This is a genomic window from Dakarella massiliensis, from assembly GCF_001182045.1.
GTDB classification, from domain to species: domain Bacteria; phylum Pseudomonadota; class Gammaproteobacteria; order Burkholderiales; family Burkholderiaceae_F; genus Mesosutterella; species Mesosutterella massiliensis.
This window is the reverse complement of record NZ_CVTY01000006.1, coordinates 1-57,671: the sequence shown is the minus strand read 5'-3', so window position 1 is coordinate 57,671 and position 57,671 is coordinate 1. Positions and strand designations below refer to the sequence as shown.

The following is a 57,671-nucleotide window of genomic DNA, read 5'->3' as shown; positions in this document are numbered from 1 at the left end:
GAGGGGTTTCCCGTGCGGCTCCTCCGCGCTCTGCGAGGAGTATCTGTTCACTGTTAATATCGATTATAGGCGTCGGTTTAAATAATGCGAGGCTTTTTTATTGTTGCAATTTCAATTGTTTAAGCGTTATTTAAGAATCGGTTTTATTCGTTTTCTGAGTGACTTTTGATACACGGAAAAACGCACCGGGACGCCCGGAAAATGGGGAAAGAAGGGGGTTTAACCGGTCCCCGAAACGAGGAACCCGGAAGGACTCTCGTCCTTCCGGGCTCCAGGGCCGCACTCCTGCGGCAGGGCTCCTCTCAGCCGAAACCGGTTGACTAGCCGAAGCGGCCGCTCACGTAGTCATCCGTTTCCTTCTGGCGCGGATGATTGAAGACCTGATTCGTCTCGCCGTATTCAACAAGGCGGCCGAGGTACATGTAAGCGGTGTAGTCCGAGCAGCGCATGGCCTGCTGCATGTTGTGAGTCACGATCGCGACCGTGTAGTCACGCTTCAGTTCCGTCACGAGTTCCTCGATCTTCATCGTGGAGATCGGGTCAAGGGCGGAGCAGGGCTCATCCATCAGCAGCACTTCAGGCTTCACGGCGATCGCGCGGGCGATGCAGAGACGCTGCTGCTGGCCGCCGGAGAGACCGTAGCCGCTCTGATCGAGCTTATCCTTCACTTCGTTCCAGAGGGCCGCCTTCGTGAGCGCCCATTCAATACGCTCATCCATGTCTTTCTTCGAGAGCTTCTCAAAGAGGTTCACGCCGAACGCGATGTTGTCATAGATGCTCATCGGGAACGGGGTCGGCTTCTGGAACACCATACCGACTCGGGCGCGGATAAGCGCCGGGGGCGTCTTCGTGGTGAGGAGGTTTTCACCGTCGAGCATCACTTCGCCTTCCGCCCGCTGACCCGGGTACATGCGGTACATGAGGTTGAAGATACGAAGGAGCGTCGACTTGCCGCAGCCGGACGGTCCGATGAAGGCCGTCACTTTGTTTGCCATGATCGGCATCGATACGTCGTGGATCGCGTGGAAACCGCCGTACCAGAAGTTGACGTTATTCACGGCAATCTTCACTTCTTCCTCGTCCACTTCGCCCGGCATCGCGGGGGGAACCATAGTCTGAGTATTCGTCATGATGTCAATATCCAAATGTGTTTACTTGCGGTTCGTCTGGTTTCTGAAGAGAAGGCGGACCGAAATGTTGATTGCGAGAACAAGGAACGTGATGAGCGCGGCACCGGCCCAGGCGAGCTGCTTCCAGTCGTCAAACGGGGACGCGGCGTACTGGTAGATCACCACCGGGAGGTTTGCCATCGGGGCATTCATGTTCCAGCTCATGAACTGGTTCGAAAGCGCGGTGAAGAGGAGCGGAGCCGTTTCACCGGAAATACGGGCCACCGCGAGGAGGACGCCTGTCACGATGCCGGCTTTGGCCGCCCGGCAGATGACAGAAAGAATCATCTTCGACTTCGGGCACCCAAGAGCGATCGCGGCTTCGCGGAGGTTATTCGGAACCAGCTGCAGGAGGTTATCCGTCGTACGGGTCACCACCGGGATCACGATGAGAGAGAGAGCGATCGCGCCGGCCCATCCGGAATAGTGACCGGCCGGGGCCACCACCACGGCGTACACTACGAGGCCGAGGACGATGGAAGGGGCGGAAAGCAGCACGTCATTCAGGAAGCGGGTTGCCGGAGCGAGCCAGCCGCCTTTCCCGTATTCCGAGAGGTAGATGCCGGCGAGAATACCGATCGGGGTGCCGATCAGCGTACCGAAGGTCGCCATGAGGACAGAACCCACAATCGCGTTCTTCAGGCCGCCCGCGGCTCCCGGAGGAGGCGTTTCTTCCGTGAAGAGCGTGAGCGACATCGCGCCGACACCATTCTGGACGAGGGTCACGAGGATCCAGACGAGCCAGAAGAGACCGAACACCATGGCACCGAACGCGAGAATCTTCATCAGGCGGTCAGTGGCGGAGCGAATCGGGAATGTCGCTTCGCGCGCGAGGATCCGCTTACGGGCCTCCTCGTCACGGTTCACCGAGGCCTCGTAATTCGCGGCGCTCGTATAGTCAGTTGCGTGAGATTGCGTCATGATGCGCGGCCCTCCTTGCGGGAAAGGCGGAAGAGAAGCAGACGGGAAGCTGCGAGAACTGCCGTCGTAATGAGGAAGAGGATGAGACCAAGTTCAATCAGAGCGGACTTCTGCAGGCCAGCCGCTTCGTTGAAGCCGTTAGCGAGCGCGGAAGCGATCGAGTTCGAGGGGTCGAAGATCGAAGTGGGGAGCGCGAACGAGTTACCGATAACGAACGTTACGGCCATCGTTTCACCGAGCGCGCGGCCGAGACCCAGCATGATGCCGCCCATGACACCCGCGCGGGTGTAGGGGAGAACCACGTGCCAGATCGTTTCCCAGGTGGTGCAGCCGATACCGTAGGAGGATTCCTTGAGGAGCGGGGGCACCATGTCAAACACTTCCTTCATGATGGAGGCGATATACGGAATCACCATGATGGAGAGGACGAGGCCGGCCGTGAAAAGACCGATACCGAACGGAGCGCCGGAGAAGAACTTCCCGATCACGGGGAGAGAACCCAGGCCTTCGATCAGCCACGGTTCCACGTACGTCTGGAAGAGCGGCGCGAAGACGAAGAGACCCCACATACCGTAGATGATGGAAGGAACCGCGGCGAGAAGCTCGATCGCGATGCTGCAGGGCTTGCGGATCCAGACCGGAGCGAGTTCAGTGAGGTAAACCGCGATACCGAAAGAAACCGGAACCGCGATGAGAAGAGCGATGGCTGAGGTGATGAGAGTACCGAGAATCGGCGAAAGGGCTCCGTAAATATCCTGCACCGGGTCCCATTCAGACGAGGTGAGGAAGGAGAGTCTATATTGATTTATGGTGTCGCGGCTCTCGTACCCGAGGGACACGAGGATCGCCGCGAGGAGCAGAAACACAAAAATGGCCGCGAACCGGGAGAGGTTCTCAAAGCCAGTGTCTGCGAGCGTGGATTTGGTAATCATAGAGATGAGAGAAGAGCCAGATACGGAAAACCGCCCCTGAGGGTCCGACAGATACGGGTCGGTCTCAGGGGCGGATAGTGAATTACTTCACCAGCGGCTTTCCGTCAGCAGCCTTGAGGTCCGACTTCCAGATCGCGCGGATGCGGGTCGTGACAGCAGCGGGCAGCGGCACGTAGTCGAGCTTTTCAGCAGCCTTGCCGCCGTGCTTCCAGGACCAGTCGAAGAAGTTCAGGACGGCGCGGCCCTGATCAGGCTTCGTCTGGGTCTGCTGCAGGAGGACGAAGGTAGCGGAGGTGATCGGCCAGGACTTGGCACCGTCGGTGTTCGCGAGCGACACGCCCATGCCCTTCACGCTGTTCCACTTGGCGTTGGAGGCGGCGGCAGCGAAGGCGTCACCGGACGGCTGCAGGAACTTGCCCGCCTTATTCTGGAGCTGGGTCCAGGCGAGGTGGTTCTGCTTCGCGTAAGCGTATTCGACGTAACCGATCGAGTTATTCAGCTGACCGACGTAAGCGGCAACACCTTCGTTGCCCTTGCCACCCTGGCCCACCGGCCACTTCACAGCCTTGCCGGCACCGACCTTGGACTTCCAGTCAGCGGAGACCTGGGAGAGGTAGTCGGTCCAGAGGAACGTGGTGCCGGAACCGTCAGCGCGGTGGATCACGACGATCGGAGAGGCCGGGAGCTTGAGGCCCGGGTTCAGCTTCGTGATCTGGGCGTCATTCCACATCTTGATCTTGCCGAGGTAGATGTCGGCGAGAACGGGGCCGGTCAGGCGGAGCTGGCCAGCCTTGACACCGGCGATATGCACAACCGGAACCGCGCCGCCGATAACAGCCGGGAACTGAACGAGCTTATGCTTTTCCAGTTCAGCGGGGGACATCGGATCGTCAGAAGCGCCGAAGTCAACGGTACCCGCGATAATCTGGCGCTGACCGCCGCCGGAGCCGATGGACTGATAGTTCACCTGGTTACCGGTAGCAGCCTTGTAGTCAGAAGCCCACTTGGCGTAGACGGGGTAGGGGAACGAAGCGCCGGCACCGGTAATCGTGGAAGCGTGCGCGACGGCGAGCGTCGAGGCAGCGATAAGGGCGGCGAGAGTGACAGCTTTGAACGGCTTGAGAGTGATCATTTTCGAGTATGCAATCAATTGAAAAATGGAAGGCCGGGATGGGACAACTCTTCACTTCCATCCCGGTACCCTGCATACTACGAGGCGATTATTTCAACCCTGTTGCGAATTCATGACGTGTACATGAATTTTTCATGACAGAATGATGACAAACACGGTTTCTGCGTAAAAACGGCTGAAATAAGCCTGTTTTGATCGTCTGCTGTAGACCGGATTGCCGTTAATCCGTAGTGCGGAACTGAAAAGAGATCGGGCAAAAGGGGTCGGTCAGCGCCGGGAACCCTGCAGAAAAAAACCGGACGGGTAGTGACCGTCCGGTGTAATAAAAGAGAGAATCTTTAAAGGTGCGAGCCCTTTAGAGGATTACTCGTCGCAGAACAACCGAAACGGAATCGCTGAGGAGCGGGAGAACCCCTGAGCCGGACGGACCCGAAGCCAGATTCGCAGGCACCCCCAAGGAGAAGCGGGAGAGGCTGCCGGAGGCTTTTCGTCATTATTCCGTTTAGGAATAGCGATATTATGCGCTGAAAAAACAAAAAAAGACAGGGGTCCTGCGGAAAGCGGTAAAAATTTTGACTTTATTCAAGAAAATCCGTTTTAATGACCCGGTTTAACCCGTCGGGGGATTTCTTTTTCTGTGTTTCGGGTGACAGTTTTCGGAGCGATATGACTTTTTGGAATATCGACTCGCCCGGTGTCTTCCCGACAAGGAAAAAAAGGTCCGCGGGATCTGAAGATCCGGCGGACTTTGAAAGGGGCCAATCACTGCAGGGTACCAAGCAGTACAAGCCAGCAGTCTCACAAGGCATACAAGAACTACAGGTTACTAAATGTGCCGGCGGAGAAAAGAAGCTATGAACAACCGCATCAAAGGTTAAGGAGCAAAACACCACACAGCCCCTTCTCTCGCACCAGCATCCGGGCGGGCCCCTGTGCAGACACCACTCTGCGGAACGCCCTTGGTACTACATCTGTAATAGTAGTTTTATTCATACTGAGTGTCAATAGCGAACCGATTTTTGCGTTCATTTTTTTGATCTGAATCGGCTGAGACCTCCGTGTTTCCGAGGTTCAGAATCCGATTTTTACGGCGTGTCAGAAATCTGATCCGCAAAAAATAACCCCGCGGTCCGGCTATTTCATATTCACTATTCGCATATTTCATAACGGGGGCTGAAAACCCGGCCGGAAAGAAGTCAGATCGAGAGTCTCAGCGCGAGAACTGAGAGCGCCGCGAAGAGCACGGGGAGCGTCATCACGATCCCCATTTTGAAATAGAAGCCCCAGGTGGATCCGGATCCCCTTTTCAGAAAGCACGTGAAGCCAGAGGAGTGTCGCGAGGCTTCCGATCGGGGTGATCTTCGGGCCGAGGTCGCATCCGATCACGTTCGCGTAAATCATCGCTTCCCGGATGATCCCGGACGCTGTGCCGCCATCAATGGAAAGGGCTCCGACGAGGACGGTCGGCATGTTGTTCATCAGAGAGGAGAGAAAAGCGGAAAGAAACCCAGTCCCGAGCGCCGCGCCCCACACCCCGGAGTCTGAGAGGCGCGAGAGGGAGGAGGCGAGCAGCTCCGTAAGCCCCGCGTTCCGGAGCCCATAAATCACGAGATACATACCGAGTGAAAAGGTGACGATCTGCCAGGGGGCGTTCTTCAGCACCCGGACGGTGTCAATCACGCGGCCCCGGAGCGCCGCGGCGAAAAGAGTAAGCGCGCCCGCGGCCGCCACCGCGCTCACCGGGACCCCGAGCGGCTCAAGAATGAAGAACCCGGCAAGAAGCAGGAGAAGCACCGCCCAGCCCGTGTAAAAGGTGCCGCGGTCCCGGATCGCGGAAGCGGGTGACGCGAGTTTCTCTGGGGCATAAGCCGCAGGGATGTCTTTCCTGTAGAAAAAATGGAGCACGGCGAGCGACGCCGCGATCGACGCGAGGTCCACCGGCACCATGACCGAGGCGTATTCCGAAAAGCCGAGGCTGAAGAAATCCGCGGAGACAATGTTTACGAGGTTCGAGACGATGAGCGGGAGGCTCGCGGTATCCGCGATGAAGCCCGCCGCCATGACAAAAGCGATTGTGGATTTTTTCCCGAATCCGAGCGACGTGAGCATCGCGATCACGATCGGGGTCAGGATGAGCGCCGCGCCGTCGTTCGCAAAAAGCGCCGCCACCGCGGCCCCAAGGAGAATGATGAGCGTGAAGAGGCACGTGCCCCGGCCGCCTCCCCATCGCGCGACGTGAAGCGCAGCCCACTCAAAGAATCCGGAGGCGTCGAGAAGGAGACTGATGAGAATCACCGCCACAAAGGCTCCGGTCGCGTTCCAGACGATTTGCCAGACCGCCGGGATATCGGCCAGATGCACCGTTCCGGTCAGAAGGGCGAGGAGAGCGCCAAGCGACGCGCTCCAGCCGATGCCGAGACCGCGCGGCTGCCAGATAACGAGCGTGAGAGTGAGGATAAAGATCGCGAGAGCGGTAAGCATGATGAGCTCTGTCCACAGGCAGCCGGCGGCTGCCTGCAGGGGAAGGAGGAAAGCGGAAAAGCGGCGCGGCCGGGCCGGAGACTAAGGTCCGACCTTCGGCCGTCCGTCGGATTACCGGGTGAGAGCGAGGAGCTTCTCAACCCCAACTGGTTCGTCTGTCTGAAGCGGCACGATCGCGGTCCGGGGAGACTCCGACTCAATTTCCCGGATCAGAGGAAGCTCAGACGCAGCCCGTTTTCTCAGAAGCGGGGACTCCGGATCCGCGGCCGCGAGACTGTCATTCACGATATAGCCCCAGGGGGTGATCCCCGCCCGCCTGAGGTCCGCTTCGAGGCCCTTTGCCTCAAGCACCGGCGTGGTTTCAGGGAGCGTCACGATGATGACGCGGGTCATATCGGGGTTCTGAAGAAGCGAGAGCGGTGTGGTGTCGCTTCCCGTCTCCCCCATCTTCCGGACAACCTCCCGGTGGTAAGCCCCCGCGGCGTCGAGCAGCAGGAGCGTGTGCCCGGTCGGCGCGGTATCCATCACGACGAACCGTTTATCCGCCTCCCGGATCACGCGCGAGAACGCCTGGAAAACCGCGATCTCTTCCGTGCAGGGGGATCGGAGGTCTTCTTCAAGGAGCTTCTTCCCAGCGTCATCGAGCCCCGCGCCCTGAGTCTTCAGGACTAGGGCCCGGTAATTCTCCGTTTCCTTCACGGGATCAATCCGGGACACGGTGAGGCCGGGAACGGAGCCCGCTAGCGCCGCGTCCACGTGGGCCGCGGGGTCTGAGGTTGAGAGATGCACGTCGTACCCCATCTTCGCGAGACGTGCCGCGATCGCGGCTGCCATCGTGGTTTTGCCGACACCGCCCTTCCCCATTAGCATGATGAGACCGTGGCCCATGCCCGTGAGCCCGGCGATCAGATCGGAGAGCGGCTTCGGTTCCGGGGGTGTGAACGCGGTGTTTTCCGCTTTGCTCTCACTATTCTTTATAAAGAGCGTGCGAAGCGCCTCCACGCCAACCATATTCCGGGGTTTAAGGAAGAGGGTGTCGCGGGGGAGGCTTTTAAGCGGCTCCGGGATCTCGGATATCGCTTTCCGCTCCCGGAGGCACACACTCTGAGCGAGCTCTCCTGAAGCGGAGTCTGTCGCCGGCATCACGCCGTTCAGCACCAGATACTGATTTTTGATCCCGATTCCGGCGAGTTCCTCAGAAGTCCTCGCCGCCTCCCGGATCGACGCCCGATGGGCGCGGGCGACAAGGACGAGGCGCGTCTCCGCGGGGTCTGAGAGCGACCGGACCGCGGCCGCGTATTGGCTCCGCTGTTTATCAAGCCCTGACACGGGCCCGAGGCACGAGGTCCCATTCGGGTTCGCGTCGAGATACTGGCTCCAGGCCCCGGGGAGCTCAAGAAGCCGGATCGTGTGCCCGGTCGGCGCGGTGTCAAAGAGAATGTGGTCGTACTGAGAGGTCACCTCGGGGTCCGTAAGAAGCCCCGTAAATTCGTCAAACGCCGCGATTTCTGTCGTGCAGGCACCGGAAAGCTGCTCCGTGATCGAGGCGACCGTTTCATCCGGGAGCAGCCCCCGGATCGGTTGAATCAGTTTCTCGCGGTACGCGGCGGCCGCCTGCGGATCAATCTCAATCGCGGAGAGACCGGGGACCGACTGGATACCGGTCACCTGATTCCCGATCGGCTGCCCGAAGACCTGGGAGACGTTGGACGCGGGATCCGTGCTCACGAGAAGCACCCGTTTCCCGAGACCCGCGAGAGCGACCGCGGAAGCCGCCGCGACCGAGGTCTTCCCAACACCGCCTTTCCCCGTGAAGAAGAGGGTATGCGGCGCGTTTTCAAGGAACTTCAGCCCGTCAACGGTTTCTTTCAGAGTCGGCTCGGATGCCGGCTTCGCTTTCCCCCCGCAGCCGCAGTCCGGACCGCAGACCGCGGCGGACGAAATGCCGGTGGTTTTCTCAAGCTCCCGCGCCCGCTCGCAGGCGGTGAGGGGGATGCCAAACCATTCGGAGAGTTCGCTCCGCGTCGGATAGCGCCCCGAAAGCCGTTCTTCGTTATCGACCAGGATGAGGGGGAGGGCGTCAGACCCCTTCGCCTTCAGAAACGCGGATGCCTTGTGGTTCAGGACAAACGCCATCGGCTGATTCGCGAGATTCCAGCGCTCAGCCGGGACGCCATGCGCTTTCAGCCAGTCGAAATCCGACGCGAAATCAATCAGCGCCTGATCCGGATCCGGACCGCAGACCCCGGTGCTGCAGCACATCGCCGGGTCAAAAACCGTGAGCTTCTTCATGGCGTTCTCCGTATATATTCGTTAAAACAGATATGAATGAGTAAAATTTTTATAAGCAGAAGGACTTGCCGTCCGCGGTGCCGTTTCCCGAAGTGAGTTTGGCAGCGAGATTCCGCGCCGCGGTCCGATCCGCTTCCCAGGCTTCCTCAATCACCCGCGCGGCCCAGGCGGGCATCTGGGGCGAAAGCCGGTAATGCACCCACTTGCCTTCCTTCCGATCCCGAAGCAGCCCCGCGTCCCGCAGCATCCCAAGGTGACGCGAGATCTTTGGCTGCGGGGCGTCAAGCGCCGCGCCGATATCGCAGACACAGAGTTCTCCCATCTCGCGGAGAAGCAGCACGATGCTGAGACGCGTGTCGTCAGAAAGCGTCTTGAAAAGCTGAAGCGGGGTGAGAAGGAGAATCATGGTGTGCCGGAAAACAGTAAGAGTCGGAATCAACACTTCTGACACGCGCGGTGCCAGAAGTCATATGCATTTTAGTGAATATGTTTAAAACCGCAAGGCTTTTGATGACCGGATTGATCTCTGGCGTCGTTTGATCAGCTTTGCGGGGTTTCCGGTTCTTCCTCTTCTTCCGCTTCCGTGAGTTTGAGGAGCTGCTCGGCGGTGATCAGCTTTTCGCTTTCAAGCGGCACCACGGCATAGCGCCTCGTATTCGCGGCGACCCGGGTGAAGAGGGGCTCTTCCGCGGCCGCCCAGACTTTGAGAATCGGGGACATGGGACCCGCGGCCGCGAGGCTCCCGTTCACGATATAGGCCCAGGGAGCGATCCCAGCCCGCTTCAGGTCGTCCTTCAGAAACTTAGTTTCCCGGAGCGCGGAGGGTTCCGCGCGCGTGACGAAGATCGCTCGGGTCAGCGCCGGTTCCTGCAGGAACTCAAGCGGCGTACGGAATGTCCGCTCGGTCCCAAGGCGGTTCGCGGCGTTCCGGTGATAGGTGTCCGCGGCGTCGATGAGAAGAAGCGTATGGCCTTCCGGCGCGGTATCCATCACGAGGAACCGCTTTTCCGCTTCCTGGAAGAAGTGTGACACCGCGTAAAAAACCGCGGTTTCCTCAGCCCACGGGGCTTTAAGATCCTCTTCAAGGAGCCGTTTCTCTTCTTTTGTCATCGACTGCCCGGCGGTCCTGAGGACAAGAGCCCGGTAGCGTTCGGTTTCCTTCTTCGGATCCACGGGGGTGATTTCAAGCGTCGGGATGGGATCCCCGAGGTCAGAGGCCTTCAGCGCCGCGGGGTCTGTCGTTACAAAGTGAACATCTTCCCCTTCCGCCGCGAGCCGCAGCGCGATCGCGGCGGCAAGCGTTGTCTTCCCGACCGAGCGTTTGCCGATCAGCAGGATGAGACCAGGCCCCGCGTCATGGAGTTCACGTACGAGTGTAGCGAGCGTCTTCGTGCTCGGGTACCAGGCGGTGGGTTTCGGTTCCGGGGGCCGCGTGCCCCAGCGGAAAATCCCCTGAAGAGCGTCAGCGCCCGCGGCCCTCCGGGACTGCAGCGGAAGCACAGTCCGGGGGGAGGCTGGAAAGTGCCTTGGGAAGCGACCGAAGGACCTGCCGCTGACGCCTGAACACCGCGGCGTCAAGCGTTCCTTCCTCTCCTGAGGTCTTCTCCATCTCGGCGTTGAGGACAAGGGAGAGGTTCCGAAGTCCAGCGTCCGAATACTCCTCCGCGAGCCTCGCGGTCTCCCGGATCGGTCCGCGTGAGAGCGTCGCCGTGAGAATAAGGCGGGTTGATTGCGGGTCCTTCAGTGTCTGGAGTGTTTCGTCATAAAGCGTGCGGGACTGTCCGAGACCGGCGGTGAGGGCGATAGACGCCTGACCGTCCGGACGCCGCTCAAAAAACTGATTCCACGCGGCCGGGATCCCGAGGTACCGGATCGTGTGAGCGGAAGGAGCCGTGTCGAGAATCACGTGATCAAACGGCCCCTCGATCCGGGGGTCGGTTCTGAGCGCCGTAAAGCGGTCAAAGCACGCGATTTCCTCGGTGTCCGTCCCGAAAAGCTGCTCCGTGATCGCGGCAAACGTCGTTTCCGAAAGGAACCCCTTCATCGGCCGCAGCACCTTTTTCCGATAGAGGTCCGCGGTTTTCCTGGGGTTCAGTTCGAGGGCGGAGAGACCTGGAACGGATTGAATCGGGGTGACGGAGCTCCCGATCGGCTCATTGAAGAGCTCCGCGAGATTCATGTCCGGATCCATGCTGACGAGAAGCACGCGTTTCCCAAGCCGCGCGAGAAGCACCGCCGTGCCGCTCGCGATCGATGTCTTTCCAGCGCCGACAGGCCCCGTGAAGACGAGATGCTTCGGGGCGTCTTTCAGGTACGCGAGGGCTGCGGCCGCGTCCCGCAGACGCTCCGCTTCCGTTTTCGGGGCGCGCGGCATCCGTGCCGCGGTCACCCGTTTCTTCTTTGCAGCCGTTTTTTCTCCCGTCCGGCGAGTTCGGCGTGAAGGGGCTCCCGCTCCCTTTCCCGTTTTCATGGCTCTCTCCGTTTCTTTTCCCGTCAAAACGATGACCGTGCTTTTGTTTTTTTCAACCCGAAGGTCGTAGGACTATCGTCTGAAGGAATAGGTAGCAATGCTTTAAAGCTGAATATCATAACGCCGAACGTCAAATTTTCAAAGCATAAAAAACCGCGCCCCGGAATCCGGGACGCGGCTGACGGGTGGAGGAGCGAACTGCCTCAGCGTCTTTTATGGTTTCGGTTCCGTGAGTTTCAGGAGCTTCTCAAACCCTACGGGTTCCTCGCGGACGAGCGGCACAATCGCGACGCGCGGTGATTTCGCCTCGATTTCCTCAATCAGCGGGATTTCGGAGGCTGCCCGGCTGCGGAGGATCGGGGTCACCGGGGATGAAGCCGCGAGGCTGCAGTTCACGATATAGGCCCAGGAGTCGATCCCGACATCCCGGAGATTCGCTTCAAGCGACTCCGCTTCCCGCACCGGGGTGGGTTCCGCGACCGTCACGTGAATCATCTTGGTGAGTGTCGGATCCTGAAGGAAGAGGATCGGTGACCGGAAGGCTTCCGGATTTCCGGCCTTCTTTTCCTGCTCCCGCCGATAGCTTTCCGAGAGATCGAGGAAGATCCGTGAGTGGCCGTTCGGCGGGTTATCCATCACGACAAACTGATTCTCGGCTTCACTGAACACCCGGGAGATTGCGGAGAGCACTGCTATTTCCTCGGTGCAGGGGGACCGGAGGTCTTCCTCAAGGAGCGCGCGTCCCGCGGCGTCGAGCCTCGACCCCTGCGTTTCCATGACGTACGCCCGGTACTCTTCGGTTTCCTTCTCGGGGTCGATCCGGGAGACCGTGAGATTGGGGAGCGTGCTGTCAAGCGTTTCCTCAATGTGGGCCGCCGGGTCACAGGTCGAAAGGTGAACTTTGTGCCCGAGTGTCGCGAGGCGAGCCGCGATCGCGGCCGCTATCGTGGTTTTGCCGACACCGCCTTTCCCCAGCATCATGATGAGACCGTGGCCGGACGCGGCGATCTCGTTCACGAGATCCGCGAGCGGCTTTGGGGCGGGAGGATCAAACTCAACATCCTCCACCGGTTCCCCGTCATCCCGAAGGAGTGTGCGGAGATTCGCGGCCCCGACCAGAGTATCGGGTTTCAGCGGCAGGATATCGCGCGGCAGCGCGGGAAGCGGGGCGGGGAGATTCTTAATGACATCGGACTCCCACTCGAAGATCGAGGTGGCGAGCGGCCCCGTTCCGGATTCACTTTCCGGAAGCACTCCGTTCAGCACCAGCGTTTGGTTCACGACTCCCGAGTCCCGCAGCTCGTCCACGGTCCGGGCGGCCTCGCGGACCGATGCCGCGTGAGGCCGGCAGACGGTCACAAAGCGGGTCTTTGTCGGGTTGATGAGAGACTGCATCGCCGCCTGATACTGATGACGCTGCCGCTCAAGCTCCGAATCCGGCGCGAGGTCCGCGCGGTTCTGTACCCGGGCCTCAAGGTAATCGCACCAGGCTCCGAGATGCTTCATCACGAGAAGCGTGTGACCGGAAGGCGCGGTGTCAAAGAGCACGTGATCGTACTGCGACGCCACCGCGGGGCTCGTGATGAGTCCCGTGAATTCATTAAACACCGCGACTTCCGTCGCGTAGGGGCCAGAGAGCTCCTCAATAATCGACGCGATCGCGGATTCGGGGAGGAGATCCCGGATGGGCTTCACGATCTGCTCGCGGTGCGCGAACGCGGCGAGCCGCGGATCAATCTCAATCGCGGAGAGACCGGGAACGGCTTTGATCGGGCAGAGAGTGTTTCCGATCGGCTGCTCAAAGATATCGGAGAGGGAAGACGCGGGGTCGGCGCTGACCAGCAGCACCTGCTTTCCTTCCCGCGTCAGGGCAATCGCCGCGGCCGCGGCGACCGAGGTTTTGCCGGAACCGCCCTTTCCGGTGAAGAAAATCGTTTTCGGGGCGCGGTCAAGGAACCGCAGACCCGCGGTGGAGTCGCCTGACGCCGGTGCCTCGTGGATCACGGAAGGGCGAAGCGCCGCCGCGTGGTAAACCCAGACGGAGCGGGGCTTCTTGGGCGACGCGGCCGCGGCGCAGTCTTCAGGCGTTGGTTTCAGCGACACGCCGAACCACCCGGCGAGCTCTGCCCGCGTCGGATAGCGCCCGTAAAGCACCGGGGAGCCGTTCGCGAGAATATAGGGGAGGTCCTCAGGACCGTGACGCTTCAGGAACATCGATACCCGGTGGTTCAGCGCGAATTCCATCGCGTTCGAGACGAGATTCCAGCGCTCAACCGCGACACCTTTCCGCTTCAGCCATTCGGCGTCAGACGCGAATCGGATCAGGTCCGGGTTCGGGGTGGATTCACCCGCGCCTGTGCTGTCAGCGACCGCCGGGTCGAATACCGTAAGACTCTTCATGAAGTTCTCCGGAAATCCCTAAATAGTGGAGAAATAAAAGCTTTTCGCTGCTCCGGATTCAGCGCCTTTCGGGATCCGCGGTCGGGATGCCCAGGCGCTGGCTTCTTTCACGAGTCCCCTGAAGAGACGTCCCGGGGGTGAAAAAGCAGATCTGAATGAGAGTTTCTGTGTGACAGATGTCAGGCGGGCGGCCGTTCTTTTATTTACCGGCGCTTCCTGCCAGAAACACAGGCGGAAATGGACCGGAGTTACGGGGAAAACATCTTTCCCTCGGATAAAGAGCGACGCTTGCGATGAAGCCATCTGTTCGTGACAGAATCCCGGAAGATCGCTGAAGATAGCCTCCAGATCAGATCAATTCGTTCTTTCTATTTTATAGAAATGAAAGAAAAGAGATCAGGATTTTTTTGACACGAAATTCCCCAATATGGGTAGAAAATACCCGATAACTAAAATGGTTTACGCAAGGATAGGGACACAAAAAAGAGGAACCCCGGAAATTCCGGGATTCCTCCTTCGATTTGCGATTTAAATTTCACCCCGCGAAGGGGTGGGACTTATCTTCAGAGCTTCGCGAGCTCCTCCGCGACCACATAGCCCTCAGTGTAATTGTGTCCGAGGTTGAGTCCGAAGATATCAAGCGGATAGTCGACCGACCCGTAGAAGTTGCCGGCGAGGTTCCCGATCGCGTAGAGACCCGGGATCGGCTTATCGTCCTTATCGAGGCATTCGAGCCGCTCGTTGATTTCGACTCCGGAGCAACCGACCGTGAACCGAACGTGGCGATGGATGCCATAAAACGGACCCACTTCGACCGGGCAGAGGTGATCCGCCGGAACGCCGAATTCGGTATCGGCTCCGGCATGCGCCATCTCGTTATAGCGCTTCACGGTTTCAAGGAACGCCGGAACGTCCTGAATGCGGAGCTTCTTCGCGAGTTCTTCCATCGTATCCGATTTCCAGGTATCGATCAGGCCTTCCATCACGCCCTTATGCTCGATCTTCTCTTCCGGCATCCAGTTCTTCAGCGACTCGGTGTCTTCCACCGGGAGCCCGAGCTTCTTTGCCTGCTCGATATAGTTCGAGTCAAAGATTTGGCAGTAGTGACCGGCGTCTTCCTTCGAGAGAAGGAAGCAGTTCATGTATTCCATCGGCACCATTTCGCTTGAGAAGCGGCGGCCGGTCGAGGCCTTCACGCGGAGGTACGGGTGACTCATCATCGTCGCGGGACCCGCGTCCATATCGTGGACCATCTTCGTGTGGCCGACGTTTTCCATGCGGCCGCCTGCCCAGACGATCATCTTCTGGCCGTCACCGTCGCGCCCCCGGCGCTTCAGCTCAAGGTTCGTGACATCCGGCAGGTAGTAATCCATCATCCGCTTATCGTTCGCGTAGTCACCGGTGGCCATCACGACACCCTTCTTCGCGTTGAAGCGGATGTATTTTCCGGCGCGGTCCTTGCCGATGACGCCCGTGACGCGGCCTGTCTCATCCTGGATCAGCTGCACGGCGGGAGTCTTGTAGTACACCTTCACGGGGAGGTTCTTCTCCGCCCAGTCGGCGAGCTCCTGCACGGCAACTCCCGTGTTATAGGGCTTCGGCCCGAACACGCAGGTCGTGAAGTTGAGCTTATCCCAGCCTTCCTTCGCGAGGAACGCCTTATGCGGCGTGGTTCCCATATCGACCACCTGGCAGCCCGCTTTCTTCGCGCGGTCGACCATCCAGGAGACGGCGACTCCGGAATTCTTCGCCCAGGTTTCGAGGACGCCCCGCTTCGCGCGGTAATCCGACCCCGCGACGAGAAGCGACACGCAGGCTTCAACCTGCTCAGGATCACTTTTATCGAGGAGAATGCCGGCCCCGAAGTTGCCGCAGGCGGACGCGTAGGATTCCTTCTGCAGCACCGCGACCTTCATTCCGAGCTCACCCGCGCGGATCGCGCAGGGGACACCTGGCGACCCGGCACCCACAACCGCCACATCGCATTCCACGGTTTCGTCGCACTGGGTGATCGGCTCAGGACGCCTGAAAAATTCCAATTCTTCACTCATCTTTCTCTTCACTCCTCATGGACGGACGCTCATTTGATAGCATCCGTATATTGATTGGATCCCCAACACCCACCGTATAGTCTAGGCGCTTTATCGTGCTATAGCGAGGAAATTATTGTGTCAGTTGTAATCATAAAAAACGGTGAGATATCTTATTTTTTCGGATACAGTTAAGGAATTTCAGGAGACGGGTAAAATTGACGGGTCAGGGTGTTTACTTTAGGAGCCGGCGCTATGACGGGCGGCAATACTTTCTGGATTATCTGGGGCGGGGTGCTGGTCCTCTGGCTCGTCCTTCGGTACTTCGCGAAGCAGCGGATGCACCCGGTTCCCGGGATGGAGACGCAGACCTATAAGAAGGCGCAGCTCTATTCCGTTTTCGGGACCACCGCGACCTTCATGTTCGCGCTGGTGCTAGCCACGATCCTTCCGATACAGGGGTTCGCGGGCCGGATCGCGCTCGCGGTTCTCTTTATCTTCGCGGGGCTGCAGGTCACGAAAGCCGCGGTGCAGAAGGTCTGGTGCTGCCCCGTCTGCGGAAAACCGCTCCCCGTGCAGACCGGGCTTCTCGGGGTCGTCGTGATTCCGGTTCAGAAATGCCCGCACTGCGGCACAAGGATTCCGTAACCGGGATTCTTGCCTCAATTCATATATATATATCAAATTGAGGGCGGTGTTCCTCCTGAGTCGAGCTGTCAGCTGATAGCCGTTGAATTTAAACGGAAATCTTGACGTTCTTGGCCATGCCATACATTTTGACATAGGTAGAACGAAAAACCGCTACTTTTCGTAGCGGTTTGGTGTTGAGCCGATTTTAGTAAGAGGCTTGCCGAATTTGCTTCTTTGTCGATCGACGTTCCTCAACATACACCTTAACAGTCGATTCGCTCCAAAGTCGGCGATTGCAGATGGTTGTTCGCCCGCGCGGAAATGTTCCATCCTTTATCCTATTGAATAGAGTCGAACGACAACCGCACACCTCTTTAACAGGGCGAATTATCACTTCAAGTGCAAATAGAGGCTCTGATTAAATTGGTGAATGCTGAATTAGAACGATCTTCTGATTTGACTTCGTTTGTCATACGTTAAGACAACATAGCATCAGATGGTTCACAGGCATTGATGCTGATAGCTTTCCATCCTTTGTCGCCTTTTATGGCGATTCCTTCAACAGTCATTTCATCATCTAAGTCTGTCACTGTCACAAGGGGAGGTGGAACGAAAACACTCCTAGTATCAGCCTTTACGAAGGCAAAAGGCTTGCCTACAACTATTTCATATTTGCCCTTAAACTGAGTTTTCAATGTTGGGAGATCCTTTTCAGACTTTGCTATCTCCACAACATTCCATCGAACTCCATCTTAAGTTCTGCGTTGAATACGACGAATGTCCAGGATATCTCCGGGTTCTGCTTTAATGCCCTTTAGACGGTCAAAGGGAATCACTACACCGTTCATGTCAGGGAAGACACAGTAAACACAGTGTTTCGAAGAATTTACATTCTCCACTATGGCAGATTCGGGTTTTATCAGGTCCCACGAAGCACCGTTGAGACGAGCTGACGCTTGAAAAACTTTAAATCGGTCGCCGTCCCATTCTCCTTTGACCTTAATCGGGGAACCTTCTTCTGTTTCAGTCAAGTCGTTCAATGCACGAGCAGAGACTGAGCAGGACAGCACTTTGCCGATTGCATTTTTTATGTAGATATTGAAGAAAGGCTTTCCTATTTTTGTCTTCAGGAGATTTTTTCTTCGTGAATTTATTGCCGAGAATTGCTTCGAACCATGGCAGATTGCCCAGAAGCAATTCATTAGCGCTGGATAGGTATTTTCTATATAAAGCCTTAATGTCTTTAAGGGTAGGAGCAGCGGCGTATTCGGGAATGCCTTCAAGGGCAGCTATATCATCAGGGACATCATGGCCGTAGAATTCAATACCTTCTCTTCCACGATCCGCTTCAAACTTGGCTTCAGGGTACATTTTCCGCTCAACCAGACGGCGAGCTAAATCAAACCGAACTGAAAACCTAAACTTTTCCTCGCCGGGACAAGTGGCTGATTTTACAAGGCATGTAAAAGCATCATCATGTTTACCTTGGGCGATCAAAATTACTGCCAGCAGTGACCAGGCCCAGAATTCGGAACTCTTTTTACGCACTATCTCAAGTGCTTCCTTAAAAGCCAAGTCAGTATCGCCAAGCCACAAATGAATACGACATTCGTACAGAGGGAACCATTCGCCGTACTTACAGGCAGGCATTTCTCTGGCTACCAGTGGAAGAAGCTCATTGGTAAAAAATGCAATTGATTCAGGAGAGGGAGGATTTTCTGCCTTTTTGGCTTCGTCATACGCTTCTTTGCATGCTGCATAGATAGCCTGGACGGCTGTACTGTCATAATCCTCTTTTTTCTCCCAATCAGCTGGAGAGAAGTTTTTAGTCTTCCAAAGCCGTAGGAATATGCCAAATTTGAATTCCTTTTTTAACTCACGTTTCATTCGCAACGCTAAAGTTAAAAAATTCGAATTTAAATTAGACGGGAGATCTGTATTATTTAATTTAATGTATCGGTTAATTTCTGATTTAGATTTCAGCCAATCTTTGTTGTTAAAAGCTTCCTTTGCTGATTTATAAAATAACCATGCAAGTCCAGTTTTGGCTTTCAAGTTATTAGGCTGCTCTTTTATTGCACTTAAGTAATAATTTTTTGCTATATCAAAATTTTCTTTTTTTGAGTGAAGTTCGGCAGCATAGAGATTGAAGTTTGTTTGTATTTTGTTAACTCTTTTGTACAGTATATCTTCTTCATCACCGTTGTTGGTTTTAAGTGATAGAAGTTCATTAAAATACTGAAGAGCTGATTCTATTCTATTTTATAAAATCTCTCGGTCTATTAGATTGATAAGGGTCCAACCCACTGCACCTATTTCATAAATATTTGTCAAAGACTGAAAGTTAGGAAACTCTTTCAGACACATTTCATATGCTTCGTCTAAACGTCCTTCTTTTCTAATAGCTGTAATTTCCCGTGTGCTCATAATAATTATCGAATTTCGTTAAATATCGGCTTGATTTCGTTATACAGAGCATGAGATCCAGAATCGAAATCAAATTTTGTGACATTATGATTGCCGTCGTAGTTGAAATCGATTATGGTTCTGCGATCTTCTTTTATGAATAGAATCTCCATTCTGAATTGTGTATGTCGGATTAATGTAACCGATATATTTTGTTTGTCACAATATTGCTTAAGCAGATCTAGGAACTCGTTTAAATTATCATCTCCCAAATCCTGAACGGGTTCAGATGAGGGGAACATATCAAATCGAAGACCTGTCAAGCTTTGAAGGGCTTCAGTAATTTTATTACTTAATTCATTAAGACTTTTGTCTTCAATTCTCGTTATTTTTTTCTTGTTATAGTAAATAACAATTTTGGCGGGTTCTCCCTGATCGTTTGAAAAAAGGTAGTGTTCCTGATACGGATTTCTTTTCGCATTTATAAACTTAACTGAGTCTTTATCAATAAGAGGCCAAGCTTGATCGAAGATAATCCGGGAATTGCCGTCATTAGGAATAGCTAGACGTTGCCTCTCGGAGGCAAGCTCGGTTTGAGAAACATTAGAAGTTTGAGTATTTTCTGCTTTTAATAAGGTTGCAGAATCCTCAGCAGGGTCACTCAAAATAGGTTTCCAGTCTTGAGAGATCTCTTTGAGTTTATATGGCGTGATATGAGGTTCGTTGACCAAGTAAATGCGCTCGCTAGCACGGGTAATTGCTGTGTAGTACCAACGGAAGAAATCAGAGTGACCTTTTTCTTGGTTCTCAGAAACAATCACTACCCAAGGCCATTCGCTGCCTTGCGACTTGTGGCAGGTAATGGCATATCCATATTTCACAAGAAGACAATTCAGGTACGGGTCATCGCGTCTAGCTTGTTTTATCTGTTCACGGATCTTTTCACGGCTGAGTCCCTCGGGTAGATTTTTGTAGAGTTCCTTGTGTCGATTTTTGAAGTCTTCTCTCAGAGCACACGACAGTTCAAGGTCAAGCTGGGGATCTGACTGGTTAAGATAATTTTCCAGTATGTAGTAATTCCCTGAATGACTTTCATCATAAAAATCAACTTGTCGGTAGACAAGAGTAGTATCAAAATGATGAGTTTCCTTTGTCTTGGGATCTTTAACGTAAAAATTCACACGATGGATTTCAGGTTCATAGACTGTTTTAACCTGAAGAGATTCCCCGTTAAAAAAGTAATCTGTGTTTTGTCGAACTGTCCGATACACCATCAGTCGATCACGCGGGTGAATCGGGGCCTTCGGACTTGAAGTAACGCTTTCTAACCATTTGGTTGTATAGAAAAACGTCAGCGTTTGTTTGAGCAATGATTGCAACAGGCTTTTGAGGTTTATGTTTCCATCCCTCATCAAATATGCTGATAATGTCGTCTTTCTCGGCTTTTCGAACATCGTTGGAAAACTGAATAGCAAGTTTTGAAAAGGAGGAGGTTTCAATGTCTTTATGCAACTCATTGGCTAAAGATAAAACGCCGTTATCTCCTTTTTGGCGTACTACTTCGGTCAGCTTATAGCCTGTTGATTTGAGCTTGTATTCCTCTTCTAAATAAGAAAAATCGAATGCAGGAGAGACTTTTGCGCCGACGGGGGGAAGCTGCGCTTCATCACCGACAAAGATGATTTTGCCGGTAAAGTCAGAGTCAGTAGCGTGGGCGAAGGTCAAAAGATCTTTGAGAAGTTTTCCCGAACCGAATTTAATAGATGAGAGATCGTTGACTGCGTCATCATCGGCATTTTCTGAGTCGCCGATCATGGATGCTTCATCGACTATCAAAATAGGATTTTTCAACTCTTCGGGTAATACTTTCAGCCGTCCTTGTATGCGGGGAAGCTCTGGTTTCTCTAATTCAAACTTTTCAGAAATTTTGTCTTCAATGATTTCGTATATATGGCTGTGAATAGTCTTAGCCGGTAGGCCGGTTTTAGCCATTAATACGTTTGCAGCCTTGCCGGTAGGAGCCAATAACCAGGCATTGCTGTTGCCGGAGCTGAAGAGGTATTCGCATAGCCCTTTCATTAGGGTAGTCTTGCCTGTTCCAGCATAACCATACAGGGCAAAAACACGGGCAGTATTATCGTCAAGGAACCCTTGCAACGCATCGACAGCTTTCTTTTGGTCAGCATTGAGGGTGATATCACCATAGAAGTCAATAAGTCGAAGATCAGGTACATCATTCTGAACGATGCGAGAGATATTTTGTGCAAGTGCCTCGTTTAAAACAGGCTCTTTGTATGAGTCGATGCTGTCGGCGGAATACCCTAAAGTCGTTAACAGCCATTGCCCAAGTTTGTATGCTCGGAAATTATTTTGAATCAGTACGTTAGTTTTTGCGGGCGATTTCAGGTCATCGTCCGAGTGGTGAACGGTCGAATTGCCGGAAAGCCTAAGGCCTTTGCAATCTCTTGAAATATCGGAAGGAATTGTTTTCGGGAAATTTTTATAAACGAAGTCAAATTTCCCCGCCAGACTCAGTTTCTTGTACTTGCTTACATCATCATTGAGAACTTTAGATATAACTTCATCTATGAATACTTCTAGAAAACGTCGATAGCGGGTGCCTGATGAGAGGTTGTCTTTTCCGATTAACTGTTCCGCGCTTTCTGCCTCTGCGCCCATTTCAGGGAAAAATTGTTTGATCTTTGAAAAATTACCTGTACCACTCATTTTTTGTACCTATCGCGATAACTTCTTTTACTATAGCATTCAGATAAAACGAAATGGGATGGGATGAAACAAAAGCAAGGGAAAAGAATTGAAATGGCTTTTTCAATCTAGGTCTAACTGTGAGCTTCCAAAGGTATCCCATTCCCGCTCATGTTTAGTTAACTAACGATATTGATCTGACCGAAGGCCACCTCATGGGGACTTCGTACGCTGGGGCATTGCTCACATCACGACCGCCATCGTTGCCGCTATTAATGGTTTTGGTGCGTCCGTTCTCTATTTTCATTATTTCCCGCCCGTGCAGAAATTGCCTGCACCCATAACCCATAGCCGTTGCTGATATGGTGAAACTCGCGGCTTCAGTCACTGATCTTCTGCTAAGGGCGATGAGGCGTCTTTTATGAAGACGGGACAGGCGATAGCCATGCTTCGTAATTAGGGCTACATCGTGCTTGACTCACGAATGGTGATCGCAGCGCACGAAGAATACGTTCGAAAGCCATCGGATCTGATCGCAGGGGGTTCCGACAAGGAAGCTCTGCCAGGTGGCTATGTGCCTCCCAATATCCTAGGCGGACAAATTCCCCATGCGAATGCCAAGTAAGTTCCTCTCATTGGGAGAACGGTTCGCGCTCGTCCTCGCCTCGATCCTCCCGATGCAGGGGTTCGCGGGCCGCGTCGCGCTCGAGGTCCTCTTTATCTTCGCGGGGCTGCAGGTGACAAAAGCCGCGGCGCGGAAGGTCTGGTGCTGCCCGGTCTGCGGAAAACCGCTCCCCGTTCAGACCGGGATTTTCGGCGTGGTCGTGATCCCGGTTCAGAAGTGCCCGCACAGCGGAAGGAAAATTCCGTAATCCGGTTTCCTCTCCAATTCATATACATCAATTGAAGACGGCGTTCCTGCCGAAAGCCGCCTGATTTCACACCTGAAAACGCCTCCGGTTCATCCCCGGAGGCGTTGATTTATGGGCGTTTCAGACTTTTTGCTCCAGGTCTTTTGGCCGTTCTCCCCTGGAAAACCGATTTCCGTATTTTTCCCAAATCATATATATGAATTCGGAAACCCTCGTTTTTTGGGGTTACCCTTTGGGAAAATTTTCCGTGTCAGGAGATCTCCCGCAAGACAACGTTCCCTCTCTCTACGGCGGGAGATCTCCATTACGGAAAAGAAAAGAAAATGGCTGATAACTTTGATTCGTACGTTCCTGAGATGGTGGCGACCCGCCGGAAGTTTCATGCCCGTCCGGAGCTCGGCTGGACCGAGTTCGAGACGACGGCGACTGTGATCACGCGGCTTCGGGCTCTGGGGTATCAGGTGCTCTGCGGGACGCAGGTCGTGAAACCGGAGGCGGTGCTCGGGCGTGACGAGAAACTCGTCGCCGCGGCGATTGAGCGCGCGAAGTCAGCCGGGGTGTCGGACGACCTCCTCTCCGAAATGGGCGGCTACACGGGCGCGGTGGGGATTCTGGACACTGGCCGTCCCGGTCCGACGCTTGCTTTCCGCTTTGATATGGACGCGCTCCCGATTCAGGAGCTGCAGGATCCGGCGGTTCACCTGCCGGCGAAAGAAGGGTTCGCGTCGACGTTCAAAGGCGTGATGCACGCCTGCGGTCACGACGCTCACACCGCGGTAGGTCTCGGGGTCGCCCGGTGGCTGATGGACCATAAGGATGAGCTCGTTGGCAAAGTGAAGCTCATTTTCCAGCCGTCCGAAGAAGGGACGCGCGGTTCGAGCCCGATGACCGCGGCTGGTGTCGTGGATGACGTTGATTGGTTCTTCGGCGGTCATATCGGCACTGAATGCCATTCGCACGAAGTCGGTGTCTGTCACGACGTGTTCCTCGCGACCGTCAAGTTTGATGTGGACTTCACGGGGCTGGAGTCCCACGCGGGCGCGGCTCCGGAAAAGGGCCGCAGCGCGCTGCTTGCCGCCGCGAACGCCGCGGTGATGCTTTCCGCGATCAGCCGCACGTCTGAAGGCAACACCCGGATTTCGGTCGGGAAACTGGTTGCCGGTACGGGCCGCAACATCACCCCGGCGCACGCCCATATGGAGTGTGAGGTGCGAGGCACCACGTCGGAGGCCTGTGACTTCATGTGGGAAAAGGCTCAGACCGTTGTGAAAGGCGCGGCCGAGATGATGGGGGTCGAAGTGAAACTCACGAAGGTCGGCGAAGCGACGACCTTGAAAGCCACCCCCGCCGCGATGGAAGTGGTCCGCAAAGCCGCCGCTGCCGCGAAGGACGTGAAGGAAGTGAAGGAAATAACCGCCCCGCAGGCCTCTGAAGACTGCACGATCTTCACGCGCGCCGTGGTGGCGCATGGCGGGAACGCCGCGTTCTTCCTCTACGGCTGCGAGCACCACGGCCATCACCGCCCGGACTTTGATGTCCAGGACACCGTGAATCTCGAGCCGGGTCTTGAAGTCTTCGCCGGCATCGCGAAAGAAGTGCTCGGCCGGAAGTAATCCCGAAACAATTTTTCTCTCCCACTGACTTGCAGAGTCAGCGCTTGCCCCCGGTACGGATGACACCGGGGGCTTTTTTTCGGGCGGCTGGAAAGAGCGACGCGGGCGGGGAATAAAAGAACAGGACCGGTCCCTTGCGAGACCGATCCTGTTCTGGTTTTTCGCTACTTCCGAACTTCAGGTGTTTCTTGAAGTCCGGATCGCCGATCCCCTATTTTTCAGGGTGATCAGCCCGGAAGAGTTCCCACTCCTCAATCGAGCGGCCGTCCGGCAGATGGCAGATCGCGTATTCGCCGCCATCCTTATCCTTTTTGATTTCAAGCATTCCGTGATAGTGCTTCACGCACCAGACAGAAGCGGGGTTAGCCATTCCGGCCATCGGTTCAGAGGCGGGCTGATCAGAAGCGGATCCGGTCCCCGCCCATCCTGTGAGGAGAGCGGCGGACGCGGCTCCCACGGCTCCGAGCGCTTTAAGCGGCTTCATCGTTTGTGTTCCTCAAAGAAATTACCTATGTCCTTTTTATTCTATCTGCCGACGCGAAACCGTTCGAGGTGTCGTCCGCCGTTCCGGCTCCCGCTACACTTCTACATATATGCACCCTTGTCTCTCACGCGGCGGAAACGCGAGGGGCAGAGCGGCAGCGGGATTCAGTTTCAAGGAAAAAGGACTTACGCGCGATGGACCGATACGGAAAAATTGAAGGGATGGAGGATATCGTCGATCTGATCGATGAGCTGGGGTTCCTGCCTTTCTTCCGGAATCCGATTGAGGGGTGGTCGCTAGAAGAGAAAACGCCTCCCGAATTCTGGTTCAACGACGATAACGACGGGGACTGGGAGTGGAAAGGCCCGATCATTTCCCGGAGTGAAAGCGCGTATGGAAAGTTTTATCGCGGGAAAGCGGTCTGGATTTCGCGCGGCTGGTACCCGGATTTCGTGAATTACCGGAGGTTCCGCCGTCATCTGACGGCAGACGAAAAGTTCATCCTTGAGACACTGAAGGGGGAGGATTCGCTCCTCTCGAAGGAACTCAAGGCCTTCACGGGCTACAGCCGCCCGAGAACGAAAGCGATCGATCCTTTCGGCGAGCGGCTCACGCATCTCAACTCGATGTTAGGCGACGACGATGGGCGGCAACGCGAAGGCTTTGAAACCGCGCTCACGCACCTCCAGATGGCGGGCTACGTGATCATTTCGGATTTTGAGTATTCCCGCGACAGGAAGGGGAACACCTACGGTTGGGGAGTCGCCCGCTACACGACGCCGGAATCCTATTTCGGAGAGTCCACGCTTCACGTGGACCGGACGCCGCACGAGTCCCGCGACCGGATCCTCGCGCATCTCCGGAAGATCCTTCCCCGGGCGACGGAGGAGCAGCTCGCGTCCTTTATCGCCTAAATCAAGGCTTCGGCGTCCCCCCACGAAAAATCGGATTCTGTATTGATGCAGAATCCGATTCTCTATGCCTCCCGGAGGAGTGGAGGGAGGCAAACCTTCCCTACGCCTTCCCGTGCTTCAGCCATTTGCCTGAGCGGAAGCGCAGCAGGAAGATCATCCCCCGGAAAATGAGCTCACCGCACATCGCGATCCAGACCCCCTTGAGGCCAAAGGTGCGGGCGAGGAGCCAGGCGGCCGGAAGCCGCACAAACCACATCGAGCCGAGATTCATGAGGCAGGGGATCAGGGTGTCTCCCGCGCCCATAAAGACGCCGTAGGCGACGATCGAGGCCGCGAACATCGGTTCCGCGAATGCCTCGATCCGGAGGATCGTCGCGCCGAGATCGATGATTTCGGGGACGTTCGACATGAGGCCGATCATGATCGGGGCGAAGATAAACATCAGAACACCCATCACGGTCATGACGCCAAGCCCCGTCGCGATCGCGATCTTACCGAACCGCATCGCGAGGTTTTCGCGCCTCGCGCCGATGCATTGGCCGGTGAGGGAGGCCGCGGCATCTGAAACCCCGTACCCCGGCATATAGCAGAGGCTTTCCGCGGTGATCGCAAGTGAATTCGCCGCGATCGCTATCGTGCCTAAAGGAGCCACGATCATCGTTGACGCGACCTGCGCGCAGCACATCACGGTGTGCTGAAGCCCGACCGGAATCCCGATCTTGAATGCTTTTTTAAGCAGCGGGAACTCGGGGAGGAACCTTCCCTTTTCGCCCCGGATCGCGAGCTCGGGGCTCTTCGTGCAGACGTACCAGAGCATCGGGACCGCGGTGCAGAGTTCGGCGAGCACGGTCCCCAACGCCGCCCCCGCGACGCCCATCCCGGCCCCTGGCATCGTGAACGTGAACCCGAGGAACGTGACAAGCCGCGTCGGGAAGATGAGGAAGTAGTTAAAGACCACGTCCTCCACGCACATAAAGATATTGAGGAACGAGGGGACGCGGATATTGCCGCTCGCGCGGAGCATCGACCCCGCTTCGTAGCTAAGGAAGAGAAGCGGCATCGCGGCGGTGTAGATCGCGAAGTATTTCGTGCCTTCCCGCGCGACGTCTGCCCCGGCTCCAAGGAACCCCGGGAGCCAGGGGCTGATCATGAGCCCCACAGCGCCAAGAATCGCGCCGGTCGCGACCGCGACCGTGATCCCCTGCCGCAGAAGCTTCCGGGCTGTGGGGTATGACTTCGCCCCGATTTCCTGCGAGGCCAGTACCGAGTACCCGGTGATCCCCGCGGACCCGAGGCCCCAGAAGAGCCAGATCGTGCTCGACACAATACCGACAGCGGCAGCCTCGACCGCGCCGAGGTTACCCACCATGGCGGCATCGATGTACTGCATCAAAACATTCGCGAACTGCGCGAGGATCGCCGGGATCGAGAGCCGGATCACGAGGGCAAGTTCCTCGGCCCGCGTAAACGACTCGCCCGACCGGATCTTTCCGATCAGCCGCTGGGAAACGCTGTCTTTCATAGATAGATGAGGTGTGTTGCTGAATTGTTGTTTTTGTATAAGCGGTGAAGAGGGGAAGAGGGGATTGATCGTCCCCGGTGTCCGCCTTCCTTTGCCGCCGCGCCATTCTAAGCCAGACTGCTTAGAAGCCGGAGACAAAACGGATGTGTTAACCCGGAGACGGGCATGAGAGTCAAACACGTCAAAATGGAAAGAAACCGGCGAAACCCATCATGATAAAAAGCAAACAGTCGTTCTTTTGAGAGAATTCCGCTGATCGCCTCATGAATACGGATGATCCCGCCCATTACCGATTTCCCTTTAGAGGGTTATTCCTTAGGGGCTACCTATTTTTAATAATTATTTGAAAATAAACCGTAAATTTTAACAAAACGACAAAAAATGAAAAATTCGCTTTTTTTCGTCTGCCCCAAACATGTGCATACCCTGCTATTCTGGATGACAGTTTTTCGTCGGGTACTGGAAATTAACTTGCGGACTGGGTGAATAAGAATGACGCGGACGGATGAAGGAAATCAGAAGAAAGCGAAGGCTGGCCGATGGCAGAAAAGCGTTTTTGCGCTGGCTGCGCTTCTGATGATGTCGTCCGCTTCGTTCGCTGATCTCCAAGCCCCCGAGGTTCAGGATCCGATTTACGATACGCTCACCACGCTTCAGGAATCGACGGAAATCTCGGTTCCGAAGGCGTCGCTTGGCTCCGCCCCCGAGAAGGATGGCGAGGCGAGCCTGAACTCCTCTGACCGCCCGCATGGGTTCGGTCTCCGCGTGATCAAGACCGCGGAAACCCAGCTTGGAACCCCGTACCGCGCCGGCGCTGAAACGCCCGGGCGCGGTTTTGATTGTTCGGGGCTTGTGTGGTGGGTCTATCAGCAGCAGGGGATCACGCTCCCCCGCGACTCTGTCTCTCAGTCTCACGTTGGGACGCGGGTCGATCTCGCGGACGCGAAGGCAGGCGACATCGTTGTTTTCAAGACAAACCGCGGTCCCAACGGCTTCCACACCGGCATCATGACGGATTCCGAGCACTTTATTCACGCGCCGCGTTCCGGTGACCGTGTGCGGGAGTCGGAGCTTACGGGCTACTGGGCGCGGCACCTTTATTCGGTGCGTCACGTCGGAGGCCTGAAGCTCGCGAAGAATAAGCTTCCTTCAGACGTTGAAGTGGCGACGGATGACCTCGAAGAAAAGATCGCCGATACCGAGTCCCGCGACGCCGCGTTTAACCCCGGCCCCGCGCTTGAGTATCAGGAGAAGGCGGAGCCCGCCCGGGTCGTCGCCTCGGTCCGTCACGGCAAGAAATCCGCGAAGGCTGAGAAGCGCGTGAAGGGATCGAAGTCTGCTAAGGTCGCGAAGGCCTCGCGCGCCGGCAAGACCCGCGCCTCGTCCGGTAAGAAGGTGGTGGTCGCGAAGGCCTCCTCAGGTCACGCGAAGGGCCGCCGCCACGGCCACTCCTGACCGCTATAGAATAATCACGCACTATAAAGGCAAAACGGGCCCCGGTTTCAACAGCCGGGGCTTTTATTTTGCCTGTTAGATACCCGCCCAATAAAAAACCGCGGTTCCGGATGCGCCGGACGCCGCGGTTATGCCTGGTCAGAGGCTCTCGGTCAGAGCTTGATCGCGCCTGACACAATCTTCGCGAGGAACTCGGGGAAGGACCCCGCGACACGCTTCGCGCGTTCCTCAAAGTCGGGTTCCGTGCTCGTGATCACCGAGCCATCCTCGATATCGATCGCGTAGTAGTAATACTCGGGATCGGTGCAGAGGTAGATCGGGAAATGGGTGTCCCAGAAGTCTGTCACTTCCTTCGCCCACTTCTTATCCTTTCCGGCCGCGTCAAGCCCCATCAGCTCAAGCTCATTCCAGCTCCAGTCGTCCTCGGTCTTCGCAGGCTTGAAGTCCGGACCCACGAGGAACCACTTGTTCCCGGTCTGATCCTCGCACTTCGCGAGTTTCCCGGCGAAGTTAAGCCAGGACTGCGGGATTTCGTGCCCGTAGCGACTGAGAACGTCCTCCGGAATCGGCGTCGCGGTTTCGGCAGGAATGACTTTCCAGTTCTGAGCGGAGAGCCACTGAATGAATTCATCAACCATTGAGGTAGCCAGCTTTTAAAAAAAGAGGTCGGAAAAAGGGAGATCGATGGCCGCGGTCCGGTTTCACTTCCGGACGCCCGTCTCCCACGCGTGGATCCCATGGATTCCGATCGAATTCTAGTTGAAGATCCCCGGATTGCAAGAGCGGATACCATGATCCTGTAAAAATAAACCGGATCGCCGGAAATTCCGGTGATCCGGCCCGATCGGTCACACCCCTGTCACAAAACTGTGCTAGGGGTGACGTTTATGACGGTCAGGAGAGCGAGGCGCTCTTTTCAACTGCCTTATCGGAGGCGTCCGACGCGTGAGCGGGTTCGACGCTTGCCGCGGTCTTCTTTTTGGACGCGGTCTTCGCCTTCGCCTTGCGGCTCCGGGACTTCGTCTTATGGGCGTCCGCTGCCATCATGCTATGCAGCTGACGCTCGCGAAGCGAACGGAGGGCTTTGAGAGATTCCGCCGCTTCATTCATCGCGGTCGCGCGGCCGACGATCAGCGGATCAACCGGTCCCACCATCTTGTCGTCCCGCCCTTCATACGGAATCGTGTTCAGGACGTAACGCATGGCATTCAGACGGGCACGCTTCTTATTGTCGCTCTTCACAACGGTCCACGGGCACTCCACGGTATCCGTCTTCTCAAACATCGCTTCTTTTGCCCGGGTGTAGTCATCCCACTTGTCGAGCGACGCGAGATTAACCGGCGACAGCTTCCAGCGCTTCAGCGGGTGAACCTGACGCTCCTTGAAGCGCTTCCGCTGTTCTTCGCGCGACACCGAGAATCAGAACTTGATGAGGTAGATCCCGGAGTGAACGAGGAACCGTTCGAATTCCGGCACTTCCTTCATGAATTCCTCATACTGCTCATCGGTGCAGAACCCCATCACGCGCTCAACGCCCGCGCGGTTGTACCAGGAGCGGTCGAATAGCACGATTTCGCCCGCGGTCGGGAGGTGCTTCACGTAGCGCTGGAAGTACCACTGGCCGGACTCGGCGGCGGTCGGCTTATCGAGAGCGACGAGCCGCGCGCCGCGGGGGTTCGTGTGTTCCATGAAGCGGGTGATCGTGCCGCCTTTGCCTGCCGCGTCGCGGCCTTCAAAGAGAATCACGACCCGGCTTCCGGTCTTCTTCACCCAGGCCTGCAGCTTCAGGAGTTCCACCTGGAGCTTGAACTTCTCGGTTTCATAGACCTTGCGGCGAAGGTGGTTCTTATAGGGGTAGCCGCCCTTTTCCCAGTCTTCGGAAAGCTCAATATCGGGGTTGATCCCGCGGGTGGAGACAACGCGGCCCTTTTCATCCTTCACTTCCGCGGAGAGGAGTCCCTGCAGGATCTTCTCGCGGTCAGACGGTGACTGGTCTTCGAGCACCACCTCACGGATGAAGTTCGTCGTGCGGCCGACAGCGGAGCTTGAGCGGTCCGCTGTCTCAAACTTCATCGCGCCTTCAGGCGTCGTGTACCGAACGTCACGCTCCATGCTGAGGTTATTCTTCACGTCCCCGCCTCTCGTGCTGCCAGCGACGCCGAGTTCTTCCTCGGCTTCGGTCTGAAGGCGTTGCCGCTCTTCCTTCACGGCGCGGGCGGAGCTCACTGCTTTCGCGGCCTGGCTCGCGGCGACCTTGTTCACGCGGTCAGAGATCGCCTTGAAATCGTTTTTCTTATCTGCCATTCAGTTACTCTCCAAAAGTTGCAACCCGTTATGTATTACTTTAGTCCCTATCATCTCAGAGGAACATAGCGTTAATTGGCATCTTGCGGAATATGCATGTAAAGACGCCGAAAAACCGTGATCTGTGAGGGATCGGAGGGGATTTTTGAGCTCGTGCTGCATGATAAAAATGTCTGAAGCGTTTTTTTCTAACGCAGAGAGCGAAGTGAAATACTGTGTCTTCAAAAGGCGTTTCGGCCCGGTTTCCCGAAGATGGAAGGACCGCGGGGGCAGGGGGCGTCAGCCGACGGTCCAGACTCCCAGAGTGACGCGCGGTTCTTGAACTTCGTTTTCACGCTGGTATCCTGTCTTCGTAACGAGGGAACGGCGTGAAAGGGGATCCTCGGGCGCGCTTCTCTATATAGAGAGGAGAGGGCGGCCGGTTTTCCTTTCCCCGGGTCCCAGGAAAGAAAGAGAAGTTGAAAGGGGGAGTGGAGCAACAGATGACAGCAGCGAAAAAGGGTTTAAACACAGCGATGGCCGAGACTCCCCCGGATCATATTGAGGTGCGGGGAGCCCGCGTCCATAACCTCAAAAATATCGATGTCGATATTCCGCTCGGGAAAATAACCGGGATCGCCGGCGTCTCGGGGTCCGGGAAGTCGTCCCTCGCGCTTGGCGTGCTCTACGCCGAAGGCTCCCGCCGGTATCTGGAGGCCTTGTCCACCTATACGCGACGCCGTCTCACGCAGGCCGCGAAAGCCGATGTGGACGAGGTGCTCTATATTCCCGCCGCGCTCGCGCTCCATCAGCGCCCCGCGGTGCCGGGGATCCGCTCGACCTTCGGGACCGGGACTGAATTGCTGAACAGCCTCCGCCTCATGTTTTCGCGCCTCGCCTCCCACCGCTGCCCTCACGGTCACTATGTGCCCCCGAGTCTCGCGGTGGCGGCGGGGAAGCCGCTCGTCTGCCCCGAGTGCGGGGAGTCGTTCTACGCGCCGTCCGCGGAAGAGCTGTCCTTTAACAGCCAGGGTGCGTGCCCTAAGTGCGGCGGCACCGGGATCGTGCATACCGTCGATCTCGCGACGCTCGTGCCCGATGAGTCGCTCACGATTGATGAAGGCGCGGTCGCCCCCTGGAACAGTCTCATGTGGTCACTCATGACCGATGTCTGCCGCGCGATGGGCGTACGGACCGATGTCCCGTTCCGGGATCTGACGGATAAAGAGAAGGACATCGTCTATAACGGCCCGATGGTGAAGAAACACATCTTCTACCGGCCGAAAAACGGCTCCAACTCCGCCGGGGAACTCGACTTCACGTATTACAGCGCCGTGAAAACTGTGGAAAACGCGCTTGCCAAGGTGAAGGACGATAAGGGAATGAAGCGGGTTGAGAAGTTCCTGAAGTTCGACGCGTGCCCGGACTGCGGGGGGAGCCGTCTTTCCGAAGCCGCCCGGGCTCCGAAGCTGCGGGGAATTACGCTTGATGCCGCGTGCCGGATGACACTCACGGAACTCATCCCCTGGGTGAAGGGGGTGCCGGCGTCATTGCCGGAAGAAATGCGCCCCATGGCGGAAAGCATCTGCGCGTCGTTCCTCGCGGTCGCGGCGCGGCTCGTCGACCTTGGGCTCTCGTACCTGTCGCTTGACCGTGCCGGAAACACCCTCTCAACCGGTGAGCGGCAGCGGATGCAGATAGCCCGCGCGGTCCGCAACCGGACAACCGGCGTGCTTTATGTGCTCGACGAACCCTCGATCGGTCTTCACCCCTCGAATATCGTGGGGCTCACGGATGTCATCCATGACCTGATTCACGATGGGAACAGTGTGGTGCTCGTTGATCACGATGTGCAGATCCTGAAGGAATCCGACTGGGTGATTGAGATGGGACCGGTCGCCGGGGCGAAGGGCGGAAACGTGATCGCGAAGGGGACGGTGCACGAGATCGCCGGAAACAAAAATTCCCGGATCGGCCCGTTCCTTGCCGGGACCTACGAGCGGCGCGTCAGGCCCGTGATTCCGAAGCCTGAGATTTTCTCGGAAGGCGAGATCACGATGGACACGCTCCCGATCCACACCGTGAAGCCCCTTCATGTCACGATCCCAAAGGGCCGGATGACAGTGGTCACCGGAGTCTCGGGGTCGGGCAAAACGACGATGGTGCTGGAATCCCTGATCCCAGGGCTTGAGGCGATGCTGTCCGGAAATAAACTTCCGCAGCATGTGAAGGGAGTGGCGGCCCCCGGGATTGAGCACGTGAAACTCATCGACTCCACCCCGATCGGGATCAACGTCCGGTCGACCGTCGCGACGTACGCCGGGATTCATGATGAGCTGCGGAAGATCTACGGACGGTCGAAAGCCTCGAAATCCGCGGGCTTCAAAGCGGGCGACTTTTCGTACAACACCGGGAAGCTCCGCTGCCCCGTGTGTGACGGCACGGGGGAAATCAGTCTCGACGTGCAGTTCCTGCCGGACGTCGACATTCCGTGCCCGGGCTGCCGCGGGAGCCGGTACTCGAAGGCGGCGGAGTCGATCCGCGCCGCGAATAAAGAGGGAATAGAGAAGTCCCTCCCCGAACTCATGGCGATGGATGTCACAGAGGCGCTCAGCTTTTCCCGCGATATGAAGAACGTCCGCCCGAGGCTTGAGGTGCTTTCGCAGCTTGGACTCGGGTACCTGACGCTAGGGGAAGAAACCCCGGGACTTTCAGGAGGCGAAGCGCAGAGGCTGAAACTCGCGAGCGAAATGGGGCGCACGCAGGAGGACTCGGTGTTCGTTTTCGATGAGCCGACGATCGGGCTCCACCCGCTTGACGTCATGACGCTCCTCTCCGTTTTCTCGTCTCTCATCGACCACGGGGCGACGCTGATCGTCATTGAGCACGACCTCGATATCATCCGGAACGCGGACTGGATCGTCGATATGGGTCCGGGCGGCGGAGACGAGGGCGGCCGTATTGTGGCTGAAGGGACGCCGGACGACATCAAACACACGAAGGCAAGCGTCACCGGGCGGTTTATCTGATTCGCTTTAGGGGCTGCGGGGACTCTTCTTCCCGAATCGCGGAGGGGAGTCCGATTGCCCCGTCTCTTTTTCCCGCCAATATATACCAAGGTAGAGCGAATAGCGCGATTTCATAACCAAAGAATCGCGTGAAATCAGTCCCTAAGAAGGGAAGGGAGTTTGGATTTTCCGACGGTTTCCTCAGGATCGGGTCTGGAGAGGTTCCGGAGGATGGCGGGATTTAAAAGTCCTCGTTTCAGGAGAAGAGCGTTTGCGGGCCTTTAAGTGAGACCGAGGCAGGGATTCCGCGGTTTTCCTGTTGGGGGTTCATCAGGGGACGAATGGAGAACGCCTGCCTGCAGATGACTTTTGACAAGATGGCATTTTCACGCGACTTAAATCGGATTATGTCCGGATGAAAGGCGCAAGGCCGGCAGGGTTTAACCCGGCTGAAGGGGGGCGGCTGTCTCTTCGCGCGTATCTGTAATTGCCTTTAATGCATTGATTCTGACCCCGGTATCCAGTAGTGAAACTTTGTCACGAATAAACTTTTCGAAAATCACAGAATTGCGTACGCCTTTTTTGGCAGTATAAAGAGAAAAAATTGTGAAATCCCTATAAAAACAGTGGATAATATAGGTGATGTTAAGTTTACTTTTGTTAATTTTATTTGATCAATCGATATGTTTTCTGATCGGATAAAAATAAAGACAAAAGTAACTTATGTAATACATTAACGGCCCAGTGATGCTCAAAAAGATGTGTTTTAAACCACTGACATAAGAGCTGCAGAATGCGCTTCCCTTCTGAAAAGGAGTTGATTCTTCTTATTTGACAGGTTTCAGAACAAGTAAACACTTGAAGCCCGCCGTGTAGACCGGAAACCACCGCAGCCCTGACCTGGGCCCCGCACAGAGATAAGGGGGAGGAGCTGAAATGACAAAAGAGAATCGGCTCTTGGGGACAGTTAAAAGTGAGTTTTCGGCGGGACAGAGCCGTAAAAGACGGCTGACTCCGGTCCGTCCACCCCGTACCTCCCAATCCTGGAAACCTAAATCAGATCCCTTCCCTGGCAAGGTGAGTCTCATCCGGGCGCTTGTGATCGCGGCGCTCGCTGTGACAGTTCCGGCGGTGCCGGCTTATGCCTTCACGCTGCAGACATCGACTGAAACATCGACTGAGACGGGGACAGAAACTGAGACCAGTTCGATGCAGATCCAGGTGCTCGAAACCATCACCGTAGCGCGGGACTCCAATATCGTCATGTCGTTAAATGACGACACCAACACGATCAATCTCTATCTGAATGACGATGTCACCGGGACATCGTTTACGGCAGGGAATTCCGTTCTTTCGACATCCGGTCTCAAGATAACCGGGACGAAGCAGGAAAGTGATACCTATACTCCGCAGGCTTTGCTTAGCTCTGCAGGTCTCAGCATTACAGGCGGCACGGATTCGTCCTCTTCACTCACTCCGGATGGCATATCGACCACGGGTACAGTCTCCGCGGGAGACTCCATCTATGTGGGCGACGACGATTCCCAGTCGGTTCTGACCGGCACCGCTCTCACGCTCGGGAATGGCATGACTTACACGTCTTCGAGCGCCACAACGCCGGTGATTGGCAGCAATAACACGGTTGTCGCGAACACTGCCAATTCGGTTGTGATCGGCAGCGGCAACACGGTGGGGGCGGGTGACACCCCCGATTCCAACCTGATCCTGATCGGCAGCAATACCACAACGAATTCCACGGATTCCGTCATCATTTCACCGACAGGCGGCACATATAACGCCATGGACGGAATCGTCGTGATCGGCGCAGACGCAACGGTTACGTCCGGCGAATCGACTGCCGTAGGTCATGGAGCTTCGGCTGGGCAGGGCAGCGCGGCCTTTGGTTATGACGCGACGGCCACGATATCGAGCCTCGCCATGGGCTACGAGAGTGATGCCGGTTCGGCTGAAAATTCAACTAATTTCGCGGTCGCTATCGGTACCACCGCGCAGGCGACAGGTGACAGCGCGGTAGCGCTGGGCTATGGAGCCACGGCGACCAAAAACAATTCTGTGGCTATCGGCCGCGGTGCTGGTTCAGACGCGGTTGGCGGCACCACCCTCGGTCATGACGCCCATGCGTGGACTGAGAACTCTGTGGCACTCGGTATTAATTCAAACGCGACAACCGCGGCTGGTGTCGCAGGGTGGAAACCGACCGGGGCACAAAGTACGGTTTCAGCATGGGAATCCACTGATGGACCGGTTTCTATCGGTAATTCGACGCTCGGTTACACCCGTCAGATTACTAACGTCGCCGCTGGTACGGAGGACACCGATGCCGCGAATATCGCTCAGCTGAAGGCAAGCAATATCGCGGTCGCGGCGGACACCGGGACAGCCGCGCGGGTGCTCAATTCAAAGCAGCTGACGGTCACGGGCGGTGCGACGGATAAGACGCTCACGAGCAACAACATCTCGGTCGGCATTACGTCTGACAGCGACACGGGGAACAGCACCCTTTCTGTCGCGCTTGTCGAGGATGTGGATCTTGGGACAGCGGGCAGCGTGACTGCCGGCACTTTTACGGCTGAGGCCGCGGCTGAGGAGGGAACCACCGCTCCGAAAGCGGTTCTCAGTTCGTCAGGTCTGGTGATTTCGGATGGTGTCGCGTTCACGAGCGCAGCCACGACGGTCCCTGTGATCGGCTATCAGAATTCAGTTTCCGGTAGCACGCTTTCCGACACCATCGTGCTTGGCAGCACAAATACGGTTGGATCTGAGAATGCCACGGTTTCTGATCTCATCCTGCTTGGGAGCGGAGTCTCTACCAACGCGACAGATTCCGTCATCATCAACCCATCCGGCGGCACGTATACGGATCTCAGCAACATCACCGTGATCGGGTCCGGAGCCAATGTGACGTATAACGGCGCGACCGCGGTCGGGGCGGAAGCGGCTGCCGGGGAAAACAGCGCGGCTTTTGGCTACCAGGCGGCGGCGCAGGATAACAGCACCGCGGTTGGCTATGGAAGCAAAGCGGGACTGATTAATACTGCGACCAATGACCTCACCCAGAACGGCGGTTCGGTCGCGGTCGGCACTGACGCCAACGCGACCGGGGACAGCGCGACAGCTATCGGTTACGGCACCAGGGCCACTGCTGAGGATACGGTCGCGATTGGCCGCGGCGCTGCCGCTACTGCTGTTGGTGCGAGCGCGATTGGTCACGAATCCATCGCGAGCGCGGAAAACGGAGTGGCGCTTGGCATCAATTCGGTCGCATCGACCGCGTCCGGCGTTACGGGATGGAATCCGACGGGCGACACTGTGTCCGGATCCACCTGGATTTCGACTGACGGCGCGGTGTCGGTCGGCGCGAAGGCGAATGAAAACGCGTATCACACGGCCGCTATCACCTGCCAGATCACGAATGTCGCCGCAGGAACGGCGGATACGGATGCGGTGAACGTCGCTCAGCTCAAGAATTCGAACATTAAGGTCGCGGGCGACACCGGCAGCTATGCGATCAAGAATGGCGAAACCCTCACGATCGCGGGTGACGCAGCGACGGGCGCAGTCACAGCGGATGGCAATATCCTTACGACCCAGGATGGAAGAAAGCTGACGCTTTCGCTTGTCGAGGATGTTGACCTCGGGAGCACCGGGAGCCTCACAGTGGGTGCCACGGCGCTCGATAATGCGGGTGTATCCACAACCGGCGGCACCTTTACGGCAAACGCGGTCAAAGCGGAAACGGATACGACGGCTGCTGCCGCGTCGCTCAGCTCTTCCGGACTGACCGTCACTTCGGGCACCAATACGGATAACCCGGATGCGGTCACGACAACCGTCACGTCAAGCGGTATCCAGGCAGGATCCGCGGATAACCAGCTGACGACATCTGGCCTCACTGCTTCCGCGGCGACGATTGCCGGAGCGCTGTCAGCCGGTTCCGTGACTTCAGAAACCTTTGACACTGGGACCGTGACGCTGACCGACTCCGGCCTTACCTACGATAACGGCATGGTGTACACGAGCGCCAGGCAGTCCGTTCCGGTGATCGGGTACAACAACTCTGTTGTCGGCAATGCGACGAACTCCATTGTGATGGGGAACGGGAATACCGCGGGGGACTCGGCAACCGCGGCGACTGGCCTCATCATGCTGGGAAACGGGATCAGCTCCGACTCCTCGAACTCCGTCATCATCAATCCGACAGGCGGCACGTATAACGACCTCATCGGACTCGTCGCGATTGGAGACAACGCTCAGGTGAAAGCGAGTTACGGCACCGCGGTTGGTACCAATACCACGGCGTATGGAAGCGGCACAGCTTACGGCTACGGCTCGACCGCCGGCACCAACGCGGTCGCTATCGGCCGCAGCGCGTACGCGTACTCTGACGCGGCGGCCGCCGCAAAGACCTATTCAGACTCGGTGGCAGTCGGCGACAGCGCCAAGGCGACCGGCACGTCATCGGTCTCCATCGGTCAGGCAAGCCAGGCTACCATGACGGGGTCGACTGCCATTGGCTATCAGGCGAGCGCGGCCGGCAGCTCGCTTAACGGTTCCACCGCGATCGGCTATCAGGCGAAAGCCCTCTCGGGACAATCCACCGCGATCGGCTACGGGGCAACTGCCGGCAATGAAACTATGGCGTCGGCGACCGCGATCGGTTACAACGCGAAGGCGGGCGGAGCAGGGTCTACCGCAATCGGCATGGGAGCCATCGCGAATCAGGCGAACTCGATCGCGATCGGAAGTGAGTCCGTCGCGTTGATCCTCTCTGGGGTCCAGGGCTGGGACCCGAGCGGCGCGAATTCGAGCTCTTCCTCCTCCACCTGGAGATCCAGCCGCGCGGCGCTCTCTGTCGGTTCTTCCGCGAATTCGATCACGCGTCAGATTACGAATGTCGCCGCAGGTAAATTAGATACCGACGCGGTGAACGTCGCTCAGCTGATCAATTCCAATATTTCCTTCGCGGGTGACACGGGCACCTCGATGGTGAAGAACGCGAATACGGTGACAATCAAGGGCGGGGCGGACTCGGGTGAAACCGCGTCGACCGGCAATATCTCGGTTGCTTCCAGTAAAGGCACGCTCACCGTGTCGCTCGTGAAAGACGTGGATCTGGGAAGCACAGGCTCCCTCACCATTGGGAATACGTCGATATCAGACACCGGGATTTCTCTTGGCCTGACGAATGGGAATCCCAATATTTCCCTTACGGCATCTTCCGGCATTATCAAAGCGACCCGGCTGAACACCAACGCGGTGCAGGTCGGAAGTTCGATGCTTTGGAATTCGAGCGGCATCAATATGGCCGGCAGCCCGATCACAGGGCTCGGCGCAGGAACGAATGGCATCGCGCAGGATAGTACGGACGCGGTGTCGGGCGGCGCTATCTGGTCTTATTTCCAGAGCTACACGCCGACATCGAGCGCGGGGTGGAACGCCAAAGTTGGAGAAACGAGCTCTTACCACGTGGCTCCTGGCGGCGCGCTGACCTATGCGACGGATTCGAACCTGAGCCTCGCGCTTTCAGACGCCGGCACCCTCACAGTATCGACCTTCGCGACACCGTCCTATACGTCAGTCGCGGCGGAAACTTTCTCGACCGGAGACTCTTCTCTGACAGATTCGGGTCTTGCCACATCCGGTACTGTACTGGCTGGCACCGCCACGGCGGGTTCGACGCTTGCCTCCACGGGTCTCACGGTGAAGGACGCCACGAATACGGCGAGTGTGTCCTCGACCGGGTTCACGGCGGGAACGGGGAATTCGCTGACCACCTCAGGTCTCGAGGCGACATCGGCCGCGGTTTCCGGGACCGTGACTGTGGGATCGACGGGGAGCGAGACCACGATCTCTGGCAGTACAGTCACCACAGAAACGGTTCAGACCGGGGCGACCTCGCTGAGTGACGCAGGGGTCACGACCACTGGGACGCTGAACGCGACAGGCAGCGGTAGCGCCGGCGCGGCGCTCACGTCCTCCGGTCTCACGGTGACAACTGATGGGACGGATGCCAATACGGCAACGCTCAACGCCTCCGGTCTCACCGTGGGAACGAGCGGAAACAGTCTCACGAACACCGGACTCGCCGCCAGCGCTGCCGCTGTGACCGGGACTCTGACCTTTGGAACAATAGGCAGTCAGACCACGGTTTCCGGTAACACCATTACGACTGGCACCGTAAACGCTTCGACGCTGTCGCTTGATACCAGTAACACCTGGAATACAACGGACGGCATCACCGCATCTGCCGCGACAATCGGCGGCGTCGGCATCACGTCGACGGGGCTCGATCTGAACGGCAAGACCATCACGGATATCACGTCAGGCTCTATCTCGCAGAACAGCACGGATGCCGTCTCAGGCGGCGCGGTGTGGTCTGAGCTGCAGAATTACACAACGACCGCGAATTCCGGCTGGACCGCGAAGGTGGGTGACACCACTTATAAGGTGAATCCGAATGGGGCGCTGACTTACGCAACCGACTCGAACCTCAGTGTCGCGCTGAGTGATAAGGGTGTTCTGACCGTTTCCACGTCCGCGAACCCCTCTTACACGACAGTGGCAGCTGCGACTTCTGTGACCGTTGGGAATGAGACCTCGAACACCGAGATCACCGGAACCGGGGTAACGTCTGAATCCTTCTCGACCGGGGCGTCGGTGCTTACGGATTCCGGCCTTACAACGACCGGTTCGGTGACGGCGGGTACATCCGCCACGGGTTCAACGCTCACGTCCTCGGGTCTCACCGTGAAAGAGGGAACGAACTCCGCGACGGTGACGCCGACCGGATTCAGCGCCGGTTCCGGGAACACACTCACGAACACGGGACTCGCCGCATCGAAAGCGGATATAGCGGGGCAGCTGACGGTCGGTACGTCTGACAATCAGACCACCATTTCCGGAAATACGGTCACAACAGGGACTGTGAATGCCTCGACTCTGTCGCTTGGCGAAGGAAACTCCTGGGGATCCACTGGAATCACGGCGACCGCCGCGACAATCGGCGGCGTCGGCATCACGTCGATTGGTCTTGATTTGAACGGCAAGACCATCACGGATATCACGTCAGGCTCTATCTCGCAGAACAGCACGGATGCTGTCTCGGGCGGCGCGGTGTGGTCTGAGCTGCAGAATTACACGACCACCGCGAATTCCGGCTGGACCGCGAAGGTGGGCAGCACCACTTACAAGGTGAATCCGAATGGGGGGCTGACTTACGCGACGGACGATAACCTCAGCGCCGAGCTCTCGAGCACCGGAACGCTCACGATTTCGACCTCCGCGAACCCCTCGTACACAACCGTGGCAGCCGCGACCTCGGTAACGGTCGGGGATACCGCGTCTAACACGAAGATCACCGGAAGCGGGGTAACGTCTGAATCCTTCTCGACCGGAGCGTCGGGTCTTACGGATTCCGGTCTCACAACGACCGGAACGGTATTGGCTGGCACCTCTGCCACGGGGTCGACCCTCGCGTCCTCCGGTCTCACCGTGAAAGAGGGAACAGACTCCGCGACAGTGACCCCGACCGGGTTCAGCGCCGGTTCCGGAAACACACTCACGAACACCGGGCTCACCGCGTCGAAAGCGGACATTGCGGGGCAGCTGACAGTCGGGGCGGTCGGCAATCAGACCACGGTTTCCGGAAACACGATTACAACGGGGACCGTGAATGCCTCGGCTCTGTCGCTTGGCACCGGGAACACCTGGGGCTCCTCTGGGATTACGGCGACAGCCGCCACGATCAACGGCACGCTTTCCGCGACGCAGGTGAATGTCGGCGATATCACGATCGGCGGAACCGGGAACACTATCTCTAGCTTTACTTCCGGCACGATCGCGTCGAACGACACCAATGCTGTCACGGGTAAGGCCGTCGCGGATTACTTGGCTGCGAATTAAACGACGACTTCGGGTTCCGGATTCTCGGTGACCGACGGCTCGACCGCGGCGTCGACGATCGCCCCGGGCGGCACGCTCACCTTCGCGGCCGGTACCAACGCCACTGTGTCTCAAGAGAATGGCACGGTGACGTATGGGATTTCGTCGACCCCGACCTTTACTTCGGTCACTTCGGAAACCTTCACGACGGGTGCCTCGACACTCACGGACTCCGGTCTCACGACGTCTGGGACGGTTGTGGCCGGAACCTCAGCCACCGGGGCGACGCTCTCGTCCACGGGACTCTCGATTTCAAGCGGCGGGTCGGTCACGAACAGCCTGACCACGTCCGGTCTCACCGCGACCTCCGCCACGATCGGCGGTGTGTCGATCGGAACGGATGGCAAGATCTCGAATCTCACGTCCGGCACCATTGAGGCTGATAACGATGAAGCGGTGACAGGCGGCGAGGTGGCGAAGTACCTTGCGGATAACTATTCGACCACTACGGGGTCGGGCTTTAAGGTGACGGCTGGCACGACCACCCTTAACAGCACGGGCGTCACGGTTGGAACTTCAGGTAACGCGCTGACGTCCTCTGGACTCACCGCGTCCGCAGCGACGATTAACGGCACGCTGTCCGCAAATCAGGTGAATGTCGGCGATATCAAGATTGGAGGAACCGGAAACACCATCTCTGGTTTCACGTCCGGCTCGATCGCGTCGAACGATACCAACGCTGTCACAGGTAAAGCAGTCGCAGACTATTTGGCTGCGAATTACTCGACCACTTCGGCTTCCGGAATCACGGTTTCAGCGGGCGGCACGTCGTCCACTGTTGCTCCGGGTGGCACGCTCACTTTTGCTGCCGGTACGAACGCCACGGTGTCTCAGGCGAACGGTACGGTGACGGTAGGCGTCTCGGATACGCCGAGCTTCAGCACGGTGACCGATTCGAGTGTCAGCGCCGATACCTTTACGGTCGGCACGACCACGGTTAACACTTCCGGCATTACGGTCGGCACTTCTGGGAACGCTCTGACGACGTCCGGACTCACCGCGTCTTCGGCCACCATTGCCGGTGACCTCACGGCCGCGACCGCGACAATCGGCGGCGTATCGATCGGGTCGGACGGCAAGATTTCGAATCTCACGTCCGGCACTATCGCGGCGGATAACAATGAGGCGGTGACAGGCGGCGCGGTCGCTGCTTACCTGAGTCAGAACTACACAACGTCCGCGAATTCCGGCTGGACCGCGACCGTGGGTGACAACACCTATAAGGTGGATCCGAACGGCACTCTCACGTACGCAGCCGGCACCAACGCGACGGTGTCGCTTGAAAACGGCACGGTGACGTACGGCATCTCGTCGACCCCGAGCTTCACGACTGTCACGGCAACGGATTCCCTCACGGTGGGGTCGGATGGCACGACCACTCAGGTGACGGGAAGCGGGGTGACCTCTGAATCCTTCTCAACCGGCTCGTCGACCTTGACGGACTCCGGTCTCACCACGACCGGAACCGTGACCGCTTCGAGCGTCAGTGCCGATACCTTCACGGCCGGCACAACGACTGTTAACAGCACGGGCATCACGGTCGGCACGTCAGGAAACGCTCTGACGTCTTCCGGCCTTACCGCGTCTTCGGCCTCCATCGCCGGTAACCTGACCGCAGCCACCGCGACAATCGGCGGCGTATCGATTGGGACGGACGGGAAGATCTCGAATCTCACCTCCGGTACCATTGCCGCGAATAACAATGAAGCGGTGACGGGCGGGGCGGTCGCCGCGTACCTTGATCAGAATTACAAGACGTCCGCCGAAACCGGCGTCCGGGCGTCGGTGAATGGTGTCGCGAACCGTGATGCCGCGCTCACCGATACGCTGAACTTTGATTCGGCGGATAACATCACGCTCACGCTGCTGGACGACGGCTCAGTGGAAGTCGCGACGGCGGAGGATGTCACCTTCAAGACTGTCGCCGCGACAGACTCCGTGACGGTCGGCTCCGGCACCGCGAAGACCACGGTCACGGGGAACTCGGTCACATCCGAATCCTTCACGACCGGAGGGTCGACGTTGACCGACTCCGGCCTCACGACGACCGGGACGGTGACAGCTTCGAGTGTCAGTGCTGACACCTTTACGGCTGGCAGCACTACGGTGAACAGTTCCGGGATTACGGTCGGCACCACCGGGAACGCCCTGACATCCTCCGGACTAACGGCTACAACCGCCGCGATTTCCGGAAACCTGACCGCCGCGACCGCGACGATCGGCGGGGTGTCGATCGGGACAGACGGGAAGATCTCGAATCTCACGTCCGGCACCATCGCGGCGGATAACAATGAAGCCGTGACAGGCGGGGCGGTGGCCTCTTACCTGAGCCAGAACTACACCACGTCCGCTAATTCCGGCTGGACCGCGACCGTCGGTTCGGACACTTACAAGGTGGATCCGAACGGCGCTCTGACCTACGCCGCGGGCACCAACGCGACGGTGTCGCTCGAAAACAGCACCGTGACGTATGGCGTGTCGTCCACCCCGAGCTTCAGCACCGTGACGGCGACCGATTCCCTCACGGTGGGGTCGGGCAATACGACGACCCAGGTGACCGGAAGCGGGGTGACCTCCGAATCCTTCTCGACCGGGGCGTCGACCCTGACGGACTCCGGCCTTACGACGACCGGAACCGTGACCGCTTCGAGCGTCAGTGCTGACACCTTTACGGCTGGGCAGACGACGGTTAACAGCTCCGGTGTCACGGTCGGAACCTCGGGGAACGCCCTGACGGCTTCGGGCCTCACCGCGACCTCCGCCGCGATCTCTGGAAACCTCACCGCTGCCACCGCGACGATCGGAAAGGTGTCGATCGGGTCGGACGGCAAAATCTCCGGGCTCACCTCCGGCGCTATCGCGTCGGGGAATGATGAGGCGGTGACCGGAGCCGCGGTGGCCGCGTATCTTGATCAGAATTACAAGACCGCGGATCAGACGGGCGTCCGTTCGACCGTGAATCACAATTCGTCCGATAACCTCATCCCGCTCTCGAGCACGCTGAATTTCGATGAGGGGACGAATGTGAGCCTCACGCTTGAGAGCGACGGGTCGGTGAAGATCGCGACATCGGACGATGTCACCTTTAAGACCGTCGCCGCGTCGGACTCCGTGACAGTGGGCACTGACACCGCGAAGACCACGATCACCGGGGACTCGGTTACGTCTGAATCCTTCACGACCGGTGACACCACAGTGTCGGATTCCGGTCTCACAACGACCGGCACGGTGACCGCATCTAGCGTCACCGCCGGCACCGCGTCGAACGGCGCGACGTTTAGCTCCACTAGGCTCTCGGTCACGGATGGCACAAACACCACCGGCGTCACGGCGGACGGCATCACGGTCGGCAGCGCGATTTCGCTTCTCGCGTCGACCGGCGCGATCACGGCGGCGAGCGGCAACTTCGGCGGCGTCTCGGTGTCGTCAGCCGGTATCGATATGGCCGGGAAACCGATCACGAACCTGCAGTCAGGCGGCATCACGTCAACGGACTCCTCAGCGGTCTCGGGTTCCGCCGTGTATGACTATCTGCAAAGCAACTACGCGACAAGCGCGAACACGGGCTACACCGTGAACGTGAGGGACGGGAGCTCCACGTCCACCTTCCGGGTCGCGAATAACGGGGCGATCAGTTACGTCGCCGGGGATAACGTCGAGCTTTCGGGAGAGAACGGCAGTGTCACGATCGGGATGAGCCTCACCCCGGTCTTCACCTCCGCGACCTTCGGGACCGCGGGTTCCGGCACCACGATCGGGTCGACCGGCGTGACGCTCTCGAACGGCGCGTTCTTTACGACCGCCGGCATCAACGCGGGCGGCTCCACGATCACGAACGCCGGCACGGGTGCCCTTGCGGCCAACAGCACGGACGTGGTGACAGGGGTCAGGTCTACTCCGCGATCCAGACGCTCGCGGATAAGATTTCCGCGGACGCCGGGGCGGCCACTGAAACCAAGGTCGCGAACTTCACGGTGGCGGATGGATCGATCACGATCATGCAGACGACGACCGATGTCCTCGGAAACACGACGTCGACGAGTTCCAAATCGATCGGCTACTCGTTCGGCAAAAACATGGCGATCACGACTGAGAACAACACCCTCACGATCGGCACCGCGAGCGAGGTGTCGTTCGACAAGGTGACGGTCGGGAACACCACGGTGACGACAGACGGCGTCTCGGTCGGGAACGGGCCGAGCCTCACATCGAACGGCGTCGACGCCGGGAACCTCAAGATCACGAACGTGAAAGCTGGGGAGATCGCCGAAGGGTCGACCGAGGCCGTGACGGGCGGTCAGCTCTGGACCACGAACCAGGCGGTGATCCAGAATTCGGACGCGATCAATCAATTGGCGAGGAACGACGCGCGGCTTAATCGCCGGATCAACGATGTGGGGGCGCAGGCCGCAGCGATCGCCTCGCTCCACCCGCTCCCCTTTGATGAGGATCACCGCGTGTCGGTGTCGATTGGCGGCGGCGCGTACCGGGGATCCGGCGCGGCAGCTGTGGGTCTCTTCGTGCGGCCGACAGAGAACTCCCTCATTTCGCTCGGCGGTGCTGTGGGGAATGATGACGTGATGGGGAACCTGAGTTTCAGCTACCGGTTCGGCGGCGATACGCTTGCTCAGAAGCCGCAGCAGATGGCGGCGAGGCTTGTGAGTCTCGATAGCGAAAACCGCGACCTTTCGGCTCAGTTAGCGGTCGCCCGCACGCGGATCACGACGCAGGATGAGAAGCTCGCGGCGCAGAAGACCGCGCTCGCGACCCAGGACGCGAAGCTCTCGAAGACTCAGGCCGAGCTCGATGAAACGAAGGCGAGGCTTGAGAAACTCGAAGCCGCGGTCCGGGCGCTCACGGCGGGAGGAAAGAAGTAACGGCCTCGCAACTGAAGATCCCCTGAAACCGGGCTTTTAGCAACGCTTAAGCACGTCAAAAAGTGCTTATCAACTGGGTCGGGAATTTTCAAAGTTGTTCAGATTACCGGGGAGGGGCGGACGTCTCTCCCCGGTTTTTACTGCGGTTCGTTCTCAAGAAAAAACGGGTTTCCGGTCAAAAAAGTGTAAAGATTTCGGCCCGAAACCCGGTGTTCCTACCTAAAAAAGTAGGTAACTAGGGAAAGTCCTATCCCATGTTTATGTAAGGAAAATACCCTAGAATACGGAAAATCCGGTGTACCCCCATGGAATACCACCCCGTATTTATGTTTTTTGCCTATGGATCCATCACTTAGAAACAACCCCAGAAAATCTGTTCAATTTCAATACTGTATCTTTTTCAACGCCGGAAGAAGGGGTGAAATTTATGTCGAACGGACCCACCTAAGGGATTAATCCTTCGATACGCCCCGTCAAATCCCTGTGAATGCATTTTTATCAATTTCATTTTTGGCATTAAGAGTGACTCGCGTTTCGTTTTTCGTATACGGAACAGCGGTCGGGAAGTTGTAAAGCGACAGGAACCTGATAGCGATCGTGAAAAATCGACGAAGATAACGACAGAAAAGTGCGTATTACGCAATCAGGGATTCGAAGAGAGCCGATATTTTTAGTCTGAAAACTTTGGATTTTTGACAGCTATTCACAAAAATTCCCGTACACCCCTTAAAACAGCTGGTTTCCGGAACATTTAAAAGTTACAAAACTCATACCTAATTTAAATTTCACTACTTTGGGCTATCCCTTCACGGTAATAGAGAAAAATACAAAACACGAGCATATTTCTTTCCTCTTTACTAAAATTAGCGGTTTCGAACTTTTGCTGAACATTTAGTAAGTGAGCTGTCTGCTTGGAGAGTGCGGCCGGCTCACGTGACAGATTGAATTTGGAGAGAAGAGAGTCTCAGATGAAAAAAATTAAGCGACTCCTTGCCACAGATATGAACCCTGCCAAAACTTCTTCGCCCGCGGGCGTCAAGGTGTACGGCGCGGCTGCAGCCGCGCAGGATTGGTGCACCGAACGCCATACCACTCGCCGCGCGAAAAAGCGCCTTCCCGGTGTCCTTAACCTCGTCCACACGGTGATCTTCGCCGCGATTTCCGCGTCCGCTCCGGCGCTCGCCTATACGATCAAGGCGGCCGGGAACGGAAATAAGTCCGCCGTGGTGTCTGACGCGGACACGCTTTCCGTGAATACCGACGGGAACCTTCAGGCGGCCGTCACGGATACCGCGGACGGTGCCTCGATCACCTTCGGACTCGCGGATACCGTGAACCTCGGGGACGAGAGTGAGCTCACCGCGACGCAGCTGAACGCGGGCTCCTCCACGTCGTATTCCTCTCTGACTGATAAAGAACTCACGCTCGCGAGCGGCGTCTCCGTCTCGAGCCAGGGCGCGTCGACCCCGATTATCGGAAGCGGCAACTTCGCGGACGTCGGAACGACGAACACCGTGATTCTCGGCACGAATAACCAGGCCGGTATCTACGGCTATGGCCCGTCGGATCTCGTCCTGATCGGCAGCGACCTCAAGTCCACCTCTAACGAATCTGTCATCATCAATCCGTCCGGCGGCACCTATTACGGAAATAATGAGCTCGTCGTGATCGGCGCTGGCGCGTCGACCACCGGGTCGAACGCGGTCGTGATCGGCCACGGCGCGTCCGGCGCGGACTATTCCGCCGTCGTGGGTTACGGGGCGTCCGCCGGTATCTCGTCACTCGCCGTCGGCTCCTTCAGCACGGCCAGTGACTCGAACGGCGCTTACTGGGCGACCGCGATCGGTATTTCGTCCCACGCGTCCGGCGCGAACTCCACGGCGATCGGTTACGGGAGCGGCGCGAACAGCGAACTCTCGACCGCGATCGGCTACGGAGCCGCTTCTTACGGGAAGAATTCGTTCTCCATGGGCGCGAACGCTCTGACGGTCGGCGAAGGCGCGATCGCGCTTGGCGCGAACTCCTACGCGAATACGGAAGCCGGCAAGATCGGTTACGACCCGTCGGGTGAAACGCACACGGGTTCCGCCTGGGTGTCGACTGACGGCGCGATGTCGATCGGAAACGCGAACACCGGTTCGACCCGTCAGATTCAGAATGTGGCGGCCGGTACCTTGGATACCGACGCCGTGAACGTCGCTCAGCTCAAGAATTCAAGCCTCACGTTTAAGGGTGACACGGGGTCGTCCGTCGTGAAGAACGGCGAAGCCGTCACGGTCCAGGGCGGAGCGGCGGCGGACGCCGCGGTGACCTCTGGCAACATCCAGGTAGCTGCGGATGAAGGTGTCCTCACGGTTTCCCTCCTTCAGAATGTGAACCTCGGAACCGCGGGCAGCCTCACGATCGGAAACGTGAAGATTTCCGGTTCCGGCATCAACGCTGGGGGCAATCAGATCACGAATCTCGGCTCCGGCGTGATCGCCGAGGGGTCGAAGACCGCGGTGTCGGGCGGCGACGTCTATGACTATTTAACGAATACCTATAAGGGAACGACGACGGATTCCAGCACCGCGGTAGCGAAGATCGCGGCCGGAAAGAACGCCGCTGTGTCGACCGCTGAAGACGGCACGGTGACAGTCGGAACGACGGATGCCGCGACCTTCACGTCCGTGTCGGCCGATCCCGATCAGGTGACCGCGGGGACTGTGACCGCGGATCAGGTGACGGTGGGAAATACCACTGTGTCTTCCACGGGTCTCACGACGACTGGCACGGTATCCGCTGGCACGGTTTCCGCCGATTCCGCGACGTTTGGCACGGTGACCGCGGGGAACACCACGGTGTCGACGTCCGGTGTCACCACCACGGGTACGGTCTCGGCCGGTACGGTGCGCGCTCCGCTCGACTGCTTCGTGAAGGCCTTTGAGGCCGCCGCGGAGAAGCTTGGGATCGACGCCTGAGTCGCTCGGTAGTCTCGCTTGAACCCCATGCCGCGGGTCGGAAGACCCGCGGCATGTGTGTTTCTGGGGGAATGAAAACGCCCACAGGTGGCATCGGGCGGTTAGACACTGGACCGACAGCAAAAGATGGCCGCGGGCAGCGCTCGTTCCTGGGGTCGAAGTGACTCTCTATATATAGGAAGAGGAGAAAGACCGGGGTCTAAAAGTCGGGCAGCGAATAGGGGAGGGCTACTTCTGGAGTGCTCGCCCGATCATCCGGCAGGCAAGGGTGACGCCAGCGAGCGTGTCGAGTCCCGAGGTGTTCCCATGCTTTTTGACTCTGAGGACTGTCGCGTAGAGCGACCGATTCGAGGGAAGTGAGAGGCACTTGAGGAGCGCGATCAGGTGACTCCCGAACCGGCCCTGAAGCGCCGCTTTCAGGTATCCGGTACTCATCAGGGTGGTGAGAGCGGGGAACCGGGGCTCGCAGCAAGAGAGGGCCGAGAGCCACGAGGCCGCGATGTCGGAGACCGATCCTTCAGCATTTTTAAAAAGTGTACAGACCGCGGCAGCGCCGACCAGCATATCGTCGCCGGACGGGGTTGAGCCCGCGCCTTTCCCGAGAAGCCCGAGGATCGAGTCGGACGTTTTGCCGCTACTCGCGAACGCCCCCCGGTGCTCCCAGGTATCCGAAAACATCGCTGTGAAGGGATCGAGCCCGCCGGAAGATGCAATAAGGAGGAGCGTGCTCCGGAGGACTCGGGACCGGGACACCAAACGCTTTGGATCCGGGGTTCCGGTGAGGTTATCCGGCAGATACAGATCAAAGGTCCGGTAGGAGAGGGTAAGCGCGTCCGGAGCGGTCCGATCCTGAGAATCGGTACGGATCCAGAGATGACTCCCGACTGGTTTCTGAAGAAGAGCCTCAAGCACCGGCTGCCGCACCGCGAAGTGCGAGGGAAAGAGCCCCTTCGCTGCCGTACTGACAAAAACGCGTTCTGAGAGTGCCGGAATCTCAATATCGAGCCCATGGCGGTAGCGCGCCGCGATCGAGGCCTCGAGGGGATCTGACCCGGCAGACACGATTCTCTCCCGCAGGCTCTTCTCAGACGCTGATACCCACATGACTCACCTCAAGAAAAAGAGAAACCTGGCACCGAAGGGACGGGAACTTCTAAAAGATAGTGTTCTTAATAACCTATCAGCAGACGCAGGGTCCATTTCTCAGAATCTCGCTTCAGAATTCCTGTCACACAGAATCCTGCGAAGCAGTGACAGAGGGGTGACCCCATGCTTCCTTCCGGACTTAAAAACAGAACTTGCGTTTTCCTCAATCAGTGAAAATCAAAACATCGATAAAAACAGCGGTTTAAGCCAGAATTAAGAAAAACGCTTCCGTCCATCACTCGCTACTATAGCGGGTCTGAAGCGCCTTCCGGAGGCTGATTCGGACTTTTAAAAATTTTCGATTAACGGCCTGAAATTCCCACAAAAAAACTGCGCTATCCCAAAAACACGTCACCGTAGAATTGATTCTGTCAAAGGAGTTTTTCATCTTCCATTTTTGGAGACCTATTATGGCCGCGATTACTGCTCCGGCACAGGAGAAACAAACCAGTTGGAAAGTCGCTGTGTTGTTTTTCTTCCTGGGCTGGATTTTCATCTACGCAGACCGAATGATTCTGAATCCGGTGCAGGTGCTGATCCGCACGGACTTCAATCTCACAAACGCCGAGGTCGGTCTGATCAGCAGTCTGTTCTTTATGACGTACACGCTCCTCCAGGTGCCGTCCGGCATCCTCGGGGATAAGCTCGGAAAAGCGAAAGTGATCGCCTTCGGTTTCGCGATCTTCGGTCTCTTCACTGGGTTTACGGGTCTCGCCGGGTCGTTTGGCACTCTGCTTCTTGCCCGTGCGATGACCGGTATCGGCCAGGGTTTTTATTACGGGCCGCAGTACGGTCTTTCCTCCGAACTCATTCCGACGAAATTCCGGACGCTCGGCAGCGCGATCATCAATAGCGGACAGGCCTTCGGTATCACGCTCGGTCTCGTGGCGTCGAGCTACATCGCGTTTGACATGAATGGCGGCTGGCGGCTTCCGTTCTACATCTTCGCGGTTCCCACGATCCTTGTGGGCCTCGGGATCCTGATCTTCGTGAAGGAACCGAAGCGCGAAGCCCAGTCCGCCTCTGCTCCCAAGGCGAAGTTCACGGATCTGCTGAAAAACCGCAACCTCCTTCTCACGTACCTACTCGTTTTCTGCAGCCTCTATGGGTTCTTCGTGATGTGCACGTGGCTCCCGGTGTACCTCGAGGAAGTCCGCGGCATCGCGCGGTCTGACACCGGTTTCGTCTCGTCGCTGGTTGCCTGGACCTCGATCCCCGCGGCGCTGCTTTATGGCTACATCTCGGACAAGATCGGGAAGCGCCGTCCGGTGGTGCTCTGCCTTCTGCCGCTCGCGGCCTGCAGCATCCTTCTGATGCTTCTCACGAACAGCCACGCGTTCATGATCACGGCGCTCGTCTGATACGGGTTCTTCGGAAAGCTTGCGACGGACCCCTTGACGATCGCCCTCGTCGCCGATAACACGCCGCGGAACCAGCTTTCCACCGCGTTCGGGATCTTTAACTTCGTCGGGATGTCGTCCGCCATCATCGCGCCGTACGCGACGGGGCTGCTCCGCGATATCACGGGTTCCTGGAACAGCGGCTTCTATGTCGCGGTCGGGCTCCTGATTCTCGGTATCGTCGCCGTTCTCTGCATCAAAAAGAAGAAGCAGATCTGACGCTCATCCGCTCTTAATTTCAAATAACTTTGCTTAGCCCGGCGGGACTCCCCCGCCGGGTCTCAGACAGGCTTTGAAAAGAAGAATGTAGAAACCAAACACACCGCTTTTTCTTCCGATCTTTTTAGGAGGAAATCCAAATGTCGCAAGGCAAATCGGGAACCGGGAACTGGCTCACCACCTCGCTCCTCTTCTTCCTCGGTTGGGTCTTTATGTACGCGGACCGCACGATTCTCAGCCCCGTGCAGGGCGTAATCCGGGAAGAATTCCTGCTCTCCAACGCGGAAGTCGGCCTCATCACCTCCGTCTTCTTCATCATGTACACCGCGGTCCAGATCCCGTCCGGGCTCCTCGGGGACCGCTTCGGCCGCACGAAGATCATTCTCTTTGGCTTCATGGTGTTTGGAGCCGCGACCGCGCTCACGCACTTCGCGTCGTCCTTTCTCATGCTGATCCTGATCCGCATTCTCGCGGGGTTCGGTGAAGGCTTCTACTACGGTCCCGAGTACGCGATTTCAAGCGACTCCACGCCTCCGAAATACCGGGCGCTCGGCTATGCGATTATCAATAACGGCCAGGCGGTCGGGATTACGCTCGTGCTCATTGGTTCCAGCTACATCTCTTTTGGTCTTGATCTCGGCTGGCGCGTGACCTTCATGGCGTACGCGATCCCCACCTTTATCGTCGGCATTCTGATTTATATGTTCGTCAAGACCGGGACGCACGCGAAGAAGGTGGAGCACGCGAAGACAAAGGCCGGGTCTGTGGCGAGTATCGGGGAGATTCTCGGGAACCGGCAGCTTGCGACAATCTTTTTTATCGCGTTCTGTAATGTCTACGGATTCTTCGTCATGGTGACCTGGCTCCCGCTTTACCTTGCGGATGTGCGGCATATTCCGCTCTCCGAAACCGGAATGATCGCGTCACTCGTCGCGTGGACGAGTGTGCCGGCCGCGCTCCTCATCGGCAGGCTCTCAGACAAAATCGGAAAGCGGAAGCCCTTCCTCCTCATTCTCATCCCCGTCGCGATCGCGTCGATTGTGTCGCTCGTGCTCGTCCAGGAATGGGATCTCCTGATCGCGGCGCTTGTCGCCTACGGGCTCTTCGGGAAACTCGCCTGCGACCCGATTATTCTGACCCTCATTTCAGACGCCGCCCCGAAGGACAAATTGTCGTCGGTCTACGGGATCTATAATTGCATCGCGATGCTTGGGGCGATTCTCTCGCCCTACATCACCGGGTGGCTGCGAGACAGCACGAACACATGGAACAGCGGCTTCTACTTTGCGGCTGGCATGCTTGCCGTTGGATGGCTTGCCGCCTGGACCCTCAGAAAGGAAAACCCGGTTCCGGCGTAAAGCGTTTTACTAGAACCCGGAAACACCAAGGGCCGCGGGGGAATGTCTCCGGCGGCCCTTGGTATAGCAAAAGAGGAGGGGACTCAGCGGTCCGCCTCCTTTTTGAGCGGTCAGTTCTGCGCGTGTGAATTCAGATGTACCGGAGCCGCAACCGTCTGGGTGCGGGTGGTCGATGCGACCTGCGGGGTGTCGGCCTTCAGCGACGCGCGGATCGACGCCCGGGCGCTCTTCGAGACCGGGACGTAGCGGGTGGGTTTGAGTCCGAGCGCGGTTTCCATCATCGCGACTTCGTTCTGCGGCATCTGGAAGTTCGAGGCCTTGACGCGGGCGGCGGCGCGGCGCACAAACCAGGCGGCGGTCGACTGCGGCGCGGTTCTCATGAACGACTGATAGGACGCGAGGTACTGGCTTCTCAGCGTCGGATTCTGCTGCATCCGGGGATCGTGCAGATAGAAGTGCAGAAGCGAGAAATACACCGACTGCACCTGGAACGCGTACGGGAAGTCCGGGTACGCCTTTACGAATGAATCGCAGTTCGCGATCACGTGCGAGAGCTCCGCGGGCGACGGAATATTGCGGTTTTTGTTATCTGCGCTCACGCGCCCATTTCCAAGCGCCATGACGTCAAAGTACTGCTTCCACATCGGCGGGAGATTCGGGAGCTTCGCGAAGAACGAGTAGAGCGGCGTCACCTCAAACTTAGAGCCTGAGATCGAATACGTCCCCCAGTCGAGGAGATTCTCATGCAGCTCATGCTCGATATCGCCGAATTCCGGTTTTCCGACGAGGTCCGTGACTTTAAACTGCGACGCATCACGGCTATTAAACGCCACGAGGTTATTGAGGTACATCTTGTAGAACTCAGGGAAAGGCTTCTTCGCGGCGTAGAGCGAGGCGTTCGCCTTCGCGAGGCTGATCACGCTGTCATGAAACGCTTTCAGCTTCGCGTCCGTCGGGGTCGCGATCGGCTTTGCCGTAAAGGGGTTCCAGAAGGTATTCAGAGTGCCGCCTGCGGCGAGTGAGTTCGCCGCGGCAGACGCTACCGCGGATGACGCCGGGTCCGCGGGGTGCAGCGTATTCTGACCCCAGTTGATGATTTTCCCAAGGGCATCGCCGATGGGATTGGCTGAGGCAGAAAGCGACGCGAAGCACGTAAGCAGTACGGCGATTTTTATAGTTTTTGTATGCATGGGGAAATCAATGAAGAGTCGCTTTTTAGACCGATTTATTTTAAGTCGAAACCCCGATTTTTCCGGCAGATTCTGTCATCAATCTGTAATCATTTGATTTATCTCTAAATCTTGACCTGCGAATGATTATCAGATCACGGGAATTGAAGCGCTTTCGGTTATGTGTTTGTCTGCCGGAGGATGAGAAAACCGGCTTCAGAGCGACCGGGAACTGCCCCCAGAAGGAGGGAGAATCGAGAGAAAAATCCGATTTCGGAGCCGCGGATCCAGAGACTCGAACGACACTTGCGCCGAATGACGCGAAGCGGTCTTATTCGTTTTTCTGTTTTATAAAATCGTTTAAAAACAGGTAAATAATGATCTCTTTTTAAAGTATCGGATAAAAATCAGATGCGGGACCAGACCCATCCGGGAAGGATGCTGTCCTTCTGCCAGACCCGATCCTTTAAAGGCAGTGTCTTCAACGCCAGGACTCAGTTTCAAGACCCCTGTTTCTTCGGCGGTGAACCTTTGTCGCTAAGTAAAGGCGAGGGCCCGCTTTCTTCTCCATTCTTCTCTGCCGACTTTGTCCTATCCAAAGAGTGCCTCAATATCCTCCAAAACTCCCTCTTCAAGCCGATATTACTAAATAGAATATCGTATGTAGAATAGCGTTACGCCGAAGCGGAAACGGGATTCATAAGAACCGATTTTTTCCTTCCCTTCGGTACTGACCACAACGCTTCTGGAGAGAAAGAATATGAAGAAAACCGCCATCTTTGCCGTGCTCTGCGGCGCTGCTTTCGCGATGTCAGGCACGGCCTTCGCCGCTCCGTCGGTGCTAGGGGTAACGACGGGGGCGGGCTATATCCCGATGGTGAAGGCCGTGAATGAAGTCTGCAAAGCGCCGGATGTGAAGATCGAAGGGCATTTCGGCGGAAATATCGGTCAGGAACTCGCCCAGATCGAGGCGGGGAATGACGTGTCGGTCGTGGTGTCAGACGCGTCGACCCTGAAGAAGATCAAGTCGAACGTCACCTACACGAAGACTGTGACGCTTGGCGACACCCCGATGATGATGGTGTGGAAGAAGGGCCTGAATATCAAGAGCCCGGCCGATCTCACGAACGCCTCCGTCACCCGTATCGCCGCTCCGGATCCGAAGGCCGCGATTTACGGCCGCACCGCGACCCAGTGGCTCTCGGGTCAGAAGCCTGAAGTGAAGAAGGCGCTTGAAGCGAAGTGGCTCACGGTTGGAAACGTCCCGCAGGCGATTTCGTATGTCGTCCGGGGTGAGGCGGATGTCGCCTTTGTGAACGTGGTTGCCGCGAAGAAGAATCACGAGAAGCTTGGCGGCATGATGCCGGTGAAGACGGGGTACGAACCGATCACGATGACGGCCTCGATCGTGAAGGGCGCTCCGAACGAAAAGGCCGCGGAACAGTATCTCAGCTGCCTCACGACCCCGAAGGCAAAGCAGGTGCTTCAGAAGTTCGGCGTGGGCGACGCGAAGTAAGAGCGAGTCTCGTTATAGACAGGGGGGACTGGGCGGAACCTTGAACGGCTCCGCCCGGTTCTGATAGCTTTATCAACAGAAGAGGAAATTTCTGATGGTCTACTTTCCGGATTCTTATTTGGATGACCTGATCCGTGAGGACGCGCCTTACGGTGATGAAACCTCCGCGCTGCTAGGAATTGAGGATCAGCCGAGCATGGTGGTCGGGGCTCCGAAGGTGACAGGCGTGGTGTCCGGTGTCTCCGTTGCCGCGAAACTCTGCCGCCGGGTGGGACTCAAAGCGACGGAACACGTGAAGGATGGCGCTCGGGTCGAAGCCGGGACGCCCGTTCTGACGCTTGAAGGCACCGCGTCGCAGCTTCACCTGGTTTATAAGACCGCGCAGCGGCTCATGGAAACGTACTCCGGGATCGCCGGGCGGACGCGTCAGATGGTGGACGCGGCGCAATCCGTGAACCCGAACTGCCAGGTGGCCCTCACGCGGAAACACTTCCCTGGCGCGAAGCTCCTCTCGCTCTACGCGATTCTCTCGGGCGGCGGTGTCTTCCACCGCGCGGGGCTCTCGGAATCCATTCTCGTTTTTGATCAGCATCGGGTGTTTTTACCCGCCCCCTTTAAGGCGGTGCACGACGCGAAGCTCAAATCCCCCGAACGCCGCGTCACGGTTGAAGTGGCGACGGGAGAAGAGGGGCTCGCGTACTTTGAAGCCGGGGCGGATGTGATCCAGTGCGAGAAGTTTTCGACTGAGGCTTTGAAAGCCTTTGTGGACGCGGTGCGTGTTAAGTACCCGGCCGGGAAGATTCTCGCGGCCGGCGGCATCAATGGCTCGAACGCCGCAGATTTTGCCGCGACCGGCGTGGACGCGATTGTGACCACGTGGCCCTACTTCGCGCAGCCCTTTGATATCAAGATGCGCTTCAAGGCCCTTTGATTTTCAGATGATGAATCGGATCCTTGGTGGGGATGGAGCCCCCGCGGGTGGTGAGAAAAGCCCGCGGGGGCTCACTTGCGTGATGGACCTCCGCTGCGTGAGGGGAACGAGTGACTTTCACTTCGTCCTCAATATGCCGCTTTCAGGCGTCACCGCCGTGATGGGGGAGAGCGGCGCGGGAAAAACGACGTTCGCGCAGCTGATCGCGGGACTCATCCGGCCGACGGGAGGGTTCCTGCGGCTCGGAACGCAGCCGATCGTGGATACGCACAGGCGCTTTGTCCTCCCGCCGCACCGACGCGGCGTCTCCATGGTGTTCCAGGATCACCGGCTTTTCCCGCACCTCACGGTCCGCGGGCACCTGACGCTCGCCGCAAAGCGGGGCCGCCGGCAGGCGCGCGTGGCGCTGGACC

General features: G+C 57.4%; 34 protein-coding genes and 3 pseudogenes. 16 read left to right on the top strand and 21 right to left on the bottom strand.

Annotated elements, in window-relative coordinates; translation table 11 throughout:
* Positions 1–320: 320 nt before the first annotated feature.
* The 11 genes and pseudogenes from pstB to BN1936_RS04115 form a co-directional block, all read right to left on the bottom strand.
* The gene (pstB, locus tag BN1936_RS04170) at positions 321–1,097 is read right to left on the bottom strand and encodes a phosphate ABC transporter ATP-binding protein PstB (protein WP_049686931.1); all 777 of its coding nucleotides are present in this window, start codon (positions 1,095–1,097) and stop codon (positions 321–323) included.
* 54 nt (positions 1,098–1,151) lie between these two features.
* A complete protein-coding gene (pstA, locus tag BN1936_RS04165) occupies positions 1,152–1,955 on the bottom strand; it encodes a phosphate ABC transporter permease PstA (protein ID WP_232422075.1) in 804 nt (267 codons plus the stop codon).
* Between the two features lie 131 nt (positions 1,956–2,086).
* Positions 2,087–3,022: a phosphate ABC transporter permease subunit PstC gene (gene pstC / locus BN1936_RS04160; protein ID WP_022443736.1), complete on the bottom strand. Its 936-nt coding sequence runs from the start codon at positions 3,020–3,022 to the stop codon at positions 2,087–2,089.
* 82 nt (positions 3,023–3,104) lie between these two features.
* The gene (gene pstS, locus BN1936_RS04155) at positions 3,105–4,154 is read right to left on the bottom strand and encodes a phosphate ABC transporter substrate-binding protein PstS (RefSeq protein WP_022443735.1); all 1,050 of its coding nucleotides are present in this window, start codon (positions 4,152–4,154) and stop codon (positions 3,105–3,107) included.
* Between the two features lie 1,196 nt (positions 4,155–5,350).
* Positions 5,351–6,635, bottom strand: a pseudogene (locus BN1936_RS04145) (arsenic transporter).
* A 111-nt stretch (positions 6,636–6,746) separates the two neighbouring features.
* Positions 6,747–8,927 carry an arsenical pump-driving ATPase gene (gene arsA, locus BN1936_RS04140; RefSeq protein WP_082164457.1) on the bottom strand — a complete coding sequence of 727 codons (2,181 nt, stop codon included), beginning with the start codon at positions 8,925–8,927 and terminating at the stop codon, positions 6,747–6,749.
* Between the two features lie 49 nt (positions 8,928–8,976).
* Complete coding sequence (locus BN1936_RS04135; RefSeq protein WP_407919249.1) at positions 8,977–9,378, bottom strand: metalloregulator ArsR/SmtB family transcription factor; 402 nt, start codon at positions 9,376–9,378, stop codon at positions 8,977–8,979.
* Positions 9,379–9,467: 89 nt separating this feature from the next.
* Entirely contained in the window at positions 9,468–10,427 is a 960-nt protein-coding gene (locus BN1936_RS04130) for an ArsA-related P-loop ATPase (RefSeq protein WP_049686727.1), read from the bottom strand.
* Positions 10,390–11,397 carry a TRC40/GET3/ArsA family transport-energizing ATPase gene (locus BN1936_RS04125; RefSeq protein WP_049686726.1) on the bottom strand — a complete coding sequence of 336 codons (1,008 nt, stop codon included), beginning with the start codon at positions 11,395–11,397 and terminating at the stop codon, positions 10,390–10,392. Before BN1936_RS04125 ends, BN1936_RS04130 begins: the two co-directional genes overlap by 38 nt.
* A gap of 213 nt (positions 11,398–11,610) precedes the next feature.
* Positions 11,611–13,797 carry a TRC40/GET3/ArsA family transport-energizing ATPase gene (locus tag BN1936_RS04120; protein WP_022443148.1) on the bottom strand — a complete coding sequence of 729 codons (2,187 nt, stop codon included), beginning with the start codon at positions 13,795–13,797 and terminating at the stop codon, positions 11,611–11,613.
* Between the two features lie 563 nt (positions 13,798–14,360).
* Complete coding sequence (locus BN1936_RS04115) at positions 14,361–15,848, bottom strand: FAD-dependent oxidoreductase (RefSeq protein WP_082164455.1); 1,488 nt, start codon at positions 15,846–15,848, stop codon at positions 14,361–14,363.
* A gap of 234 nt (positions 15,849–16,082) precedes the next feature.
* Here BN1936_RS04115 and BN1936_RS04110 point away from each other — a divergent pair, with 234 nt between their 5' ends.
* Positions 16,083–16,475 (top strand): hypothetical protein, encoded by a 393-nt coding sequence (locus BN1936_RS04110; protein ID WP_022443150.1) that lies wholly within the window; start codon positions 16,083–16,085, stop codon positions 16,473–16,475.
* 458 nt (positions 16,476–16,933) lie between these two features.
* Here the strand turns inward: BN1936_RS04110 and BN1936_RS04105 are convergent, their stop codons facing one another.
* From BN1936_RS04105 to BN1936_RS04090, 4 genes are all read right to left on the bottom strand, one after another.
* The gene (locus BN1936_RS04105) at positions 16,934–17,188 is read right to left on the bottom strand and encodes a hypothetical protein (RefSeq protein ID WP_049686725.1); all 255 of its coding nucleotides are present in this window, start codon (positions 17,186–17,188) and stop codon (positions 16,934–16,936) included.
* 292 nt (positions 17,189–17,480) lie between these two features.
* A complete protein-coding gene (locus BN1936_RS04100; protein WP_148521175.1) occupies positions 17,481–18,512 on the bottom strand; it encodes a tetratricopeptide repeat protein in 1,032 nt (343 codons plus the stop codon).
* A gap of 377 nt (positions 18,513–18,889) precedes the next feature.
* Entirely contained in the window at positions 18,890–20,044 is a 1,155-nt protein-coding gene (locus BN1936_RS04095) for an ATP-binding domain-containing protein (RefSeq protein ID WP_049686723.1), read from the bottom strand.
* A gap of 100 nt (positions 20,045–20,144) precedes the next feature.
* Positions 20,145–21,590, bottom strand: coding sequence for an ATP-dependent DNA helicase (locus tag BN1936_RS04090; protein WP_049686722.1), 1,446 nt, complete (start codon positions 21,588–21,590; stop codon positions 20,145–20,147).
* A gap of 587 nt (positions 21,591–22,177) precedes the next feature.
* Between BN1936_RS04090 and BN1936_RS04085 the strand changes: the two genes are divergently transcribed.
* Both BN1936_RS04085 and BN1936_RS04080 read left to right on the top strand, forming a co-directional pair.
* A complete protein-coding gene (locus BN1936_RS04085; RefSeq protein WP_022443154.1) occupies positions 22,178–22,441 on the top strand; it encodes a hypothetical protein in 264 nt (87 codons plus the stop codon).
* A 323-nt stretch (positions 22,442–22,764) separates the two neighbouring features.
* The gene (locus tag BN1936_RS04080; RefSeq protein WP_049686720.1) at positions 22,765–24,054 is read left to right on the top strand and encodes an amidohydrolase; all 1,290 of its coding nucleotides are present in this window, start codon (positions 22,765–22,767) and stop codon (positions 24,052–24,054) included.
* A gap of 211 nt (positions 24,055–24,265) precedes the next feature.
* Here the strand turns inward: BN1936_RS04080 and BN1936_RS04075 are convergent, their stop codons facing one another.
* Positions 24,266–24,538: a putative hemolysin gene (locus BN1936_RS04075; protein ID WP_022443733.1), complete on the bottom strand. Its 273-nt coding sequence runs from the start codon at positions 24,536–24,538 to the stop codon at positions 24,266–24,268.
* Positions 24,539–24,732: 194 nt separating this feature from the next.
* On the opposite strand from BN1936_RS04075, the gene BN1936_RS04070 reads away from it, so the two are divergent.
* Positions 24,733–25,452, top strand: a complete 720-nt coding sequence (locus BN1936_RS04070; protein WP_022443732.1) for an AlkZ-related protein — start codon at positions 24,733–24,735, stop codon at positions 25,450–25,452.
* A 100-nt stretch (positions 25,453–25,552) separates the two neighbouring features.
* On the opposite strand, the gene BN1936_RS04065 is transcribed toward BN1936_RS04070, so the two are convergent.
* Positions 25,553–26,974 (bottom strand): MATE family efflux transporter, encoded by a 1,422-nt coding sequence (locus BN1936_RS04065; protein ID WP_049686719.1) that lies wholly within the window; start codon positions 26,972–26,974, stop codon positions 25,553–25,555.
* Between the two features lie 492 nt (positions 26,975–27,466).
* On the opposite strand from BN1936_RS04065, the gene BN1936_RS04060 reads away from it, so the two are divergent.
* Positions 27,467–28,429, top strand: a complete 963-nt coding sequence (locus BN1936_RS04060) for a C40 family peptidase (RefSeq protein WP_049686718.1) — start codon at positions 27,467–27,469, stop codon at positions 28,427–28,429.
* A 152-nt stretch (positions 28,430–28,581) separates the two neighbouring features.
* Here the strand turns inward: BN1936_RS04060 and BN1936_RS04055 are convergent, their stop codons facing one another.
* Positions 28,582–29,067 carry a hypothetical protein gene (locus BN1936_RS04055; protein WP_022444737.1) on the bottom strand — a complete coding sequence of 162 codons (486 nt, stop codon included), beginning with the start codon at positions 29,065–29,067 and terminating at the stop codon, positions 28,582–28,584.
* A gap of 454 nt (positions 29,068–29,521) precedes the next feature.
* A pseudogene (gene ppk2, locus BN1936_RS11260) lies at positions 29,522–30,733 on the bottom strand (polyphosphate kinase 2); the annotation flags it as partial.
* A gap of 482 nt (positions 30,734–31,215) precedes the next feature.
* Between ppk2 and BN1936_RS04045 the strand changes: the two are divergent.
* The 5 genes from BN1936_RS04045 to BN1936_RS04025 all read left to right on the top strand — a co-directional run bounded on the left by BN1936_RS04045 (position 31,216) and on the right by BN1936_RS04025 (position 49,519).
* Positions 31,216–33,741 (top strand): excinuclease ABC subunit UvrA, encoded by a 2,526-nt coding sequence (locus tag BN1936_RS04045; protein ID WP_232422062.1) that lies wholly within the window; start codon positions 31,216–31,218, stop codon positions 33,739–33,741.
* 1,056 nt (positions 33,742–34,797) lie between these two features.
* Entirely contained in the window at positions 34,798–41,643 is a 6,846-nt protein-coding gene (locus BN1936_RS04040) for a hypothetical protein (RefSeq protein ID WP_049686717.1), read from the top strand.
* A gap of 27 nt (positions 41,644–41,670) precedes the next feature.
* Positions 41,671–45,828 (top strand): hypothetical protein, encoded by a 4,158-nt coding sequence (locus BN1936_RS11655; RefSeq protein WP_049686716.1) that lies wholly within the window; start codon positions 41,671–41,673, stop codon positions 45,826–45,828.
* Positions 45,759–46,559 (top strand): YadA C-terminal domain-containing protein, encoded by an 801-nt coding sequence (locus tag BN1936_RS04030; protein ID WP_049686715.1) that lies wholly within the window; start codon positions 45,759–45,761, stop codon positions 46,557–46,559. Before BN1936_RS11655 ends, BN1936_RS04030 begins: the two co-directional genes overlap by 70 nt.
* 968 nt (positions 46,560–47,527) lie before the next feature.
* A complete protein-coding gene (locus BN1936_RS04025) occupies positions 47,528–49,519 on the top strand; it encodes a hypothetical protein (RefSeq protein ID WP_049686714.1) in 1,992 nt (663 codons plus the stop codon).
* Between the two features lie 228 nt (positions 49,520–49,747).
* On the opposite strand, the gene BN1936_RS04020 is transcribed toward BN1936_RS04025, so the two are convergent.
* Positions 49,748–50,623, bottom strand: a complete 876-nt coding sequence (locus BN1936_RS04020; protein WP_049686713.1) for a DUF2877 domain-containing protein — start codon at positions 50,621–50,623, stop codon at positions 49,748–49,750.
* Between the two features lie 452 nt (positions 50,624–51,075).
* Here BN1936_RS04020 and BN1936_RS04015 point away from each other — a divergent pair, with 452 nt between their 5' ends.
* From BN1936_RS04015 to BN1936_RS04010, 3 genes and pseudogenes are all read left to right on the top strand, one after another.
* On the top strand, positions 51,076–52,026 hold the full coding sequence (locus BN1936_RS04015; protein WP_022444077.1) for an MFS transporter: 951 nt from the start codon (positions 51,076–51,078) through the stop codon (positions 52,024–52,026).
* Positions 52,027–52,047: 21 nt separating this feature from the next.
* Positions 52,048–52,284 (top strand): annotated as a pseudogene (locus BN1936_RS11555) (MFS transporter); the annotation flags it as partial.
* A 140-nt stretch (positions 52,285–52,424) separates the two neighbouring features.
* A complete protein-coding gene (locus BN1936_RS04010) occupies positions 52,425–53,642 on the top strand; it encodes an MFS transporter (protein WP_049686712.1) in 1,218 nt (405 codons plus the stop codon).
* 110 nt (positions 53,643–53,752) lie between these two features.
* Here BN1936_RS04010 and BN1936_RS04005 read toward each other — a convergent pair whose 3' ends face one another.
* Positions 53,753–54,832, bottom strand: coding sequence for a hypothetical protein (locus BN1936_RS04005; RefSeq protein WP_022444080.1), 1,080 nt, complete (start codon positions 54,830–54,832; stop codon positions 53,753–53,755).
* Between the two features lie 739 nt (positions 54,833–55,571).
* Between BN1936_RS04005 and modA the strand changes: the two genes are divergently transcribed.
* The 3 genes from modA to BN1936_RS03990 form a co-directional block, all read left to right on the top strand.
* On the top strand, positions 55,572–56,327 hold the full coding sequence (modA, locus tag BN1936_RS04000) for a molybdate ABC transporter substrate-binding protein (RefSeq protein WP_049686711.1): 756 nt from the start codon (positions 55,572–55,574) through the stop codon (positions 56,325–56,327).
* A gap of 94 nt (positions 56,328–56,421) precedes the next feature.
* The gene (gene modD / locus BN1936_RS03995; protein WP_049686710.1) at positions 56,422–57,258 is read left to right on the top strand and encodes a ModD protein; all 837 of its coding nucleotides are present in this window, start codon (positions 56,422–56,424) and stop codon (positions 57,256–57,258) included.
* 7 nt (positions 57,259–57,265) lie between these two features.
* The coding region (locus BN1936_RS03990; protein ID WP_148521174.1) for an ATP-binding cassette domain-containing protein at positions 57,266–57,671 on the top strand (406 nt) is incomplete at its 3' end.

Coding starts and splice junctions, on each gene's coding strand:
- BN1936_RS04070 (WP_022443732.1), top strand. CDS start 24,733: ATGGACCGATACGGAAAAATTGAAGGGATGGAGGATATCGTCGATCTG.
- BN1936_RS04065 (WP_049686719.1), bottom strand. CDS start 26,974: ATGAAAGACAGCGTTTCCCAGCGGCTGATCGGAAAGATCCGGTCGGGC.
- BN1936_RS04075 (WP_022443733.1), bottom strand. CDS start 24,538: ATGAAGCCGCTTAAAGCGCTCGGAGCCGTGGGAGCCGCGTCCGCCGCT.
- BN1936_RS04115 (WP_082164455.1), bottom strand. CDS start 15,848: ATGAGTGAAGAATTGGAATTTTTCAGGCGTCCTGAGCCGATCACCCAG.
- BN1936_RS04055 (WP_022444737.1), bottom strand. CDS start 29,067: ATGGTTGATGAATTCATTCAGTGGCTCTCCGCTCAGAACTGGAAAGTC.
- BN1936_RS04005 (WP_022444080.1), bottom strand. CDS start 54,832: ATGCATACAAAAACTATAAAAATCGCCGTACTGCTTACGTGCTTCGCG.
- BN1936_RS04045 (WP_232422062.1), top strand. CDS start 31,216: ATGACAGCAGCGAAAAAGGGTTTAAACACAGCGATGGCCGAGACTCCC.
- pstC (WP_022443736.1), bottom strand. CDS start 3,022: ATGATTACCAAATCCACGCTCGCAGACACTGGCTTTGAGAACCTCTCC.
- BN1936_RS04030 (WP_049686715.1), top strand. CDS start 45,759: ATGGCGATCACGACTGAGAACAACACCCTCACGATCGGCACCGCGAGC.
- BN1936_RS04120 (WP_022443148.1), bottom strand. CDS start 13,797: ATGAAGAGTCTTACGGTATTCGACCCGGCGGTCGCTGACAGCACAGGC.
- BN1936_RS04025 (WP_049686714.1), top strand. CDS start 47,528: ATGAAAAAAATTAAGCGACTCCTTGCCACAGATATGAACCCTGCCAAA.
- BN1936_RS04110 (WP_022443150.1), top strand. CDS start 16,083: ATGACGGGCGGCAATACTTTCTGGATTATCTGGGGCGGGGTGCTGGTC.
- pstB (WP_049686931.1), bottom strand. CDS start 1,097: ATGCCGGGCGAAGTGGACGAGGAAGAAGTGAAGATTGCCGTGAATAAC.
- arsA (WP_082164457.1), bottom strand. CDS start 8,927: ATGAAGAAGCTCACGGTTTTTGACCCGGCGATGTGCTGCAGCACCGGG.
- pstS (WP_022443735.1), bottom strand. CDS start 4,154: ATGATCACTCTCAAGCCGTTCAAAGCTGTCACTCTCGCCGCCCTTATC.
- BN1936_RS04020 (WP_049686713.1), bottom strand. CDS start 50,623: ATGTGGGTATCAGCGTCTGAGAAGAGCCTGCGGGAGAGAATCGTGTCT.
- BN1936_RS04010 (WP_049686712.1), top strand. CDS start 52,425: ATGTCGCAAGGCAAATCGGGAACCGGGAACTGGCTCACCACCTCGCTC.
- BN1936_RS04015 (WP_022444077.1), top strand. CDS start 51,076: ATGGCCGCGATTACTGCTCCGGCACAGGAGAAACAAACCAGTTGGAAA.
- pstA (WP_232422075.1), bottom strand. CDS start 1,955: ATGAAGATTCTCGCGTTCGGTGCCATGGTGTTCGGTCTCTTCTGGCTC.
- BN1936_RS04060 (WP_049686718.1), top strand. CDS start 27,467: ATGACGCGGACGGATGAAGGAAATCAGAAGAAAGCGAAGGCTGGCCGA.
- BN1936_RS04080 (WP_049686720.1), top strand. CDS start 22,765: ATGGCTGATAACTTTGATTCGTACGTTCCTGAGATGGTGGCGACCCGC.
- BN1936_RS04085 (WP_022443154.1), top strand. CDS start 22,178: ATGCGAATGCCAAGTAAGTTCCTCTCATTGGGAGAACGGTTCGCGCTC.
- BN1936_RS04125 (WP_049686726.1), bottom strand. CDS start 11,397: ATGAAAACGGGAAAGGGAGCGGGAGCCCCTTCACGCCGAACTCGCCGG.
- modA (WP_049686711.1), top strand. CDS start 55,572: ATGAAGAAAACCGCCATCTTTGCCGTGCTCTGCGGCGCTGCTTTCGCG.
- BN1936_RS04090 (WP_049686722.1), bottom strand. CDS start 21,590: ATGAGTGGTACAGGTAATTTTTCAAAGATCAAACAATTTTTCCCTGAA.
- modD (WP_049686710.1), top strand. CDS start 56,422: ATGGTCTACTTTCCGGATTCTTATTTGGATGACCTGATCCGTGAGGAC.